Below are 57,671 nucleotides of genomic sequence, written 5' to 3' on the forward strand. Positions count from 1 at the left end.
AGGGATCATTACCTTCTGCAATGCCCGCCCGGCACGCAGCTTGTGGCGCTGTATGAGGAGGAGTTATGCGGTTATGTTGGATTCCGTGCGCCAACAGGCCTTCACAGCAATCGTCATGTGCTGGAGTTGAATATAGCGGTTCATCCCTCCCATCAACGGCGGGGCATCGGGAAGCGCCTTATAGAAGCAGTGAAGGAGATGGCACGGGCGGAGGGCATAACGAAGCTGAGGCTGCGCGTGCTGTCCAGTAATCCCGGTGCACTTTCCTTCTATAAGAACTGTGGATTTAAGGAAGAGGGCCGACTGATTCAGGAGTTCTATGTGGACGGGCGTTACGTCGATGATATCTTAATGTGTTATTTCTTATAAACCGCGCATCGCTCAAAAGCACTGTCCATGTGCAAGAAGAGGATGAGTAGTAGGTTGGAACGGCCCGGCAGCTTGCCGGGCTGTTTTTTTATTTCTGCAGCTTGATCGCTTCTGGACAAGAGCACAGGCGATTGCATATAGTAGATGAAAAAAGAAGAGGGCGGAGGTTACTTCCATGACTTTAGGAATTGTATCACTGAATGTGGGAACGCCTGTAACCGTTGAATACCAGGGAAAAGACCTGTCTACTGGAATCTACAAGCAGCCAGTGGACGGCCCTTTGTTTCTGAGCACGGTGAATTTCGCAGGGGACGGGCAGGCTGACCTCGTTAATCACGGCGGCGTAGATAAAGCGGTGTGCGCTTATCCCTACGAGCATTACGCCTATTGGGAGAACAGTCTGGGGAAACAGATGCCCTATGCCGCCTTTGGAGAGAATCTGACACTGCGGGGAATGCTGGAGGATCGGGTCTGCATTGGCGATATGTACCGGGTAGGAGACGCAGTGGTGCAGATCAGCCAGCCCCGATACCCGTGCTTCAAGCTGTCTCAGAAGCTTGGTGTCAAGGACATGCCGGTACGTGTGCTGAACACAGGTTATAGCGGGTTTTACTTCCGAGTGCTGGAGGAAGGGGATGTCCGTGCCGATTCCTCCGTCACCCAGCTGGAGTCTCACGCTGCGGGCGCGACGGTGCTGGAGGTGCTTCGTATGATGAAGGATGGACGGAAGGATGAGCAGGGGTTGAACCGCATGCTTGAACTGGATGTGCTGTCTGTTAGTTTGAAGAGGCAGTTCGGAAAATGGCTTGAAGCCCTGCAGAGCAGGGCGGATTGATGTTTCTGGAGGGCGATTGGTCAAACCGGCCCTGCCCTTGCGTACTTTCCTTGTCTCAATATTCCTTGCCGGATGGCAAAACCGGCTTGCGTCCCTTCCACAGGATACAAACCGGTTTCTTTAAGATGATCTGTCTTATAATGACAATACGACGTTTTCTTGCGGCGTGATGAGAGGCCAAAGGCTGTCTTATGATCAAGCGCAGGTGCTGGTTATCTCATCCGCTTCCATTCGCTTTGAATCATGCCGTAAACCGCATGGTTTACATAGCCTTGAGGCAGCTTCTCCGCTTCCCGGATAACGCCTTCCAGCACAAATCCCAGCCGTTCCGGGATGGCCCGGCTGCGATGATTCGCGGTCGCACAGCGGATCTCCACCCGGTTCAGCCCCATGCGCATCAGCGCGTGATCCGTGAACGCCCGGCAAGCGCTTGTCATCAGGCCTTGGCCGGTAAAATGCTGATCCAGCCAATAGCCAATGCTGACGGAACGGTTGGTCCAATCAATCTCATGGAATGAGATGGTCCCAGCCAGCTCCTCGCGCACCCAGATGCCTGCCGAGAAGCCACCGTTGTCGGCCGCTTGCTTCATGGCCCCTTTAATATAATTGACGGAATCGTTTATCTCTGTGACGGCATCCACCCAGGGAAGCCACTTGCGGAGGCGGTCCCGTGACCGGTCTGTCATCTCGAACAGGGCCCGTGCATGCTCTATGGCCAGTGGCCGCAGCTCTACATGGTCGTCTAATGCGTATCCAAACATATATGTATTCTCCTTTGTTCACCATCGTGAAGGGTATGCAGCTTTAACGAGTTCGCTTCACTTTTTGCTCTAATGCGTAAATATCTTCTTCAAGGGAAATCATACGCTGACTGACCACCGTTCTGCAGTCGCTGAGCGCTTGATTATATAAGTGCGGCCCCAGCGTTTCCATGAAAAAATCGAGAACGCTCTCCGCAGCCAGATGACCCAGGGTCTCGCCGCGCTCGGTTTCAAAATATTCCTGGACCCCTTCGATAAGCTGTTCGCGCTGCTCTTTGGGAAGTTTGCTAGGTTTCATAAGATTGACAGGCCTCCTATAATGGCTGTTTTCTCTTCATGCTACCCTATAAAAAAGCCCCCGTCAAAATGATTGTTGCAGGCATATCACCTTCTGCCGAATGAATTGTTCGCAGGTTGAATGCATCGATTGGATTGCCTGTCGATTGCACATCTGAAATGGGCGGCTTGTGGTGCTGGAACGCCGAATTCCTTGAACAATCCCCGCATTACAGGTATATTTAAGGGAAACACGTTTATACAGGAGATAGACAGAAATTCACAGAATGAAAGGTTGATCAACGTGGAGAACCATCGGGGAACCCCCTCCAATTTCATAAAGAATGTAATTACCGAAGACCTGAAGTCCGGTAAGGTCAAGGAGATCGTTACCCGCTTTCCGCCGGAACCGAACGGTTACTTGCATATCGGACATGCCAAGGCAATCTGGATCAATTTCACACTGGCCGACGAGTTCGGCGGACGGACGCACTTGCGGTTTGATGATACGAACCCGGTGAAGGAAGACATTGAATATGTCAATTCTATTAAGGAAGACGTCAAGTGGCTCGGCTTCGATTGGGAAGAGCTGCGGTATGCTTCTGATTATTTTGAAGAAATGTTCAATCGCGCGGTGCTGCTGATCAAAAAAGGGAAGGCTTACGTGGATGATCAATCCGCTGACCAAATCCGCGCAACCCGCGGAACCCTGACCGAGCCTGGTCAAAACAGTCCTTACCGGGATCGCGGCGTTGAAGAGAATCTGGATCTGTTCGAGCGGATGCGCAAAGGGGAATTCGCCAACGGCGAGCGCGTGCTGCGTGCGAAGATCGATATGGCTTCGCCTAATATTAATCTGCGGGATCCGGTCATTTACCGTATCTCTCATGCACATCATCATAATACGGGCGACAAATGGTGCATCTATCCGATGTATGCTTTTGCGCACCCGCTGGAAGATGCTATTGAAGGCGTCACGCATTCCCTGTGCTCCCTGGAGTTTGAAGATCAGCGCCCATTCTATGACTGGGTGGTAGCGGAATGTGAGATGGACAGCACGCCGCACCAGTACGAATTCGGACGTTTGAACGTAGCGCAGACGGTAACGAGCAAGCGCAAGCTGAAGCAGCTCGTAGACGAGAACGTTGTGGACGGCTGGGATGATCCGCGCATGCCGACGATCTCCGGACTTCGCCGTCTGGGCTATACCCCGGAGGCTATTCGCAGCTTCGTATTTGAGACGGGAATTTCGAAGGCATACGGTACAGTGGATCGTCAGGTGATGGAGCACTTTATCCGGGAAGACCTGAAGCTGAAGGCGCCGCGTACGATGGCTGTGCTGGACCCGCTGAAGGTGGTTATCACGAACTATCCTGAAGGTGAGACGGAGTGGCTGGACGCCGAGAACAATACGGAGAATCCGGAAATGGGGATCCGTCAGATTCCATTCTCCCGCGAGATTTATATTGAGCAAGAGGACTTTATGGAAGATCCTCCGAGCAAATATTTCCGCTTGTTCCCTGGCAATGAGGTTCGTTTAAAACATGCTTATTTCATCAAATGCCATGAGGTCATCAAGGATGAGAGCGGCAAGGTTGTTGAGATTCACTGCACCTATGATCCGGAGACGAAGAGCGGCAGCGGCTTTACCGGACGGAAGGTGAAAGGGACGATCCACTGGGTGGAGGCCACCCAGGCTGTACCAGCCGAATTCCGTCTCTTCGAACCGCTGTTCAAGGGCGAAGAGGAGGAAGCGGAAGGGGTGCAAGAAATTGCGGGCGAAGAGCAGGAAGTCGCAGCGGAAAAGTCCTTCCTGGACGACATCAATCCGAATTCACTGCAAATTGTGCAGGGCTTCGTGGAACCCAATATGAAGGATGCGGCACCACAGGACAAGTTCCAGTTCTTCCGCCACGGATATTTCAATGTGGACTCGAAGTATTCACAGCCGGGGCGTCCGGTATTTAACCGCGTAGTCTCCCTGAAGAGCTCGTTCCAGCTTCCGAAGAAGTGAGAAGGCTCGTAGAATGAACAAAAGGATCATGGACAGAGGCTGCTGATGTCTTTCATGCTCCCCATAACATAAACAAGACTCGAAGGCTCCCGTAGGGGAGTCATTCGAGTCTTGTTATATTTACGGTAGGTAGTCTGGCATACATTCAAGACGATCTAATTCGCAGTGTATCCCTCAGCCTCATCATCCGGGTGCAGCGGCTGGTAACCATGCTTGCGCAGGTTGTACCACATCCAGCCAAAACCGATGGCACCCACAATGGCAAGCATCATGCCGGTTCGGTACATGATCTGCGCCCCGAAGTTCTGGAACATCCAGCCGCCGGCCAAACCGCCGATGACGCCGGAGATGCCGCTCCAGCTTAAGGTGTAGATCGCTTGTCCGGATGCCCGGTAAGGCGTCGGAACAAACAGCATCGTGAGCTGTACGCCGACATAGAAATATCCGCCAAAGGTTACGCAGTGCAGAAGCTGGATGAAGGCTACCTCGAGCGGGCCATTGGCTTCCGCCATAAGCAGCCAGCGGAGCGCGAAGAGCAGGCTGACAATGGTCAGGCAGCCGACCAGCACATTGATCTTCCGCTTCAGGAAGCGATCAAACAGAATGAAGATCGCCACTTCAAATATCGATGAGAGGAAGATTGCAAGACCGACCATCTGTTTGGTGCCGCCAAGCTCCAGAATGTATAAGGACATAAAGGTATTATTGGCCGTGTTCGGGATGGATACCATGATGCCTAACAGAATGAACCAGACAAAATGGGGATTCAGGAACAGTCGGGTAAGTCCTCTTAGGTTGACGGTTGCCGATGCTGTTGTTTTCTGAATGGAGGGCAGTGTGAACATGAACAAAGCCGCCACGAGCAGCATGATCGAGAACACAATGGAGATGCGTCCGGATCCGAGCTGATCGATTACCGGTCCTGCGACAATTGCTGTCAAGGCCCATCCCAGGGAGCCCCATAGCCGAAAAGAGCCGAATTTCTGCTGCGTTCCATCAATATAGGTTAGAATCAGTGAATTCGTCTGCGAGAACATCGGAGTCTGGAAAAAATAAAAGAAAATCATCGTCATGTATATCATTGCGTAGGTATTCGCTTGAAATACAAACTGAACCAGCAGCAGTGTACCGGTCATCATGATCAGAAGCACGCGTTTGATGTTTGCCGCCCGATCACTCCAGAATCCCCAGAAAGGATTTGCAAAGATGGACACAAATGGCGCGATGGCCATCAGGCTGCCGATCTCAATTTTGCTCATGCCGATATCTTGCAAATACAGCTGAAAGAAACCAGTGAAGATGACCATGGTTCCGTAAATGAAGAAGTTGAACAGCTTGAGCGATGTCAGCGAAGGTTGAGCATTGTCCATATTCTGCAAGTAGGTCATTCCTTTCAAACCGAATACAATCAAAAATAACGGCGTCCAAAAAAGCCGCTTTCCTTTCAATGTATCACGCATTGAAAAGGGATACAAACCATCTTTTAAATAATTTTCCATTTATCTGGTTATTATCCCATAGACTGAATGATGTTTTTACAACCTGTTAAGAAAGTGTGGTGAAACGAATGAGTGGTCAAACCGTCGTTGTCAATCTGCCATCCGATTCGGTGACGGGCATCGTGCTGGCAGGAGGAGCCTCCCGGAGGATGGGGAGGAACAAAGCCCTTCTGCCTATGGGAGAAGCGAGTATGATCGAGCGGGCGGTACAGGCTATAGGCAAAGTGAGCAGCCGGGTGATCATATCGACCAACGATCCGAAATCCTATCATTTTTTGGGGGTGGAATGCGTTCTGGATATTCTCGCGGGGAAGGGACCCATGGCGGGTCTTCATGCAGCACTTGGGGCGTCGAATACTCCATGGAATGTGGTTGCAGCATGCGACATGCCGTTTATTCACGAGCAGTTTCTTCAGGGACTGCTGAATCTGGCGATTACGCAGGACACGGTAGAGGCCGTAATCCCGGTTGTTCAAGGGAGAATGCACCCGCTGCTGGCGGTATATCGCAGGGAAGTTATGACGAGTCTCGAACGAAGGCTTCAGGCGGAACAGTACCGCATGGTCGAATGGGTGGAGGAGCTAAAGGCTGTATACGTGAACGAAGAGCAATTAGAGCACATGACAGGTCTTGATCCGCGAAAGGTCTTATTTAATATGAATACGCCAGATGATTATGAGACAGCAAGAGGGATTTCCTCATCCTAAAAAACACCCCCGCCCGTTGGATGCTGGCGGGGGTTTGCTTATTTACTTCTATTATTGAGCCTAAGATACAATCTGTCTTCCGCTCGCTTACAGCTCGCAGAGGGCTAGCCGCCGATCTGCGACATACGCCGCACAGTGGGGGTGTGGCTCTGCGCTTTTTTCTCAAGTGCCAGTGCCATTTCATGATTGAGCGGCTTTGCACCCAGCGCTTTCCGGAACAGGTTCGCAACCGCCTGGGGATCATCGATGACGCGGCGCACGTTAAACTCGTCGGACCAGTACAGACAAGCCTTGATATGGCCGTCCGCAGTCAGCCTGAGCCGGTTGCAGGAGTCGCAGAAATGGTCGCTGACCGGATGGATCAAGCCAAACGTCCCTGTGGCTCCGACAACCTTCATGTTGCGGGAGGGCCCGTTGCCGGATGGACCCTGCTCTTCCTGGATGCTCCATCCGGCCTCCTGACACACTTCGGATACTCGGCTTAGTGGCAGGTACGAATCGCGCCAGGCATCGGATGCTTGACCAATCGGCATATATTCAATAAAGCGGACATGTAAGGGACGATTGAGTGTCATGGCGATGAAATCGCGGATCTCATCTTCGTTAAAGCCCTTCATCAGCACCATGTTCAGTTTGATGGGATCCAGGCCGGCTTCATAGGCTGCTTCGATGCCTTCCAGCACTTTAGACACATGGCCGCCGCGCGTAATGCGTGCATAACGCTCCTCGTGAAGCGAATCCAGACTGATGTTGATTCGCGTGAGTCCTGCTTCCTTAAGAAGCCGGGCTTTTGATGGCAGCATGATCCCGTTGGTTGTGAGGGATATATCTTGAATTCCTTCTATGGAAGCAATCATACGGACTAAGTTCTCCAGATCCTTGCGCACGAGCGGCTCACCGCCGGTAAGACGTACTTTGGATACCCCCATGGGGGCAAGAACGCGGAGGATCGCGGCGATCTCTTCGTAACTCATAATCTGATCGTGAGGTTGGAATTCCATTCCTTCTTCCGGCATACAATAGACACAACGCAGATTGCACCGGTCCGTCACCGAGATACGAATATAATCATGGACCCGACCGAAAGAGTCTTTAAGCGGTTCAATCATGGAAATCCCCCTTTCGTAGCATACATGGTCACATTGTAGCTATTCCCTGAATCGGAGTCAATGCGACATTTAGGTCCCTCCCGGCGGACAAGCTGCAGGCAGACGGTCATAATTTTGTGACAAGTATCACAGAAAACGCTTTCGAAATCATGTATATTGAACCTGTGGACAAAAGCTTTCTCCCCTTGAAAGCGAGTAGTGACATTCTAGATTTCCGAAAGTTTCCTTATTTTTCCGAAATTTTCGGAAATCATTTCAAGCTGCTTTCATTAGACGTTCATCTAAGATATACTGTCAAGGATATCACATCCAACAAGAGAGGTTACAAAGTAGGAGGTTCGATATGGGGATATCACCTGTTCAAACTTTGGAGGTACCTGACGTCTGTCACAGGTGGCTTGAAAACCGGGGAACGGTTTATGAGCTGCTGATTGATTTTTTGGGCAACTGGCCCAGCTTGTCTATGATTGCAGAATGGAGCCGCGGAAGCGGAATTAGCAAGGCTGCGGAGTGTTCGAAGGCAGGTTCAGACCTGATGAAATATTTGTGCGGACGCTCGCCTGAGGAATTGGTTCGGATTTGCGAGTATGAAGGGGCGGAATACCGCCGACTGCTTGAGCAGACCAAACAGCGTCAGGCCGCTGAGTCCCATTATACCCAGGATGGATGCGCTCAGGATTTGGCCGAGTGTTATGCATCCGCTGGTGTAGCATTCAATAAACTGCATGGCGAAGCGGACGATCATATAGCCCTCGAACTGGAATTTATGACACTGCTTCATGACCGTATGCTGAACAATACGTATTGTGAACACAGCATGCTGCAATTAATGCAGGTTCAGGAGAAGTTTCTGGAAGAGCATCTGTTGTCATGGGTGCCCTCTCTCTGCAAGGATCTGAAAGGTTCTACGGAGAGTCCGCTGTATCAGGCATTATTCAGCCTGCTCGAGGAGTTCCTCGCACAGGATCTGAACATGCTGAAGACGTGGAAGCAATCCAGGGAAGCTGTACTGGTGCATTAGAGCAGCAGATAAGAAAACCATAGCAAGTTATCATGCGAATCGCAGTCATCTACAAAAACAAAGCCCCGGTCTCCTAAATAGGAGGCCGGGGCTTTTGTGTTATATCGGATTAATCTTCGATTCTTTTCTTGCTGAACTTCATCAGGAACTCATACACGATAGGTACAACAACGAGTGTGAGCAGCGTCGAACTGATCAGACCGCCGATAACGGTTATGCCGAGCCCGCGTGAGATGATACCTGCGCTGTTTTCCCAACCGAATACGAGAGGCAGCAGCGCACCGATGGTGGCCAGTGCCGTCATCAGGATTGGACGAAGACGGGTTGCACCGGCTTCGAGCAGGGCTTCGCGAGTGCTCATTCCTTCGCGTTCCATGTGGATAACGCGGTCGATCAATACAATTGCATTCGTGACTACGATACCAATCAACATGAGTACGCCCATGAGAGCAGATACGTTCAATGTCTCGCCTGTGATGAGCAGGCCGATAATGGCACCGATGACGATGAATGGCAGTGAGAACAGGATGGCAAATGGTGCAAGACCCCCGCCAAACGTGACCACGAGTACAAAGTATACAATAGCAATGGCCGCCAGCATGGCGAGTCCAAGCTGTCCGAAGGTTTCATTGATTTGCTCGGTAACGCCTCCGAACTCTACGGATACCCCGTCTGGAAGCTCAAGTTTGCTGACTTCGGATTCCAGATTGGTGGAAGCCGAGCCTACATCGCTGGACAGGATATCGGCTGTGACACTCACAACCATTTTACCGTCGATGCGTGTAATGGAGTCAGGCGTGGTTCCTTTTTCAACTTTGGCTACATCCTTGATCGGTACTTCCATACCGAGTGGAGACGTTACCGTTTCGTCTTCAATTTCTTTAATGCTCTTATAGGTTTTGCTGTCGGTTTCAATGTAAACATTGTAGGTTTTGTCCTCAATCTTAATTTCCGTCAAGACTGGACGCTCCCGTACGGGTGCCAGCTTCATAGCCAATTGTCCGGCTGTGAGGCCAAGAGAGCTTAACTTCTCTTGATCGGCAACCAGCGTGTACTGCTCAAATGACTCGGATAAACTGGTCTCCGCATTGTCGAAGGTAGCGGTATCCTTGTTCGCAAGCTCGGCAATTTGATCAGCTACAGGCTTGATCTGCTCCAGGGAGTCGCCGAAGACGTTAACCGTCAATTGGCTGCCTCCGAATCCGCCGGCCGCCATGTCCATATTGGACCAGGTGCCATCCGGAACTTCCTTGGCTAGATCCTCGATAAGTGCCGTTTTGACATCTTCGAAGTTTTTCGTGTCCGGATCGTACATAATGTAGAACAATCCGGAATTAGCGGAGCCCATTCCAAGCGGATTGCTTCCGCCGATGGAGTACTGCATTGTCTGTACGCCAGGTTGATCCAGAATCAGCTTCTCGGCTTTTAGTGCACGTTCCTCTACATCCTCCAGCATAACGCCAGGTTCAGGAGAGTAGGTCACCATTGCGTATTTGTCTTCTTGTTCCGGGATGAAGCTAACCCCCAGATACTTGGTCAGGAACAAGCTTCCTACCAACAGCACGATGGCTGCCAGGAATGTAATGGCTTTGTGATTCAGAGTCCATTTCAGGATCGAACGATAGCCGCGGGCCATTGCGCCCGGCTTCTCTTCATGATCATGCTTGTTCTTCAAGCCTTTGCGGAACAGGCTGTGCGCCATAGCAGGTACAAGCGTAACCGCCACGACCAGGGAAGCCAGCAGCGCGAAGACCATCGTCAATGCGAATGGCATGAACAGCTCGCCGACCATACCGCTAACCAGTGTAAGCGGCAGGAATACCGCGATGGTTACGATGGTGGAAGACATGATGGGAACAAACATTTCACGTGTAGCGGCACTAATGAGCTCTCGGCCTGTCAGTTTTTCGGTCGAGAGGGACATGCGCCGGTAGATATTCTCGATAACAACAATCGAATCATCGACAACCCGGCCGATGGCAACGGTCATGGCACCGAGTGACATCATATTCAGGGTAATATCCATTTGCTTCAAGCACAGTACCGCAATCAACAAGGATAACGGGATGGAAATGATCGATATGATGGTCGAACGGATATTGCGCAGGAAGATCATGATGATCAGAACAGCAAATAATGCACCGAACAATGCCTTGGAGAGCATGGTATGAACGGAGTCCTCGATCGGTTTGCCTTGATCCAGCATGATGGTCAGATCCATGCCAGGGAATAGGCCTTTCAATTCCTCTGCCTTGTCTTTTACCTGATTAACAACGTCAACCGTGTTGGCATCGTTCGCCTTAACGATTTGGATACCGATGGATTCCTTCCCGTTGGTGCGGGAGATGGATTCCGAGGTTCCGATAACTTCAATCTTGGCAATCTCGCTGAGTTTTACGGTTGGAATGCCGGTGGGAGCGGATGGAGCGCCATTCTGTCCACCAGCACTGGCATCAGCACCGGGAGCTCCCTGCTGACCTGCAGCCCCAGCCGCATCGCCAGGAGGTTGCTGCTGTTGAGCTGCACCAGCACCAGGAGCGCCAGCTCCGGCAGATGCATCGGTACCGCCTCCGCTTGGAATAACAGGAATGGCGATATTCTTCAGATCGTCAATGCCGATGATGCCGCCATCAATGGCTACGGCCTTTTGGGATTTTTCCATTTCGAACATACCGAGCGGAACATACAGCGCTGAACCCTGCACGATGCCTTTAACGGTATCTTCGGTCAGGCCAAGCTCGTTCATTTTGTCCTGGTTAAATTTCAGTTGGACTTCATTAACAAATTGTCCGGCTACCTGAATGGAAGCAACCCCATCCAAATCTTCGAGCTCGGGTACAATGTCATTCTCTGTGATACGGGTTAATTCATCCAGTGCCATGTTGTCTTTGTTCGATATACTCAAGGAGACAACCGGCATGGAGCTCATGCTGAATTTGGATATGGTAGGTTTCTGAGCATCCTCAGGCAGCTTGACTTCATTGATTGCTTCCCGAACAGCTGCTGTAGCGTTGTCCAGATCACTACCATAATCAAATTCAACCATCACGTTGGCTGCATTCTCCATGGAAGTGGAGGTTACGGTTTTTACGCCGTCGATATTTCTCAGTCTTGTCTCAAGCGGTTTGGTTACATCCTCTACAACTCCTTCAGGAGCTGCACCCGGATAGATGGCGGTGACGCTTAAGAATGGGACGTTAATATCCGGAATGGTTTCTTGTTTCATTGTCAGTCCACTGTACAATCCACCAAAGCTGACGATGATGGTCAGCAGCCAGATCGCAAACTTGTTGCGCAGCGAAAAATTGATAATTCCTTTCATTAGGTGATTCTCTCTCCTCTCCAAAATAACGCTATGTCTCTAACTTCGACCCGTTTCCCTGCATAATTCCACCAGGGGTAAGATAGCTTTCCAGCACGGTAACAATGGTGCCCTTGAGCTCGGTATACAGTGCCTCCAGGTCCTCGATCCCCTCCAGGTTAGCAAGCATTCCCTTTAGAACGGCCCTGCTGGGCTGGAGGCCAAGCAGCTCTTTCTCCATAATATTGAGCGACTCCATAGCATCTTCCCGGACTTCCGTCTCTACCGTACTCTTCTTCAGTTCATTTTTCATTGCTTTAATGACGATAAGCGGGTGACGGGTTGTACGAATGTCGGTCTGGCATAACTGACTCAATTGCCCAATCGCCTCCATCGGAATCAGAGGTTCGGGACGTCTGCGCAGAATGCTGTTTACAATATCATCGAGCAGCTGGATCTGGTGGTCTGCAGTGATTCCCACATTCAAATGAAACCCTGGCATGAACAGGAAGCGAATATACGAACCCAGCATGCTGGCCATAAACATGCCAATCTCCATCGTATAAGGCTCAACGTCCGGTCCATAAATGCTTTTGAGCTTATTGTTAAACCACTGCAATGCAGCGAGCATTTCCTGCCGCATGTTTTCCTTGTCAATAGGCGGTTTCCCCGGCATCTGATCATGGAACTGCTTCAGGAGATATTCCCGAATCTCCAGAAAATGGACAAGAAGCACTTCCGTCTGCTTGCGCAGCTGCTCCTTAGGCTCAAGCAGCGGATCGTGATCGACACGGAGGATCTCATCTTTAATCCGGTTTGCGATATGCTCGTAAATGCTCTTTTCCAGTTCCTCTTTGGACTTGAAATGAAGATAAAGGCTGCCTTTCGACATCCCGCATACTTCGGCGATTTCCTGCATGGAGGTAACCGAAGAGCCCTTCGCGGAAAACAGCTGCATCGCAGTGATGAGAATTTGCTGTCGTTTCTCTGCCGTTTTATCAGCCAATCAAAAGCTCACCTCACTTGAGAACTTTTCAGTTCTGGGATTGACCATATGGTCAAGAATAAGTATATATGAAAAAGAACGACCGTTTCAACTTTACTACGGTCGTCCCTTTTCTTGGTTCTGAAAATATATGAAATTTTCTAGAAAAATCGCCTAACTTATCAATTTCAGACCGACAGCCGAGCACAGAATCATGGAAATGAACACCACTCGCCGCCAATCCTTCGGCTCTCCGAACAGAAACATCCCAACCATGGCTCCACCGGCTGTTCCAATTCCCGTCCAGATGGCATAAGCGGTCCCCATCGGCAGCACGGTCATGGCATAAGAGAGGAGGGAGAAGCTGATACCAAACGATAAGGCCAGAATCAGTGTATAATGCCATCCCTTGCGCTGCGACACGCCTTTAATACCAATGACACCGCCAATTTCGAATAATCCGGCAAATATAAGCGCAACCCAAGCCATTATTTACTCACCTCCGGTTCTGCATGATCACTCGTAACCAGCTTAAGGCCGACTACACCTGCAAGCAGCACGCAGATCAGAAGAACCTTGACCAATTTGAACGGTTCTCCAAAGAACAGCATTTCCGATGCCACCGTTCCGGCGGTTCCGATACCTGTAAAGACGGCATATACCGTTCCGACCGGCAGGCGTTTGGCTGCTTCGATAATAAGATAGAAGCTGGCTGTAATGGCGACTATAGTACCAAGCCACTCCAACGTGTTGTTGGAATACTTCAGACCCATAACCCATATGACCTCGACCAATCCAGCCAGCAGTACATAAATCCAGTTGCGATTCATTATGATTGTCACTCCTTTTAATGAGAAAGAATTGTTATCTCACCTGCAGACCCTTATTCTCCTTGAAATTTATACTTATCATGCGTAGTTCTGCGATAATTTAACTCTTGCTGTTAGAACTTTGCTTCGTTACCCCTAACCAAAATATCGGCCAAGCGGCGGTCAGACGTTTCAAGGCGCGTTCCTCCCCGCCGTAAACGGCTTCCAGATGAATTCCATCGAGCAGGGTCATAAAGGCGATGGCTGCTTTACGTGGGTATCGAATGATACGCCCATGCACGGGACAGCCTGCCGCAAGCAGTCTGGACAGGTTGTTCTCCTGCTCGTCCAGCAGCGGATACAACATAGCCATCACCTCATCGTAGAAGGTGCTAGGCGGGAAGAAGGCCATCCGCATGAAGAATCGCACTTCATCATCCCCTTGGTAAGCCTGGAGACTGTTCTCAAGAAATCCATGCAGCTGCTGCTCCAGCGGCAAATCCGTGTGGTTAAGGAAATAGCCCACCATTAATTTCTCTTGTCGTTGGAATACGTCTTGAAGCACCTGCAGGAACAAATCCTCCTTGCTTGAAAAATGAGCGTAAATAGACGGTTTCTTGATTCCGCAATCGTCGGCGATATGTTTCAGCGATGCCCCTTCATAACCGTTCTTGGCAAAATGGGCAAGGGCGGACTGTTTAATATTGGCGGCACTCATAGTACTCCTCCTAACTAACGGTCGTTAGTTATATTTTTATCAAATGATGCCAGTATTGTCAATGTCAATATTTGGGCTTGGAGCTGTCTGACTATCTGCAAGAGAACAGTCTTTAGTTCCGGGGGGAGATCATGTAGAATATGTGTGATCGACATCGTCCATACAAAAGAGACAGAAACGATGAATAACAAGGGGTAAACTGATATGAGAAAGGGAATAGAGGCTGTACTGATCACCGCGCTTTTGATCGCGTTTTATTATTTTGGCATGCATTATTTCGGAAAGACGACAGGGACGGTCATCGGGATCTTCTCCACCCTCACCGTAGTATCTATCGGATTCATGATTTTTATGGAGAACCGCCATCCTTCCAGCACCATGGCCTGGATTCTGCTGCTTGCGCTCGTTCCCATCGTCGGGCTTGTTTTTTATTTCTTGTTCGGGCAGAACTACTTCAAACGGAGAAAATATGATAAAAAAGCACAGAAGGACGTCCTGGTATACACCAGCGAGGTGCTCCGCAAGAGCACCCCTGACGTTTCCTGCTTTAAGCCTGAAACGCAGCAGCTGCTTCAGCTGTCTTCCCGGCTGGCGCGCACGCCGATTTCCTTCTCCAGTGACTCGCGGGTGCTGACCGATGGGGAAGAGACGTTCGCGGCATTGATAGCGGAGCTGGAACGGGCCGTGCATCATATCCATATGGAGTATTACATTTATCGGCCGGATGCCATCGGCACGCAGATTCAGGAAATTTTGATCCGCAAGGCGAGGGAAGGCATTGCCGTTCGGTTTATGGTAGATGCCGTGGGCAGCCTGCAGCTGCCGCCGGCCTTCCTTCAGGAGATGAGGGATGCCGGCATACAGGTCGCCGTGTTTGGCAGTCCGAAAACGATATTTTTTACCAGCCGTGTAAATTACCGCAATCATCGCAAAATCGTTGTCATTGACGGCAGTGTTGGATTCGTTGGCGGATTGAATGTAGGTGATGAGTACTTGAGCCGCAGCAAGGCCTTTGGTTTCTGGCGAGACACCCATATGCTTATCCGTGGAGAGGCTGTAAGGACGCTTCAGGTTGTATTTCTGCAGGATTGGCAGTACATGACAGGAGAGCAGCCGAGCGAGCCGATCTATTATTCACCGGATCTGCTGGAGAACCGCAGTGGAGCGGTCCAGATTATTGCGAGCGGACCGGACAATGAGCGGAGGGCGCTCAAAAATATTTTCTTCTCCATGATTGTGTCGGCTCGCAAATCCGTCTGGCTGGCGACACCCTATTTTATACCGGATGAAGATATTCTAACCGCGCTCCGGGTTGCTGCCTTGTCAGGGCTTGACGTACGGATCCTGTTTCCGTCGAAACCGGACAAGTGGCTGCCCTTCCTGGCTTCCCACTCCTATTTTCCCGCTCTGCTGGATGTTGGGGTGCGGGTATATGAATATGAGAAAGGTTTCATGCATTCCAAGCTGCTGATCGTGGACGGGGAAATCGCGACGATTGGCACCGCCAATATGGACATGCGGAGTTTTCATCTTAATTTCGAGGTTAACGCACTCTTGGTACATACGGAAAGCGTGGCCAAGCTTGTGTCGGATTTCGAGCAGGATCTGGAATCGGCCATCGTGTATGACCGCAACCATACCCGCAAGAAGAGGATCATGACCAGGCTGCTGGAATCGGCAGCCCGGCTGATGTCACCTCTGTTGTAAATCGGCAGGGGAACGCGCGTTGAATGCAGCTGCACTCAACGCGCGTTCATGTCGGCCTAATTGTTAGAAGGTTGTGAACCCGAGGAACTTCTGAATCCGGAACAGAACATCTTTGATCCAGGTGGTTTTTCCCTGATAAGCTCCGGCATCAAGACTGAATTCGGCGCCCTCGTTGAACCATATCTGATTAAAATACCGGTCCAGGTCCCGGGCAAGCGGATGATCCTTTGGGGCGGCGATCCACAGGTTGTTCTCCAGATTCAGATCGGCCAGATTTCGCTGGGTGAAATTAGTGGATCCGCCCGTCATTACGGACTTGCCAGTTGGTTTGGCAATGTACATCAGTTTGGTATGATACTGCTCTTTACCGGTGTTGTACCAACGAACGGAGATATTGCCCTTTGATTTCTTGATGAGTTCAGCGGCAGCCGGACGGTTGGGGATCCCGATTTTTTCCCTGCCGAATGCATTCTGGTTCGGATCCAGGATAAGGCGTATGTCGACGCCGCGCTCCGAGGCTTTCAGAAGCTGGTCCATCACCTTGCCGTCAGCCAGATAGAACATCCCCATCCAGAGTGTATCTCCGGATTGAGACTGCTCAATGGACTCCAAAACGTATTTGTATATTTTCCCTTCCGTCAGGTACCGAACATCGACGCTGCCAGCCTGCCCGGAAGGCTGCTTGGGAGCTGCCGCCTTCGGTTCATATGCCGGCAGTTTGATATCGCTTGAAAGATTGACGGCAGCTTGCTCAGTGGCCAGTATATCGCCAATGATGTCGCCGCTTGTTTCAAAAGCGATGTTCGAGTGGAAAGCGCTGGCATCATGAATGTTGGCTGAAGTGACAAGCGCTGTGTTTTCGCTGATGACGACCTTACGATGATTGGCCTTCACGTTCAGCAGCTTCAGATAGGAGCGAATGGTAATATCGGGCGCTTCGTTTGCCATCAGATTGGGGAGCGTTCCTTTGCCGGATTGACCAAACCACTGGAAAAAGGTGCGCCATACAGCGGAATAGATCGGCGTCGAATCCCGCAGCCGGTTGACATCGGTTATAATGACTTGAATGCCCGCGGCCTTCATGGCCTCGAACTCCGGAAGCGGATAGGAACCATATCCGGTGTTGACTTCATCGCTGATAAAGAAGATGTCCATATCGGGATATTTTTGTTTATGCTTCACAAGGCGATCGGTGAGCTCCTCACTCACCTTCGGAAATGTCTGGCCTTTATGGGCGTAACCGTTGAACAGAAACATATCGATGACCAGGAATTTTCGGGATTCATCAATAATCTGGCCGATGCGCGGTCCGATCTCGCGATCATGGACCGGTTGACCGTCCGGACCGGGATAGGTCAGGTCGACCCACATGGCAACCTCGCTCTGATAGAGCGGGCTTTCGTAAGAAATCCCCTTGGGCAGAGGCTTGTGAGTCTGATAGATCATCACGCCGATCAGCCATAGAATGAGAAGGACAAGGCCGGTAAAAATATATTTTCGTGTTCGGGAACCTTTGGTATGCGCTTTACCTGGCATAAGTGGAGTATCTCCATCAGGGGGATGCGGATGATCTGAAGTGCGGCTGCGAAATAAATGACGGAAATCCAAAATAGCCCATCCTCCTATAACTTTCAGTTGTATAACGTTAATTAACATCAATCACTGGACATGACGCACTCCGTCTGCCATATGTGATAAGGCTCCTTATGCCGGGTTGTTGACCTGTTTCAGGGGTAGAATGATAATATACGGTTTTTTGTTTCATTCCATGCGGCAGAAAACGGACATCTGGCTTATATTTTTGCTTGTTGTTCTTCATATCATACAACCGGCCATATCCGGCACCCTGTGCACGTTAATAAGATGGTTAATTTAAGGATGAATTACTTGAACAAGGAGGCACGGAATGAATTCAGAACATAAAGATACTGCGGGCATGCCCGCTGAAACCATTACTGGCAGTGGAACCGGGAGATACGAGGGCCGGCTGCTGCCGGAAGTACCAACCGGTGAACGAAAAATAGAGCATGTGCGCCTATGCCTTGATGAGGAGGTAGGTTCCGTCGGTTTAACATCAGGCTTTGAACGTTACCGCTTCCGTCACTCCGCGCTGCCGGAGATCGACTTTGAAGATATTAAACTGGACACCACGTTTCTGGATATTCCGGTACGAACGCCATTGCTGATCAGCTCCATGACGGGAGGAAGCAAGGCGACCGGAGAGATCAATATGAGGCTGGCCGAAGCTGCGGAGCGCCGCGGCTGGGCGCTTGGGGTGGGCTCTGTCCGGGCTGCTGTGGAGAAGGAGGAGCTTGCTCCTACGTTCCGCGTGAGAGAGTGTGCACCGAGTGTGCCGGTTATCGCAAACCTGGGGGCTGTACAGCTGAACTATGGCTTTGGTCTTGACGATTGCCAGCGGGCGGTGGATATCGCGGGTGCCGATATGCTCGTTCTTCATCTGAATGGACTCCAGGAGGTATTTCAGCCGGAGGGGAATACCCGGTTTGGTCGTTTGCTTGGCCGAATTGAGGATCTGTGCCGAACGCTGGAAGTGCCGGTGGGCATTAAAGAGGTCGGCTGGGGAATTGATGGAGAAACCGCGCGAAGACTGCTGGATATCGGGGCAGCGTTCATCGATGTGGCTGGTGCGGGCGGCACCTCCTGGAGCCAGGTGGAGAAATTCCGTAGCAAGGACCCGGTACGCCGCGGCGCTGCGGAAGCTTTTGCCGGATGGGGCAATCCCACCGCAGAATGCATTGTGGAGGTGCGGGAAGCTGCTCCTGCCTGTACCCTGATCGGCAGTGGCGGGCTGCAAAACGGCGTTGATGCGGCGAAAGCGATAGCGCTGGGCGCTGACCTGGCTGGCTTCGGACGCGGATTGCTGGGCTCCGCCGTTGACTCTGTAGAGGCGCTGGACCAGCGGCTGGCGCAGGTGGAATTGGAGCTGCAGACAGCCATGTTTGGAATTGGCGCAGGGAACATCGAAGCTCTGAGGTCCACCGCGCGTCTGATTCGTGCCTGAATTGACCGGCTTGACTGCCGGAATCGGGACGGAGTGATGGCAGTATATTCGTATTGAAGTCTATGGGGTATCTGCTATAATTAATAAGATTGTTTAGCTGGGATTGGCAGCTTAGGTGATATGAACCCAAGCTTTGAATACTTACTAATAAGAGTAACTTATAATAAGGAGTTGTCACATAAATGGCTTTAAAGGCAGGGATCGTCGGTTTGCCAAACGTCGGCAAATCTACATTGTTTAATGCGATTACACAGGCGGGCGCCGAATCGGCTAACTACCCGTTCTGTACAATTGACCCGAACGTCGGTGTCGTGGAAGTGCCGGATGAGCGCCTCGATAAACTGACGGAGCTCGTTCAACCGAACAAGACGGTTCCGACGGCTTTTGAATTTGTGGATATCGCGGGTCTGGTTCGCGGTGCAAGCAAAGGCGAAGGGCTTGGGAACAAGTTTCTTGCCCACATTCGTGAAGTGGATGCCATCGTTCACGTGGTTCGCTGCTTTGAAGATGAGAACATTACCCACGTCGATGGCAAAGTGAACCCGGTGAGCGATATCCAGACCATTAATCTGGAGCTGATCCTGGCTGATCTCGACAGCGTGGAGAAGCGGATTGACCGTGCCAAGAAGAATATGAAGGGCGGCAACAAGCAGTATGCCCAGGAAGTTGAGCTGCTGGAGCGCCTGAAGGAAGCTCTTTACAACGACCAGCCTGCACGCAGCGTCGAACTCAGCGATGATGAGAAGCTGATTGTTCGCGACCTGCACCTTCTGACATTGAAGCCGGTTCTGTATGCGGCTAACCTGAGCGAGGACGGAGTAGCGGAAGCGGACAGCAATCCGTTTGTGCAGCAGGTTCGTGATTTCGCGGCGGCAGAGAATGCGATTGTGGTTCCGATCAGCGCGAAGGTGGAAGCCGAAATTGCCGAGCTCGAAGGCGAGGATAGAGCGATGTTCCTTGAGGAGCTGGGACTTGAAGAATCCGGCCTGAACCGTCTGATCAAGGCAGCGTACAGCCTTCTTGGACTGTACACGTACTTTACAGCTGGCGTGCAGGAAGTGCGTGCGTGGACGATTCGCAAAGGAACGAAGGCACCGCAAGCGGCAGCTGTTATCCATACGGACTTCGAACGAGGCTTCATCCGTGCTGAAGTAGTCGCTTACGATGATTTGGTTGCTGCTGGATCGATGAACGGAGCGAAAGAACGTGGACAGCTTCGTCTGGAAGGCAAGGAGTATGTTGTCAGCGACGGCGATGTGATGCATTTCCGTTTCAACGTTTAGAAACGAGAGGTTTCAAAGGCCATGGCTCCATGTCACTTTGTGCATGGGACTGTGGTTTTTTTCTAGTGGTGGAGCCCTGTAAGGAAAGAACGGTTTATCCAGGTCAACAGCCTGCTAGTCAAATGTGTTGTTTCATGGTAAAATAAAAAGTCGTTTGCACTTCATTTTTGTTTGGATATGGAGTACGAAATGGCATATCTTCAGGAATATATCTTAGAGAGGTGAATTCCTTTGTTGGACCGATTACAATCCCTTGCGGACCGTTACGAGAAATTAAGTGAACTGTTGTGCGATCCTGATGTCGCTAATGACTCCAAGAAGCTCAGGGATTATTCCAAAGAACAATCCGATTTGCAGCCTGCATATGAGGCTTATGTTGAATATAAAAATGTAATTGAAGAACTCGAAGCTGCCAAAACCATGCAGGGCGAGAAGATGGACGACGAAATGCGCGAAATGGTGAAAATGGAGATCGAGGAACTTTCCACGCGCGAGCGAGAGCTGGCGGAGAAAATCCGTATTTTGCTGCTGCCGAAGGACCCGAATGATGATAAGAACGTAATCATCGAAATTCGCGGAGCGGCTGGCGGAGACGAGGCGGCCCTGTTTGCTTCCGACCTGTACCGGATGTATACCCGCTATGCGGATACCCAAGGCTGGAAGGTCGAGCTGATGGACGTTAACACGAATGATCTGGGTGGATTCAAGGAAGTCATCTTCATGATCAACGGCCGCGGTGCCTACAGCAAAATGAAATTCGAGAGCGGCGCGCACCGTGTCCAGCGCATTCCGACAACGGAATCCGGCGGCCGTATTCATACTTCCACCTCAACCGTTGCCGTTATGCCGGAGGCGGAAGAAGTGGATATTGAAATCCACGATAAGGATATCCGCGTGGATACGTTCTGCTCCAGCGGTGCAGGCGGCCAGTCCGTTAACACAACCAAGTCGGCGGTGCGTGTGACGCATATACCGACGGGCATCGTGGCTACTTGCCAGGACGGCAAATCGCAGAACTCCAATAAGGATAAGGCGCTGCAGGTGCTTCGTGCCCGTATCTTTGATATGATGCGCCAAGAGGAAGAAGCGAAATATGCCGGGGAGCGGAAGAGCAAGGTAGGTACGGGCGACCGCAGCGAGCGGATTCGGACGTACAATTTCCCGCAGAGCCGCGTAACGGACCATCGGATCGGACTTACCGTTCACAAGCTGGATCAGGTGATGAACGGGGAGATTGAAGAGATCGTTTCAGCACTGACGATTGCAGAGCAAGCTGAACTGATGGAAAAAGGAGTATAACGCTTTGAAGCGGACGATATTTGAATTGACGCCGCAGCGCAGCATAAGAGAAGCCTTTGTGGAGGCTTCTTCTTTTTTAGATGCCATGCGGGTAATGGAGCCCCAGCGGAATGCGCAGCTGCTGCTGGAGCATGTGCTGGGATTGTCGGGATCCTCATATTACATGGCCCTGCCGGAGCCTTTCCCGGCGGAATGCCGCCACGCTTTGGAAGAAGCGATCCGTCGCAAGGCGGAAGGCGTTCCCGCGCAGTATATTATCGGCGAGCAGGAATTTTACGGTCGGCCGTTTGAAGTTACGCCGGCTGTCCTCATTCCGCGTCCGGAAACCGAGCTGCTTGTGGAGGCGGTGCTGAAGTATGGGCAGGAGCTTGCCCCGCGTTCAGAAGGAAGGCTGAAGGCAATGGACATTGGCACCGGCAGCGGGGTTATTGCTGTTACGCTGGCACTGCAGGCCCCTTCCTGGGAACTCCTGGCGAGTGATATTTCGCCTGAAGCGCTCGAAGTTGCCACGCGTAATGCGAAGCAGCTCCATGCGAATGTGGAGTTCCGGCAGGGGGACCTGCTGGAGCCGTTTGCCGGCCTTGCGCCGGACATTCTCGTCTCCAATCCGCCCTATATACCGGCGGAGGACATCGAGGGCCTGCAGCCGGAAGTGCGCGATTACGAGCCGCGCACGGCTCTGGACGGCGGTCGCGACGGATTGAACCCGTACCGGATCATGATGGCACAGCTGCCTCTGCTGTCAGCGCCGCCGCGGCTGATCGCTTTTGAGCTGGGCATGGGCCAGGCCGGGGATGTGGCCGAGCTGCTGCGCCAGACAGGGCATTGGCAGGAAATCGTCACAGTACCGGATTTGGCCGGGATTGACAGGCATGTTCTGGGAATTTGCCGTTAATTGTATTCGGGGTGGATTTCTTTTAGAATAGTTAGTGGACTTGGCGGAGTAATCTTTATTCCGTTCAGATCGTAGATACGGACTGATAACAGCTCAGTGTGTACAGCTCCAGGCACAGGGGGACCAGAGCATGCTCCAGAAACTCAAGAAGATTGATTTTGTCATTGTTTTTGTGCTGTTGATGCTGATGGTTGTCAGCATCACATCGATATATAGTGCCACCTTTGACACGACCGGCTACGAGCGACACTACATCAAGATGGCCGTCATTTATATCCTCGGATTTGCAGTTTTTTTCGGGTTGAGCTTGATTGATTACCGAATCTGGACCAAATACGCAATACACATATACATCGGCGGATTGGTCATGCTGCTGCTGCCTTCCTTCATCGGTCAAACCAAAAACAATGCTACGGGTTGGATCGATCTCGGTATCGTGGATATTCAGCCTGCAGAGCTGTTCAAGCTTGTGCTCATCATATTTATAACGTATGTTCTTCTTCGGAAGAATAAAGCGAAGCTTTCTTTTTGGCGGGATATCATTCCAATCGGATTGTTGACGTTCATCCCGTTTGCCATTGTCATGGTTCAGAATGATTTGGGCAATGGACTAAGTTATATCGTCATCCTGCTTGGGCTGTTATGGATCGGGAATGTGAAGCTCACGCACGCGCTTATCGGGCTGCTGATTGTAGCCGGTGTTGCCTTCGGCGGAGCACAGGCCTATATCCACTATCATGATGAGATTAAAGCATCGAAGATTATGGAGAGCCGCGGACATTGGATGGAACGGATTGACCCGTGGCTGATCCCGGAAAAAGCAACTCCGAAAGCGAGTTACCATACCAACAACGCGAAGCTGGCCATTGCTTCAGGCGGTATGAGTGGTGAAGGGTACTTACAGGGGAGCTCCGTGCAAACGTCACGCGTACCGTACACGTATTCGGATTCGATTTTTGTGCAGATTGCTGAGGAATACGGCTTTATCGGCTCCTCCGTTCTGCTGCTTTTATATTTCATACTCATTCACAGGATGATCCTGATCTCACTGGAAAGCCGGGGGAAAGCCGGGCCGTTTCTTATCATCGGCATCGTTGCCATGCTGCTGTATCAAATCTTTGAGAATATCGGCATGTTTATTGGGTTAATGCCATTGACAGGGATCACGCTGCCTTTTATCAGTTATGGCGGAACATCGCTTATTATTAACATGGCGTGTCTCGGGGTGGCGATGAGTGTGAAGCTGCATGGACAGGAAGTGGAGGAGGATTTGCCTAATCCTAATTCTCCAACGTACGTTGCCGCACCATCCCAACAGGCTTGATTCGGGATGCTTGTGTTTCTACAAGATCATAGCGGGGAATCCAAGGGATGCTATCGAAAGCAGCATCTCTTTTGTGTTTTCTGCCCAGCGATTGCAGGATGGACGTCCTTGAATTGTGTTAAGGAGGAAAATCTTTTAGAATAATTCATTAGGGGCTTATTATGATCATGTATCGACAACAAGCCAAAGCAAACAAGGAAACAAGGCAAACTTTCTGTTCGAAGAATCGTTATATGCCTGTATAGGCAAACCGGGGTTTGACGACTCCGGGCACAGGGGGATCATAAGCATGCTTCAGAAATTCAAGAAGATGGATTACGTTATTGTTTTTGTACTGGTTTTGATGATGGGTATCAGCATTACGTCGATATACAGCACGACCGTTGACACCAAATTTGAAGGCTCTCATATCCGCATGATTGCTTTTTACATTGTCGGCTTCATTGCCTTTTTCGGCATAAGCCTGCTGGATTACCGGTTGTTGATTAAATATGCCAAATATATTTACTTGGGCGGTTTGGCCGTACTGGTCCTCGTTATGTTCATCGGAAAGGATATCAACGGTGCCCAGGGCTGGATTTATATTGGGGGATTAAGCATTCAGCCTGCCGAATTGTTCAAGCTGGTCCTTATTATTTTCCTGTCCTATGTATTGGTGCGCAAAAACAAACCGCTGCTGTCCTTCTGGAAGGATATTATCCCGATTGGGCTCTTGGCGTTCATACCTTTTGTGCTTGTCATGGCTCAGAATGACCTGGGGAATGCGCTAAGTTATGTGATCATCCTGCTGGGTTTGCTCTGGATCGGGAATGTGAAGTTCTCCCATGCGCTAATCGGTCTTGCACTTGTGGCGGGATTAGCCTTCGGCGGAGCGCAGGCCTACATTCATTATCATGATGAACTGCTTGAATCAAAAATACTTAAGCCCCACTGGGTGGAGCGGATCGATCCATGGCTATACCCGGAGAAGGCAACTGCAAAGGCAAGTTATCATACCAATAACGCGAAGCTGGCTATTGCCTCAGGCGGCATGAGCGGTGAGGGGTATATGCAGGGGTCGTCGATCCAGTCCGGCAGAGTGCCGTATGCGTATTCGGATTCGATTTTTGTACAGATTGCCGAGGAATTCGGTTTTATTGGCTCATCGGTGCTGCTGCTGTTGTATTTCATATTGATCCACCGGCTGATCCTGATTTCGCTTGAATCCCGAGAACGTGCCGGGCCGTTTCTTATCATAGGGATCGTTGCCATGTTCTTGTACCAAATTTTCGAGAATATCGGGATGTTCATCGGTTTAATGCCACTGACCGGGATTACACTTCCTTTCATCAGTTATGGGGGGACCTCGCTCGTCATCAGCATGGCCAGTCTGGGGGTAGCCATGAGTGTGAAACTGCATGGGCAGGAAGTGGAGGAAGATATGCCCGATCCCCACGCTTACCGTCCGGCTTCGCCTAAGCAGGCATAGTCTGTTTGGATGAGGAGTCACATGATCATGGCGTATCGCAAGTTAATCTGAGATAGGCCATGTCCATTATCTTGAAATCCCACTGAACACCCATATCCCTCTAAAACGAAAGATGCTGTTCCCTGTTCCTAGGGAGGGCATCTTTATTTTTTTGCAACCTGATTTGTGCGAATCTATGATTTTTCCAACAAATTGCTAGAGTCCACGTTTATAACTCTCTCAGCCGGACATACTGATAGCATCATAGATTATTCGTTTGAGAGAGGCGGCTGGCATAGATGAAGAATTATAGTGAGACCCTCCGTATTATTGTGAAGAAAATGGTTGTGCTCTTATCCTGTATGTTTATGGTTATCATGACGTGGGAAGGACAGCAGATTGATGCATCCGTTGTTGGCGGTCCAATCCCCCAGGAATCGATTCGACTTCGCATTCTCGCGAATTCAGATAACCCGTCCGATCAGCTCGTGAAACGAGAGATTCGTGACGCGGTCGTTGAGCAAATGCAGCTCTGGGTTCTTCAGCTGGAGAATCCGCAGAGCCTTGAAGATGCCAAAGAAGTAACCCGTCAGCATCTTCCGGAAATCCGTCAGCTGGTAGGGGAAGAATTGAGAAAAAGAGGCATTACCTACAGTTATCAAGTGGAGCTTGGCGTAGTGCCGTTCCCAACCAAGCTGTACGGGGGAACGGTCTATCCGGCCGGCGACTATGATGCGCTGCGGATCACTTTAGGCGAAGGCCAAGGCCAAAACTGGTGGTGTGTTTTGTTCCCGCCGCTCTGCTTCATTGATGGCGGCAGCGGGGATGCTGCGGCACAATCCGTTGACACGGGTGTCCAAACGGCTTCTGCCGACGCTGGCGAAACGCCTCAGGAGGAAACTCCGAAGAATGCAGGCGATAGTAAACCTGAAGTTCGGTTCTTTCTGTGGGATATGTTTCTGGGGATTTGGAATTGGGTGGCGAGCCTGTTTTAAGGATTAGGAGCGGATTGATGTTCAATCCTGACGGTGTATGATAAACTTTAGTATAGAAGAGTGCTTTCTCTTTGGCGCGACTGGTTTCGAATGGAACTGGCACGGGACTGAAGAACCAAAGCACTTTTTATTTTTGAAGTAAGCGCAAAACGGAATTTGATGTTTATATATTTTATATACAGAAAGCTTGGGGTAGGTATGGAACAGAACGGAAATGACGGATTGCAACAAGGACAGCGGAATGGCGGCATCCATAATTCAGAGACAACAACCAAGGTTTGGCATGTACCAACCTCGCTCTTCCAGGAGAGCTTGAAAATGGCGGCGGAGCCGGAGCTTCAGGAAGCCGGGTTGGTGTTGGCCCAGGGCGGCACGGTGGCGTTTCCGACCGAAACGGTGTATGGCCTCGGTGCCGATGCGGGCAATACCGAAGCGGTGGAGCGCATCTTTGCTGCGAAGGGGCGTCCGGCGGACAATCCGTTGATTGTCCATATTTCGGAGCTTGCGCAGCTTGAGGGTTTGGTCCAGCATGTGAACGAAACGGAAAGGGCGCTGATGGACTCCTTTTGGCCCGGACCTTTGTCGCTGGTACTACCCGTGAAGCGGGACGCTGTGTCACCGCGTGTAACCGCTGGTCTGGATACCGTTGCTGTGCGGATGCCTGATCACAGCGTTGCGCTTGCCCTGATCAGCGCTGCAGGGCGTCCGCTTGCTGCACCGAGCGCCAACCGCTCGGGCCGGCCGAGCCCGACGCTAGCCAGCCATGTGCTGGCAGATCTCGCCGGTTACATTGACGGCGTGCTTGACGGCGGCCCTGCCGGGGTGGGCGTCGAGTCGACCGTTGTGCAGGTCGGCGAGGATGGCGCCGTGACGGTGCTCCGCCCCGGCGGCGTCACGGCCGAGCAGCTTGCCGCCGTAGCGGCAAGCGTGCGCCTCGACCCGGCGCTGCAGCGCGCCGCCGGGGAGGCGGAAGGCCCGGCGCCGCGCTCGCCGGGCATGAAGTACACGCACTACGCACCGAAGGGTGCGATGTGCGTGGTGCAGGGCCCGCGTGCCGACGCCGTGTCGGCACGCATTGCGGCCGAGCTTGAGGCGGCCGCCCGGCGCGGAGAAGTGACCGGTGTGCTGTCGTTCGACGAGCACATCGGCCACTACCGCGCGGACGTTGCCGTCTCGCTCGGCAGCCTGGCCGCGCCGGAGGAAGCGGCCCGCCGGCTGTACGCCGGCCTTCGTCACTTCGATGACGAAGGCGCGACCTTCATCCTGGCCGAAGCGTGCCCGGATCGGGGCGTTGGCGCAGCCGTCATGAACCGGCTGCTGAAGGCCGCGGGACATCACATCATCAATGTGGATTGAACTCCAAGTCCTGGCACCAGTTTGTGAGTGATTCTCTCAATCCTTTCTCGTAATATGCAAGAGGAAGGGGAGGCTTTGCCGGGATTCCCCAGTCGAATAAACGGTTTTGGAATCATTTAACCCTTGTCCGCATATGGTGTACAAGACCATGGGACTTGGGGGAATGAGCATGTTGGAGGCGTCTGTCCAATCGGGACAGCTTGCGGCGATTCTGCTGATGGCGGTTGCACTCGGGCTAGACGCATTTTCGCTTGGAATCGGAGTCGGGATGAGAAGCGGCATGCGCCTTGGCTATATGCTGGGCATTAGTTTCATGATTGCGCTGTTTCATATGTTAATGCCCCTGCTGGGTTTATTTGCCGGCCATTATGTAGGAATATTATTGGGCCACGTTACAGGGCTTGCAGCCGGTGGGCTGCTGCTCCTGCTGGGTGGACATATGATTTATAATGCCTTGCGTGGCGGAGAAGGCCAGCGAATTCATCCAACCGCCTTTTTGGCCATGCTGCTGTTTTCCCTCAGCGTCAGCATCGATTCGTTCTCGGTGGGGGTTTCGCTTGGCATGTTCGTGGATGATGTTTGGTTGATTGTGGTCTCTTTCGGTATCGTGGGCGGCTTGATGTCGATTCTCGGCTTGCTGCTGGGTCGCCAGGTAAGCGATAAGCTGGGGGAGTATGGCGAGATGCTCGGAGGACTCATTTTGGTCATCTTCGGCATCATGTTTATCATTTAACGCAATATTTGATACAATATCCCCAAAGAACCTACTAACAGGAGGAACGGGACTGTGAAAAATATACTGTTTGTTTGCACGGGAAATACTTGCCGCAGTCCAATGGCTGAAGGGATGCTGCGCAAGCTGTCCAAGCAGCGAGGAACTCCGCTGGAGATTCGTTCGGCAGGTGTATCGGCCGTGGATGGAATGCCGGTGTCCCATCACGCGGAATCGATACTTCGTGATCAGGATATCCAGGACCGCTTGGTGTCCAAACCTCTGACGGCGCAACTGGTAGCGTGGGCAGATCTGATTCTTACGTTGACCCAGTCGCATAAGCAGTATGCCATTCGTCAGTTTCCGCATGCGGCAGACAAGATGCACACGCTGAAGGAATTCGTTGAGGATGACCGCAGGGTGCTCGAAGATCTGCAGGAGCAGGATAGCCTGTATGCAACGCTGGAGCTGGCCCGATCTCTCGGAAGGGATGTAAGTGACAGCGATCGGGAACGCCTGATTGAGCTGCGTCAGCGCATTCCGAGCTTTGATATTTCCGATCCGTTCGGCGGTTCGCGGGAAGAATACGAAGCGACAGCGGCCGAGATTCGGACGGCGTTATTCCGATTGCTGGACAAGCTGGAGTCCGAGCGGCATAAATAGGGCGACCCCTTTTGTGTTTAGAAGCGAGCGTATAATTGGGCTAAAAAGCCGCTTGCCTTTCACCCCGTATTGATTTAAGATGAAGGTGAAAAACAAAGGATCCGGTGTAACTGGCGACGAAGTGGATGAAACCACGATGGAGCATCGGAATATACGGCCGGTCGCCTGGGCAAAGAGCATTTGGAGCACAACACGTGCGCCGACTGCTCTTTTTTCGTCTTTTGCGCGGAATTTGAGTTATAATGGAACAAGCTAAAACGCAAAAGCGAACATACGAGGGGGTTTTTCATAGATGAAAATCGCATTGGGTACGGATCATGCCGGCATTCGTCTGAAAGAGGAGATCGTGGAGGTCATTCGGGGTCTGGGACATGAGGTGGAGGATCTTGGCTGCGGCTGCTCCGATTCTGTGGATTATCCCGATTATGCGCTTCCGGTGTGCGAGAAGGTGGTCTCGGGTGAAGCGGATCGCGGGATTCTGATCTGTGGTACAGGGATTGGCATGAGTATCGCGGCCAACAAGGTGCCCGGTATCCGCTGCGCGCTGACCCATGATGTGTTCTCGGCAAAAGCGACGCGCGAACATAATGACAGCAATGTGATTGCACTGGGTGAACGCGTAGTCGGTCCCGGACTTGCAGCAGAGATCGTAAGCGCATGGCTGACAACGGATTTCAGCCAAGGCGAACGCCATGTCGGCCGAGTGAACAAGATCAAAGCCATCGAGGAGCGTTACCTGAAGAACGGATTGCGATAGTTCGTGTCGATCAGTATGTTATTCATCGCGGCTTATCGTGATGAGGGAATGAAGTGCTTCTGTGAAAAAAACATCGGGAGGACTGTGACATGACGGACATCTCTAAGATTTCCTTGAATGAACAGACAGCGGGCATTGTCCGCGAACTGGCCGAAGCGGCTGTTTTGGGCCCGGGTAAAGTTCTGGTCATCGGGGCCAGCACCAGCGAAGTGGTCGGCCGCCGGATCGGTACAGGCGGCGCGCTTGAGACTGCGCAGCAGCTTCTCCAAGGCATCGCCGAAGTTCAAGCGGAGTTCGGTTTTGCTGTGGCTTATCAATGCTGTGAGCATTTGAACCGTGCACTTGTCATGGAGCGCGATCTGCTTGAGCGGCTGCGCTTGACGGAAGTGGCGGCTGTTCCCATACTGGGAGCAGGCGGATCTATGGCTTCGGCGGCCTATCGCAGCATGAAGGAGCCTTGCCTTGCGGAATCCATTGAAGCTCATGCAGGAGTCGATATTGGCGAGACGCTGATCGGCATGCATTTGCGGCGAGTGGCGGTACCTTTCCGGCCAAGCGTGCGTTATGTTGGTGAGGCTCGCGTTACGGCTGCCTATACCCGGCCGAAGCTGATTGGCGGGGAGCGTGCGGTGTACCGGTTCGAGCAGAAGGATGATGGGGCGCAGTGCGATTGATTCGAATGAAAGCTCGCTTTTTTGTTATTTGTTATATCTTTAGTTTTAATTTGGCAACCAAAATAACGATGGATTATGGGAGGATATGAACATGATGGAACATTTGCGGAAGAATGACCCGGCTGTACTGGAAGCAATGGATTTGGAACTGAAGCGTCAACGCAGCAATATTGAGCTGATCGCCTCGGAGAATATTGTCAGCGAAGCGGTTATGGAAGCAATGGGGACCGTGCTGACGAATAAATATGCGGAAGGCTACCCTGGCAAACGCTACTACGGTGGTTGTGAGCGTGTGGATATCGTGGAGGATATCGCCCGTGACCGTGCCAAGGAATTGTTCGGTGCCGAGCATGTGAACGTGCAGCCGCATTCCGGTGCACAAGCGAACATGGCGGTGTATTTGGCTGCGCTCAAGCCTGGAGATACCGTTCTTGGCATGAACCTCGCTCATGGCGGCCATTTGACTCACGGAAGTCCTGTTAACGCTTCGGGCCTTCTGTACAACTTCGTTGCTTACGGCGTGCAAGAAGATACGTTCCTGATCGATTACGATGAAGTTCGCAAAGCGGCCTTCAAGCATCGTCCTCGCATGATCGTGGCCGGAGCAAGTGCCTACCCACGTATCATTGATTTTGAAAAACTTGCGGCCATCGCGAACGACGTTGGTGCGTTATTCATGGTCGATATGGCTCATATTGCAGGTCTTGTTGCGGCGGGTCTTCATCCGAGTCCGGTTCCACATGCTCATTTTGTTACCACCACAACGCATAAGACGCTTCGCGGGCCTCGCGGCGGTATGATTCTGTGCAAAAAAGCTTGGGCACAAGCGATCGATAAAGCGGTATTCCCGGGTTCCCAGGGCGGACCGCTGATGCATGTCATTGCTTCCAAGGCTGTGGCCCTTGGTGAAGCATTGGATCCGTCCTTCAAGACCTATGCGGAGCATGTGGTGAAGAACGCAAAAGTTCTGGCCGATACCCTGATCGAGGAAGGGCTGAACATCGTTTCCGGCGGAACCGATAACCATCTGATGCTGATTGATACCCGCAATCTGGATATCACAGGCAAGGACGCGGAGAAGGTGCTGGATTCCATCGGCATCACCGTGAACAAGAACGCCATCCCGTTCGATCCGACGAGTCCGTTTGTAACGAGCGGTATTCGCATCGGTACGCCTGCGGTAACTTCCCGCGGCATGGATGAGAAGGCGATGGTTACCATCGCGAAGGTTATTGCCATGACATTGAAGCAGCCTAAAGACGAGGCGACCCTTGAACAAGCAGGCCGTATGGTGGCTGAACTTACAGATCAATACCCTCTCTATGCCGAAATGAAATATTAATCACAGTTTAGTCCGTTCCAGAGGCTTATGATAAGAGGACCCCGCCTGATGCAGGTGGGGTCCTTTTCAGAGCTATAAACATTCTGGCCAGATTGCTTTGCTCATATTTTTCCAGTCAGCGACTGCGGATAGCATCAATATAGGCGAAAATGGAAAACCTAGGTCTAGCCGGTGGCGGTCCCGTCACAAGGTCGAAACAAGCGGGAAATAAACATGACCGGTGCAGGTGTCAATTGACTAGAGGGAATGATATAATAGACAGGATTTATGGAGCTCACAACGATTTATGCCCATATTGAAATAACATTTGCATTCAAACCGGAGGGACCTGACATGGGAAAATTGGTGATTTGTGATCACCCGTTGATTCAACACAAACTTACATTTATCCGCGATATGCGGACTAACACCAAAGATTTTCGCGAATTGGTAGACGAAGTCGCGACTTTGATGGCTTATGAGATTACACGGGAGGTTCCTCTTGAGTCGATATCCGTGCAGACGCCGGTAGCGGAAACGCAGGGGAAAGTCATTTCCGGCAGAATGCTCGGTCTGGTGCCGATTCTGCGCGCTGGCCTGGGTATGCTGGACGGGGTTGTAAAACTGCTCCCCGCAGCAAAGGTAGGCCATGTCGGATTGTTCCGTGACCCGGAAACGCTCCAGCCTGTCGAATATTACACGAAACTTCCAACAGACGTTACGGAGCGCGAATTAATCGTGATTGATCCGATGCTGGCGACTGGCGGCTCTGCGATCGCTGCGATCGACGTGCTGAAGAAGCGCGGCTGCACGCAGATCAAGATGATGAATCTTGTGGCTGCACCGGAAGGCGTGAAGGCCGTCCATGATGCTCATCCGGACGTGGACATCTACGTCGCTGCTCTTGACGAGGGGCTGAATGACCATGGTTATATCGTACCGGGCCTTGGCGATGCAGGGGATCGCTTGTACGGAACGAAATAGGAGACAAGCCTGAGCCATTTGTGCAACTTGAATAATGAGAATAACAAGCATGAAAAAGAGGGGTATTTTCAATCATGTCAAAAGTGAAAGTGATGACTATTTTTGGGGTCCGCCCCGAAGCGATCAAGATGGCGCCGCTTATTCTGGAGCTTCAGCGTCACCCTGAGCATATAGAATCGGTGGTTTGTGTAACTGCACAGCACCGTCAAATGCTCGATCAGGTGCTCGATGTGTTCAAGATTGTCCCGGATTATGATTTGGATGTGATGAAGGACCGCCAGACGTTGAACGAAATCACAGTTCGCGTTCTGGAGGGGCTAGAGCCTGTCCTGCGTGAGGCCAAGCCGGATATCGTGCTGGTGCATGGTGACACGCTGACAACGTTCCTGGCTAGCTATGCCGCTTTCCTGCAGCAGATACAGGTAGGCCACGTAGAGGCAGGTTTACGAACCTGGAACAAGCTGAATCCTTATCCGGAGGAGATGAACCGTCAGTTGACCGGCGTGCTTGCTGATCTTCACTTTGCGCCGACGAACTGGTCCGCCGAGAATCTCCGCAAGGAGAACAAGCCGGAATCCCGCATTTATGTTACGGGTAATACGGCTACGGACGTGTTCCAGTACACGGTGCGTGAAGGTTATACCCATCCGGTTCTGGACTGGGCGAAGGGCAAACGCTTGATCCTGATGACGGCGCATCGCCGCGAATCCCAAGGGGAGCCGCATCGCCAGATTTTTGAGGCAGTCAAGCGCATAGCCGACGAATTCGAGGATATCGCTATCGTCTATCCTGTGCATCCGAGCCCTGCCGTGAAGGAACCGGCTCACCGTATTTTGGGGAATCATCCGCGGATTAAGCTGATTGACCCGCTGGATGTCGTGGACATGAACAATATGTATACTCATACGCATCTCATCATTACGGATTCCGGCGGCATGCAGGAGGAAGCTCCGTCATTCGGCGTGCCGACGCTGGTGCTTCGGGATACAACGGAACGCCCGGAAGGCATTGAAGCGGGAACTTTGGAGCTGGTGGGTACCCAAGAAGAGAATGTGTACGATCGGATCAAGGTTCTTCTGACGGATCAGGAACTGTATGAGAAGATGAGCAAAGCCGCTAATCCGTATGGCGATGGACAAGCTTCGCAGCGGATTGTCAATGCGATTTTGCACCATTTCGGCATCCGAAAAAACCGTCCCGAAGAATTTCACAGAATGTTCACAAAGGCATAGTTTAGTGTATTCTGATTGGCAAGGGTACAGCATACAGTTGAACTGTACGGTTACCGCGGCGTTTTGGGTAATTTAGACTGCTCAAAACGCCGTTTCTACACGGTAATTCAATAAAATCGATTCATTGACAAACTCTTGCAATATTCAGTAAAATGAGTTGGGATTAGAGGTTCATATGAAAAATCCGAAAAGTCAAGATAACCCTTGGTTGATAGCGCTATACATTAGCGGGGCGGGCGGTTTGCTTGCCGCTTACATTCTCATCGGTTTTTTTACCGGGCGCTGGCTTATGAATCAGTGGGACGGGCCCAGAGTGTGGCTTGCCATTGGTACGCTTTCGGGGCTCTTTCTAGGGATTTTGAATATCGCTCTACTCATTAAGAAATTTCTGGGGGCGCAAAGTGAATGATTTGACAACATCCATTGTGAACGGTGTAACCAGAGTATCTATACTCTTATTATCTGTTCTATTTATGGGGTGGGCATTTTATCCGGATTATCGACCTGAGGTATCAGGACTGATACTGGGTATGGTTGGTGGCTTGTTCAACGTACGCTTCCTTTCCATTAAAGTGAGGCAGCTTGCCGATTTGGCGGTCAGTCAAGAGAGCAGACGGTTCAGCTTTGGATATGTCACGAGACTTTGCATCGCGTTCTTGATTGTAATGATGGCGGCCAAGCTTGAACAAGTGTCGCTCGGAGCGACCATCGTCGGTCTGTTCATTCCCCAATTGTTGACCATTCCAGTCAGCATTATTGTTAGCTTGAAATCTAAGAATTGATTAGCGCTAATTGGAAAGGGGTGAAAACAATTTCATGCATGATTCACCGATTATTGATTTAGGTGGGTTTCGACTTGACCTATCAGCCGTCATTATGCTGCTTGTCACGGGGATTATTGTCTTTGTACTGGCACGCTTGGCCGTTCGAAATCTATCTGTAGAAAACCCTTCCAAATTGCAAAACTTCATGGAGTGGGTCGTAGAATTTGTGCAAGGTATCGTAGCAAGTGCTATGGATTTTAAGAAAGGAAAGCCTTATATCTCATTAGGGTTGACTTTGATAACATTCATCTTTGTAGCTAACGTGCTCGGATTGCCGTTTGCTATCATCACAGATTTGCCTGCTGACTTTACAGTGTTCGGGCAAACGATTGAAGCAACGAGAGGTCTTCATGATGGCCATATGGCTCATGTTCTCTGGTGGAAATCACCGACGGCGGACATATCCGTTACTGCAGGTTTGGCGATCGTTGTATTCTTCCTTATGAATTATCTCGGTCTGAAGCTGAACCGCAAGCATTACCTAAAACACTATATTGAGCCGTTCCCGGTGTTTTTACCACTGAACATCATTGAGAACTTGGCGAAGCCGGTCGCACTGGCGATTCGTTTGTTTGCCAACATCTTTGCAGGTGAGGTACTGATTACGGTAATCCTGAAAATGGGTTACTACGGTATTCCATTCCTGGCTGTATGGCAAGGATTCAGTATTTTTATTGGTGCATTGCAGGCGTTCATCTTTACTATATTGACTATGGTTTACATCGCACAAACAACGATTCACGAAGAAGACGCACATTAATAAACTCGGCCGAAACGTGCCGACATTTCGGCAATTTCGAAAGAGATATATTATATTAACCAAAAATTGAACCAATCTTAAGGAGGATATTTATCAATGGAATTTTTAGCAGCAGCTATTGCAGTAGGTTTGGGTGCACTTGGCGCAGGTTTGGGTAACGGTATGATCGTAAGTAGAACAGTAGAATCTATCGCTCGTCAACCGGAAGCTCGCGGTCCGCTCCAAACGACGATGTTTATCGGTGTTGGTATCGTCGAGGTAGTTCCACTCGCTGCTACCGTTATTGCTTTCTTGATCATGTTTTCTTAATAAGAATACTACGGTTTGGCGGGGAGGGCCGATGCCATCCGCGCCTTCGTTTTGTTAAGAACTGCACTTCGCATTAACGGAAAGGAGTGACTTCATTCAATGGTTGTACTTTGGGAGAATATTGTAATTTCAATTCTTGCATTTGGCGTTCTGTATGTGTTGCTTCATAAATTTGCTTTCGGCAAATTGTTTGCAATCATGGAGCAGCGTCGAGAATTGGTTATTAATCAAATAGACGAGGCTTCTAAGACTCGTGAACAGGCACATGTCTATGTTGAGGAGCAAAAACAGGCGCTGAATCAGGCACGACAAGAGGCACATGATATCATCGAGCGTTCAAGACAGACCAGCAACAAGCAAGCTGAGCAAATTGTTGAGCTCGCCAAGGAGGAAGCGGATCGCATCAAAGTTGATGCTCTGCGCGACATCGAAAGCGAGAAGAACAAAGCCGTTGCCGAGCTTCGCAGCGAATTGGGAAGCGTATCTGTAAGGATTGCATCCAAGCTGATTGAGCGGGAAGTAAACAATGACAAAGCCCAAGAAGAACTGGTGGATCAATACCTTAAAGAGGTAGGAGGCAGACCATGAGCCAAAATACAGTAGCAGCCAAGCGATATGCGCGGGCGCTGTTCGAAGTGGCGGCTCAGCAGCAGAAGGGTCTGGAAGTGGAAGAGGAGTTGCGGGCTGTCGTATCTGCCATTGAAGGCGATTCCGACATTCAGAAATTCATCTCCACACCGAATATTCCCCAGTCCGTGAAGATGAACGTAATCAGCCAGGCGCTGGCAGGGAAAGTATCGCAGCCTGTATTGAACACGATTGAATTGCTTCTTGACAGAGGGCGTACAGAAATGTTCGCCGAACTGCTGAACAGTTATGTGAAGATACAAGGTGCGAGCTTAGGAATGGCGGACGCCACAGTATTCTCTACCTACCCGCTTAGCGATCAGGAAAAAGAACAGGTGGCTTCGGAATTCGGACAGTTAGCGAATCAGAATATCCGGGTTACCAATGTGGTGGACGAGAGCTTGCTCGGAGGCCTGAAAGTAGTCATTGGCGACAAGCTGTATGACGGAACTCTTGCCGGGAAGCTGGAACGTCTTGAAAAGTCTTTTAATAGACGAGCATAGTAGATAGGGGTGAAAACGTTGAGTATCAGACCTGAAGAAATTAGTACTTTAATCAAAAGTCAAATTGAAGAATATAAATCCGATATCACTGTCTCTGAAGTAGGTACGGTTATTCAAGTAAGTGATGGTATTGCTCGCGTGTACGGCTTGGAGAACGCGATGTCCGGGGAACTTCTGGAGTTCCAGAACGGCGTGTTCGGTCTGGCGCTGAACCTTGAAGAGAGCAATGTCGGTGTCGTTATCCTGGGACCTTACTCCGAAATCAAGGAGGGCGATCAGGTAAAACGTACAGGACGGATCATGGAGGTTCCTGTTGGTGAAGCTCTGCTTGGACGTGTTGTTAATCCATTGGGTCAACCGCTTGACGGTAAAGGGCCAATCGAGGCAGCAGCATTCCGTCCGGTTGAGAGCAGCGCACCAGGCGTTATCGACCGTAAATCTGTTCATGAGCCGATGCAAACCGGTATTAAAGCAATCGACGCGATGGTGCCTATCGGCCGTGGACAGCGCGAGCTGATCATCGGTGACCGCCAAACAGGTAAAACCACCGTTGCGATCGATACGATCCTGAACCAAAAAGGCAGCGGCGTTAAATGTATTTATGTAGCTATCGGACAAAAGCAATCCACTGTAGCACAGGTTGTTGAAACTCTTCGCCGTCATGGTGCGCTGGAGTACACGATTGTTGTTACGGCTTCGGCTTCTGAGCCGGCTCCACTGCAGTACATCGCTCCATACGCAGGCTGCGCAATGGGTGAGTACTTCATGTACAAGGGCGAACATGCACTTATCATCTATGATGACTTGTCCAAACAAGCGGCAGCTTACCGTGAGTTGTCCTTGCTCCTCCGTCGTCCTCCGGGCCGGGAAGCTTATCCGGGTGACGTATTCTACCTGCATTCCCGCTTGCTGGAACGTGCAGCGAAGCTCAGCGATGAGCTTGGCGGTGGTTCATTAACCGCACTGCCATTTATTGAAACACAGGCTTCTGACGTATCTGCTTACATTCCAACCAACGTAATCTCGATTACGGATGGACAGATCTTCCTGGAGTCCGAGTTGTTCTACTCCGGTCAGCGTCCAGCGATTAACGTCGGTATTTCGGTATCTCGTGTCGGTGGTTCCGCGCAGATCAAAGCGATGAAAAAGGTTGCAGGCGGCATGAAGCTGGATCTTGCGCAATATCGTGAGCTCCAGGCTTTCTCCCAGTTTGGATCCGATTTGGATAAATCAACCTTGGCTCGCTTGAATCGTGGTGCAAGATTGATGGAAATCCTGAAGCAGGGTGTGAACCAGCCGTTGTCCGTTGAACAACAGGTGGTTAGCTTGTACGCAGCTGTTAAAGGATATATTGATGATATCGAGGTTGCAGACGTGCGTCGTTTCGAGAGCGAATTCCTCGCGTTTATTGGTAGCAATAAGCCGGAAATTCTTCAATCTATTACGGATACGAAGGATCTGACGTCCGATAACGAGAATGCATTGAAAGCAGCTATTGATCAATTTAAGAAGGGCTTTGCCACTTCGGTTTAAGTTCCTTAAGGCAAGTTAATAGGAGGGGAGCCGGGTTATGCCCGGCATCCTCTTTCATCATATGGAATGTAGCTTTGGCTGTGACCAAAGTGATTTTTACAAAAGGTGTGGCTTTGGTCCTAGCCAAAGCTTGGTCTACGCGTACGGAGTAACTTTGGCTGTACCCGAAGTTATGCGTTGCTTACGAAGTCAGCTTTGGCTTCGCCAAAGCTAGGCTTATGCTTACGAAGTAACTTTGGCTTTGCCAAAGTTTAAGGTGGTGAAAACATGGCAAGAGGATTACGTGATATTAAGCGGCAGATCAAGAGTGTTCAGAACACCAGGCAGATCACCAAGGCGATGGAAATGGTTGCGGCTGCCAAGCTGAGAAGAGCTCAAGAGAAGGCAACCTCTGCGCTTCCATATTCTGAGAAGCTAAAAGAGGTGGTCGGCAGCATCGCTGCTGGAACCAATGGAATCAGCCATCCTATGCTGGAGAAGCGTGAAGTGAAGAAAACCGGCTATCTGGTTATCACTTCGGACCGTGGTCTTGCGGGTGCATCAAACTCCAACATTTTGCGTAAAGTATCGAATTTTATCGCAGAACGCCATCAGTCCAAGGACGAGTATTGCCTGTTTGTAATCGGACGCAAAGGGCGGGATTATTTCCGCCGTCGTGGACTTCCGGTTGTTGAGGAGCTCACCGATCTATCCGACAGTCCGACCTATGCAGATATTAAGACCATCGCTAACGCGGCGGTTCATCAATATGAGCTGGGTCAGATTGATGAGTTATACGTGTGTTATAACCAATTCGTGAATGCCTTGACTCAGATCCAAGAGGTTTCCAAGCTGCTGCCGATGGAGAACATTGGTGGTGGGAACGTGACGCAATATGAGTATGAGCCGTCTGCTGAGGGCGTGCTTGAGGTTCTTCTTCCGAAATATGCAGAAACGTTGATTTTCAGTGCGATGCTGAATGCCAAGGCCAGTGAGCTTGGTGCGAAAATGACGGCTATGGGAGCAGCAACGAAGAATGCGAGCAAGATGATCAATGAGCTCAACCTCACATACAACCGTGTTCGTCAGGCTGCCATAACGCAGGAAATTTCCGAGATTGTGGGCGGAGCTAACGCTCAGCAATAATGCACGATGGAATTCTTAACTTAGTATTTAACGGATATGCGGCAATGTCATGAGCCGCTTTTACGATCATCGTTCACCGCTAGAGGTGAGCGGGTAGGAGGGAAAACGAATCAATGAAAAAAGGACGCGTTGTCAGCATTACAGGTGCTGTAGTTGACATTGAATTTGAACGCGGTCATCTTCCCGAGATTTTTAATGCTGTCAAGATTGAAGCAACGCTGGAAGGCGGCCGCTCGGTTGATTTGACTTTGGAAGTATCCAATCATTTGGGTGATAATCTGGTTCGTTGTATCGCGATGTCATCCACTGACGGTCTCATTCGCGGTATCGAAGCTGTGGATTTGGGTAGACCGATCACGGTTCCTGTAGGTTCCGCTACACTTGGCCGCGTATTTAATGTATTGGGTGAGCCGATCGATAATGCAGGTGACGTTGTATCCGAAATTAATAACCCGATCCACCGTGAAGCTCCTCCATACGATGAGCTTTCCACGCAAGCAGAAATGCTTGAAACGGGTATCAAAGTAATCGACTTGCTTGCTCCATACCAAAAAGGCGGAAAAATCGGTCTCTTTGGTGGTGCGGGCGTAGGTAAAACCGTTGCGATCCAGGAATTGATCAACAATATCGCACAAGAGCACGGCGGTATCTCCGTATTCGCAGGCGTAGGTGAGCGTACTCGTGAGGGTAATGACCTTTACCACGAGATGAGCGATTCCGGCGTTATTAATAAAACCGCGATGGTATTCGGTCAAATGAACGAGCCTCCGGGTGCCCGTCTTCGCGTAGCGTTGACCGGTTTGACAATGGCGGAATATTTCCGTGATCAAGAAGGTAAAGACGTGCTTCTCTTTATCGACAACATCTTCCGCTTTACTCAAGCGGGTTCCGAAGTATCTGCCCTTCTGGGCCGCATGCCTTCCGCGGTAGGTTACCAGCCAACGCTGGCATCCGAAATGGGACGTCTGCAAGAGCGGATTACCTCTACGAAAAAAGGTTCTGTAACATCCATCCAGGCTATCTATGTACCGGCGGATGACTATACGGATCCAGCTCCGGCTACAACGTTTGCTCACTTGGATGCAACGACCAACCTGGAGCGTAAAATTTCCGAGATGGGTATCTATCCTGCGGTAGATCCACTTGCATCAAGCTCCCGGATTTTGGCTCCTGAAATTGTGGGTGAAGAGCATTACAATGTTGCTCAAGGCGTTAAGAAAATTCTTGCTCGTTACAACGAGCTTCAAGATATCATCGCAATCCTTGGTATGGACGAGTTGAGTGAGGAAGATAAAGCAATTGTTGGACGTGCTCGTCGTGTTCAACGTTTCTTGTCCCAAGCTTTCCACGTTGCCGAGCAGTTCAACGGCATTCCGGGTAAATACGTACCGGTTAAAGAAACCGTACGCAGCTTTAAAGAGATCCTGGAAGGCAAGCACGACCACCTTCCGGAAGCGGCTTTCCTGTTCGTAGGTACGATTGAAGAGGCAGTTGAAAAAGCAAAAACATTGTAAGCTGACGCTCCGTGATCAGCAGACCGAGACAGTGCCCAGAACGGGACTGTGAGGTCTGCTGCGCGAGTTTTCTGCGGAAAACGGTGAGGAGGGATGGAAGTGAGCACCATTTTGTTGGAAATCGTAACGCCGGACCGCCTGGTCTACTCCGAGCAGGTGAACAGTGTTACGGTGCGTGGGGTCGAGGGAGAACTGGGCATCTTGCCTGGTCATATTTCCTTCGTTACACCGCTTCAGATAGCGCCAGTTTATGTGAAGATCGGCAACGAGAGAACCCCGTTTGCGGTACAAGGCGGTTTCGTCGAAGTCCGTAAAGATAAGATTGTCATCCTGGCGGAAAGCGCAGAGAGAGCGGGAGAAATCGATCTGGAGCGTGCGGAAGCCGCGAAGGAAAGAGCGGAAACTCGCCTGAATGCGAAGGGAAGACAGGACGAAGTTGATCATCGTCGCGCGGAATTGGCCCTGCAAAGAGCCATGAACCGGATCAAGATCTCCAATTAATCATAAGGCAGCTCGATGCTATAATAGCAGCGGGCTGTTTTTTTATTCCTGAGAAGCATCCAATGAAATGAAGAATAACCGGGAATGGGGAGGCAAATCTATGAAACAGGCGTTTATCATACGCTGTTAACTATCGCTTTTAATAGATTCGTTACATATGATGTAGTATTAAAGAGAGAAGGGAGGTCATCCCTATGGCTATACTGCTTCCGGAACAAATCTTCTCCTTGGCTCCCAGTGTCGGAAAATCTTTCTATGAACATCAAGCTGGTGTCGATGCTTCTGTTACGATTAGCAATTTTTCGGACGAACCTATATCTTTGGTCATCACCCGGGTCGGAGCTCCTGCATTAACCTATGTAATAGAAGCCCATGACCGACGAGTGTTTAGCATCGAGTTATTGCAGATGGCCGCACTGTTAACCGGCTCGTCAGCTGCTTACGGAACGATTGTTGTGGCAACGACGGAATAGTGTAAGGGGAGTTGAAGTAGGAGTGAGATAGGTTTATTATGCCTGGACTATATTTTGGAGTCCGGGTATTTTTTTGATATTGGAGTGGTATAAATAGAAGTCTAAGGAAGATTTTATGGGATTAGAGCAAGGAATTGTAATAATTTGGAGAGAAAATGTTGGAAATATTGGCTTCATATAATAGTGTGTAAACGCTCAAATATAGAAGATGTGGACAAGACTTTATTATTTCCGAGGAAATGTGGCTAGAAAGTGCTGGATTCTTAGCCTCCAGCCAAGTATTATAGAAGAGTCGGTCCTGAATAGGGCATGATAAATATATGTAGGGGGAGGTAATATGAACCAGGATTTATCTAATTCCATCAGTGCAGTCGGTGTCAATGGATTACTCTCCATTGTTATTTCACTGATCTGTATCGCACTGGCTTGGTGGGCACTGCAGCAAGTAAAGCTGGATTTGGTTGTCCGCCATCCCAAAGGACCACAGGGTAAGTTGTTGCATTTACTGCTGGCTGTGGTGCTTGGACGATTCGTTGCTGAATTCCTAATTGACTATATTACATGGAGTCAAATGATCCGATATATGTTTTAGCACGGGTATGGCTGTAAGTTCGTACATTACACAAAGGGGTATGCAGCAAGGCGTCTTTTAAAGAAAGCTGTTGCATGATCTGTATGTTTGGCGATATTTTACTCGTCTGTTTTAATTATTGTATGATTGGTTATATCACTGTTAGGTTGCTTGAAATAAGATGTCGAATAAACGCATTTTATTATGTTAACACTGAGATTAAGGACTTGATCGGGCGGACGGTGACTTCCGGACTATAATGTTCACCCGGTAATTGTTATGCATTGACAAGAGCTGGTCGGTCATGGTACCTTTCGTAGGTCCATACTGCGGATAACAGATGTTTCACATAAGGTGGCATTATGGATGTCCGGTTCCTGGTGTAGACACCATATCAGATGTCATAAATAGTTCAAAAATCGCTTGTTTGGCGGAAATCACTAATGTTAAGATGAAAGTTAGGGAATTAGCAACAACTAAAACGAACACAAGCATATCAGGAAAATTATGGACGCGGAGGGAAACCATGATGAGCAAATTTATCGTCCGCGGTGGCAAAAGACTGACCGGAAGCGTCAAAGTCAGCGGAGCAAAAAATTCAGTTCTTCCGATCATCGCTGCCTCTCTACTAGGGGAAGTTGGGGAAAGTGTTATCATTGACGCACCTCCTCTTGACGATGTAATTACAATCAGTAAAGTATTGGAGTCGCTTGGTGCGGGCATTACATATCAAGATGAAGTGATACGTGTGAATGCAGAGCACATAACGACATGTGAAGCGCCTTATGAATGGGTGCGGAAGATGCGAGCGTCTTTTCTGGTCATGGGACCTTTATTGGCACGTTGTGGACGAACCCGGATTTCACTTCCAGGGGGATGTGCTATCGGCACGAGACCTATTGATCAACACCTAAAAGGATTTGAAGCTCTCGGGGCGGAGATTAGCCTCGGACAAGGATATATTGAAGCGAAGAGCAACGGCAGATTGCGTGGAGCGAAGGTCTACTTGGACGTCGCAAGCGTTGGTGCTACCGAGAATATTATGATGGCTGCTACATTGGCTGAAGGGGTTACGGTAATCGAAAATGCGGCAAAAGAGCCGGAAATTGTCGATTTAGCGAATTACCTGAATGCCATGGGTGCCAAAGTTCGCGGTGCGGGCACAGGTGTAATCCGCATTGAGGGCGTGGAGAAGATGCATGGCGTCGAGCATAACGTGATTCCAGACCGGATTGAAGCAGGTACCTTTATGGCGGCTGCAGCGATCACAGGCGGGGATGTTTATGTAGAAGGTGCCATTGCCGATCATCTCGGACCTGTCATTTCCAAGATGGAAGAGATGGGGATTACCATTGAACCGGATGAGAATGGGATTCGCGTTATCGCTGACAAACCTTTGAAGTCGGTTGATGTTAAAACATTGCCATACCCTGGATTCCCAACTGACATGCAATCGCAGATGATGGCGCTTTTGCTGGTGTCGGAAGGTACAAGTGTGGTTACAGAAACGGTATTCGAGAACCGCTTCATGCATGTGGATGAATTCCAGCTGATGAATGCGGAGATTAAAGTCGAAGGACGTTCTGCCATCGTAACTGGTGGCGCCGAGCTTAAGGGAGCCAAGGTAACTGCAACCGATCTGCGTGCAGGAGCTGCTTTAATATTGGCAGGGCTTGTATCTGAGGGTACGACTGAAGTTGGTGGTGTGCAGCATATTGATCGCGGTTATGTTCATTTAGCGGAAAAGCTGTCTGGACTGGGTGCGGATATCTGGCGCATTTCGACGGAAGATCAGAGTACGGAGAAGGTTTCGAAGAAAGTGGCAAGCGAAACCGAAGACGCGAAACTGTTTAAAGTCCAACCCACTTGGGTATAATACGTACGATTGTTATCCATCTTTACAGGATGGACAGGATAGAATGAATAAGAAGTGGCTTCGCTGTTAATTGCGAAGCCACTTCTTTTGGTATGGGCACACGGTTGACGTGAATTCTCTTATATAAAGATTACAGAACCATGAGAGGGCAGAATCTATTTGCTAACTGGCTTGCAGCCTTCGATGTCTTTTCCTCCTTTCTCTTAGAAGGGTTCTATCAAATGCCGGTATCTCATAAGTATAAGTAGAGCATGACGGAAATGAGAGTAATCCGGCACATACCAGGGGAGAAGGCACAGGAGGGAAAAACAAATGAAAGATTCTAAGGTTCGGGTGAAGGTGGGCATTGCAGGGAAAGAACGAGCAATGGATCCGAAGACCACCCCGGAGGAAGGGGCAACTGGGCAACCCTATCAAGTTCCAGCGGAAGGGTCGGCGGCTCCCGTGTTGAAATGGGAATTTCCCGGAGAACTTGAGAAGACATCCAAATTCGACAAAGCACATAACCATGATTCGATATCGGACAAAAAAGAATCGGAGCCCGGGCCGCGCGGGCACCGCGGCCCGGCGAGAGGGCCGGACGCCTTCGGCCAGTCCGGCCATGGCCCGCGGGCGGCGCATACGCCGCCGCCCGACCGCCCCGCTGGCGCCCCTGCGCATGGCGCCGCGCCAGCCCCCGGCGGGCCAGCGGCCATGCCGCAGGGCCCGCACCCCGCGCCCGAGCCGCAGCGCTATGCGCAGGCGGCTGCGGGCCGCGCACCGCGCGGAGGCCGCACGTTCCGTGTGCGGCCCGCGCGCTGGGGACGCCGCGGCTTTGCCGCCCGGCGTCCGGCCGCCGGGGGGCGGCGGGTGCGGGTGCACCCCGCCATCTGGGCGGTGGCCGTGCTGCTGGCCTTGGCGCTGGCGCTGCCGCTGCTGGTTGTTGCCCCGGGCAACAACACACCGGAGCCGCTGCCGCCGGGGCCCGCCCCGCTGCCTTCCGCCGAGCCGGGGGCGGCGGAAGAGCCCACGGTGTCCGTCTATTTAACCAAGACGGACACCGTGGAGGAACTGCCGCTGGAACAATACCTCGTCGGCGTTCTGGCCGCCGAGATGCCGGCCGAGTTTCAGCTGGAGGCACTCAAGGCCCAGGCCATTGCGGCACGGACCTATATCGTGCAGCGGCTGGCGTCCGGCGACCGCAGCGGCGTGCCGGACGGCCAGGCCCTGGTGACCGACACGGTCAGTCACCAGGCATACATCGCCCATGACGAGTTGACCGAGGAATGGCAGCGGCTGGGGAAGGGAGCCGAGCTGGGGAAGCTCCAGCAGGCGGTAAAGGAAACGGCGGGATTGGTAATGACATACAAGGGCAAGCCGATCACGGCTTCTTTTTTCTCTACCAGCAACGGCTATACCGAAAATTCAGAGGATTATTGGAAGAATGAAATTCCTTATCTGCGCAGTGTGGAAAGTCCATGGGATAAACAAATCTCGCCCAAGTATAAAACGACGGTCACGATGCCGCGCTCGGAATTCGTAGGGAAGCTCGGTCTGGCGGACGGTGCGGTACCGGTATCGGCGGGCGGGGACGGGAACGCCTCTTCTTTTTTGAAAGTACTCTCCTATACGCAGGGGCATCGGATTGAGAGTGTGCGGGTGGGAGGCAAGACATTTACCGGTCGCGAGGTAAGAGAGAAGCTGGGCCTCCGATCAAGTCAGTTCAGCCTGGTGATGAAAAATGGCGAGATAGAGATTACCACCTATGGCAACGGCCATGGCGTTGGCATGAGCCAGTACGGAGCAGAGGGCATGGCCCGCGAGGGATATGAGGCGAAAGAGATTCTGAAGCACTACTATACGAATATTTCTTTTGACAAAACTTCAAATCTTCTCTCTTCAAAAAAATAATAGTGAGATTACGTATAAAAGAGTTGACCCCGGTAACAATGGTTACTGAGGTGATTGCAAATGAATGAACAAAACAAAAATAGTAAACCCCACGAAGAAGCTCCTAAAACTGTGCAAGGAGATTCGACGGTACCGTCATCTTCGTGGAAGAAAGCTTTATCCAAACGGTGGGTGTTCCCGGCAGCATACTTAGCAGCAGCGGCAATTATACTAACCCTCGTGTGGGTCTACCAGGACGCCAGCCAAAAAACGCTGAAGCCACAAGGGGAAGCCAATGTTTCGGAGTCTGTACAGAGTTCGGAGAAACCTGCAACAGAAGGTAAAGACGGAGAAGCAGTAGAAGTAACCGCCAATGCACAATCGATGATCTGGCCGGTAGCCGACGACGTAGCTGTGAGCATTGTCAAACCTTATTTTGACGAAACGAACCCGGAAACGCATCAGGAGGCGATGGTTCAATATAATGACACCTTCACGCCGAACCTGGGAATCGACCTGGCCACTGCAGATGACACGATGTTTGAAGTCAGAGCCGCGCTTACAGGAAAAGTGACTCGCGTTGAGAATCATCCGCTTAACGGAAACGTAGTGGAGATTACCTCCGGTGATACGAAGACGGTTTACCAAAGCTTGAACGAAGTGAAAGTTAAGGAAGGCGCTGAAGTGAAGCAGGGCGATTCCATCGCAACTGCCGGACGCAGTGAGTTTGAGAAGGATCTCGGCAACCACGTGCACTTCGAAGTGTATGAGGGCGGGAAACTGGTCAACCCTGTGAGTGTGCTTCCGCAAAAATAATTTCATTTCTTCGTACAATGCGCCCACCGCGCACTTGAAGAGGGCAGGATCTTGAGATCCTGTCTTTTTTTTGTTTAGGGTTTCGAAGGCAAGTCCAACCCTTGCCGCGCCTTGTATTATGGACGTTTCATACTTGTCCATGACCAGCATGTCCAGAAAATAAATGAGTCCAAGTAAGCTTGTCAGCCCGTGAAACCGCGAATATCCCGTCATGCCCCTCATATAATGTACCAAACTATCCACACAGTAGGGAGGCGGGAGCGTGCACGATTACATCAAGGAGCGGACCATTAAGATCGGACGCTGTATCGTGGAAACGAGGCATACGGTTCGAACCATAGCCAAAGAATTTGGCGTGTCGAAAAGCACGGTGCATAAGGACTTAACCGAACGTCTGCCGGAGATCAACCCGGACCTGGCGGATCAGGTGAAGCACATTCTCGAATATCACAAATCCATCCGCCATCTGAGAGGCGGGGAAGCTACCAAGATCAAGTACAAAAAAACCGGCAGCAATCGTGAACCGGTGGCCACGGCCAAATCCTGATATTTAGGGCTTAGGTCACTAGATTGGCGTTGAATCCCTCCCCTAAAGTATGATATGTTAAAAGCTGGTATAGGATCGAAATATGGGACCTGTTTTGCCGAAGATCATCATGAATTGCTGGATTTTGTCGATTGATGCATTGGCGAAGCGAACAGTGACCCTTACCATAAAATAACACTTTGGGGGCTTTTCATGATGTTGAGCAAGGATATTGGAATCGATCTCGGAACGGCGAACGTGCTCATTCACGTTAAGGGGAAGGGGGTAGTGTTAGACGAACCTTCCGTTGTCACTATTGAGACCGACACCAAGCGAGTCCTTGCCGTCGGTGAGGAAGCACGGCGCATGGTCGGGCGCACTCCCGGCAACATTACGGCGATCCGCCCGCTGAGGGACGGGGTCATCGCCGACTTCGAAATTACAGAAGCGATGCTGAAGTACTTTATTGATCGCGTGGGCGCGCGCAGTTGGCACAGCCGGCCCCGAATCCTCATCTGTGCTCCCACCAACATTACTTCGGTGGAGCAGAAGGCGATCCGGGAAGCGGCTGAGCGCAGCGGCGCAAGAGATGTGTTCCTGGAAGAAGAACCGAAGGCAGCGGCAATTGGCGCAGGGATGGATATTTTCCAGCCAAGCGGTAACATGGTTGTGGACATCGGGGGCGGCACCACGGATGTGGCCGTCCTGTCCATGGGCGATGTGGTCACCGCTTCTTCGATTAAGATGGCAGGGGACAAGTTCGACGAAGCGATTACGAAGTACGTGAAGCATAAATATAAATTGCTGATCGGTGAACGGACGGCAGAGGATCTGAAGGTGGCGATCGGCACGGTTCGTCCTGGGGGTAGACAAGCTGAGATGGATATTCGCGGACGCGATATGGTATCCGGTCTGCCGTTTACCGTAACGGTTTCTTCGGCCGAAGTACAAGAAGCCTTGTGGGACCCGGTTTCATCGATTGTACTCGCGGCGAAATCCGTGTTGGAACGGACACCGCCAGAGCTGTCGGCGGACATCATCGATCGCGGCGTTATTTTAACGGGCGGCGGTGCACTTCTTCATGGATTGGACGAGTTGTTGACGGACGAGCTTCGGGTTCCGGTACTCGTTGCAGAGGATCCGATGCACTGTGTGGTAAAAGGAACGGGAATTATGCTCGATAATTTGGACAAGGTCGTTAAGAAAAAGTTCTAACCTTCCGATATAGATGATAGGAACAACATGAGCATGGAATGAATCGGTATAATCACCACGATGAGATTAGCGATCTGCTTCGAAATACGCCCACGTTGACAACAGCGGAGAGGGCGGAATTGTAATGGAAAAGCGAAGCGGTCGCCTTTGTTTTTGGATTTCAACCCTATCCAACATAGTTACAAGAAATCCAAAAACAACAGCGATTGGAAGTACAATCCGTCATCGTAGCGATCGTTATATCGACTAAGGTTGTTATGATTCGTTAATGGAAGGGAAGTGCCTTCATTGTTAAGAGGTCTATATACAGCAGCTTCGGGGATGATGACCCAGGAGCAACGACATAATACGGTGACGCAGAACATCGCCAACGTCAACACAGCAGGCTACAAGGCAACAAACAGCGTACAGCGTTCGTTTCCTGAAGTGCTTGTCTCCATGATTGGGGGCAACGATTCGTCGAACGCAGGCCGGAAGCTGGGTAAGTTTAATACCGGCGTGTATGCGGAGGAGAGCATCTCGCTTTATACCGAAGGCGCGCTTCGGGAATCCGGCAAGAACACAGACTTCGCGCTGGTATCCTCCTTTACCGTTCAGAATCCGGCAACGGGTCAGGATTATCCGTTCGATGCTTCCGGCAGATATGTCGATGAGAACGGCGAGGTTATCTATAGACCCGAAGGTTTTTTCACGGTTCAGGACGAGAACGGGGATACCCGGTATACCCGTAACGGGAGCTTTCGGGTGAGCCCGGAAGGTAACCTGCTCAGCGAGAGTGGCTATCAGGTTCTGGATAACAATAACAGACCGATTATATTGACAGGCTCGGCGTCTGACTTTACAGTGAATGAGCAAGGAGAAATCATGGACGCCGCTGGCAACGGGACAGGCATCATCCTGGGAGTCAGCATTGTAAGCCAGCCTCATGGGCTGATTCGCGAAGGGAATGGCGTGTTCCGCATGTCCGATCCGGACGGGGAAGTGCGGTTCATGACACCGGCCGATAACGGAGTGGTTCGTCAGGGATTTATTGAAGGGTCCAACGTGGATCCGACGCAATCGATGGTGGAATTGACCGCTGCGCTGCGCGCGTATGAAACGAATCAGAAAATCGTTCAATATTATGACAGGACGCTGGAGAAGGCGGTCAATGAGATTGGCCGAGTATAAGCAGTGTCTACAGGTTGGCAGGCAGCAGCGTGCTGCCGTATGAATATGTGAGCCCACGGGAGGTAAGTGATGAACAACTCGATGATTAGCGCTATGGTGTCGATGAATGCTCTCCAGCAGAGACTGGATGTCATTGCGGACAATATGGCAAACGTCAACACGGCTGGTTACAAAAAAAAGGAAGCCTCCTTTGATGATGTGCTGACTCAGGTTCAGGGTCATCATAAGGATTTTGACCGGACGGGCCGTTCGACACCGCTAGGCTATACTCTCGGGTATGGCATGAGACTATCTTCCGTTGTGCAGAACATGGAGCAGGGAGCTATGAAGGAAACGGGGAATCCCTTCGATCTGATGATTGATGGACAAGCCATGTTTGCGGTTCAGGGAGATGGCGCAATTGGATACACCCGCGAAGGCGGATTTCATGTAACCCCGGATGCCCGTAACCCTAACAACTTGCTGCTGGCCAATTCGCAGGGCTACCCTGTGCTCGACGTGAACAATAATCCCATTTCGTTCCCGTCCAAAGGGAAAGTTGCCGTGAATGAGAAAGGTCAGATTATATTGGAGACCTTCGCAGGCGTCCGCTCGATTGTGGCTACCTTGAAGGTGGTTGAGCTCGAGCGTCCGGAAGGCTTGGTTGCTGTGGGCGATAACTTGTTTGTCGTTGGGGAAGGCTTGACGGAAGGAGATGTGTTTGATTTAACACCTCCTGCTCCGGGCGAGCCTCCGAAATCTTCGGTGCTTTCCGGTTTTGTTGAGCAATCAAATGTCAATCTGACCGATGAAATGACCAAGATGATGGAAGTTCAGCGAGCCTACCAGCTCATGGCACGTGCGCTAAGTTCCAGCGATACCATGATGAACCTTGCCAACACAATGCGAGGGTAGGTGGGCATCATGAGTGAATCAAAAGCCAAGAAGCGCTCCAAAACTTCCGGATGGAAACTAGCCGTCCGCATCATGATTCCTGTATTGCTTATATTGGCATTATTCGGAGGAATGGTCTTCGGTTATGTTGTGCTTGGGCATCAGGAGTTCAGTGAAGTGTTTGAATGGAGCACGTGGAAGCATGTTTTTGATTTGATATTTGCGCCATGACGGAATGTCAGGGCGAGTTAACAATTGAATTGTACCGCGATGCCGAACTCCCTCTAGGGGAGTTTTCTTTTTTTGGGGTTAAACGGTATAATGGGATGGGACTTGCGTATTAACTTTGTCATTTCATGACGATGGACGGATGTATATCAAAAGGGCCCTCTCCTTGAACACGAATGTCCGAAAGGAGAAAGCCCCTTATCTGAAACCTTCACTTCTGCAGTGGTGAAGGATATCCATCATTTTTACCGCAGATCCTTCTTTTTATGCATATGATTTGAAATTCATGTAGCTAACCTCAAAGATGAAGCATGATAGAACATCAACAACACTGCCCGCAGCTATACGTATACGGCATAACGGAAGCATATGGAACAGACTGCCCTTTTCAAACACTATGCTTGGCGGGTACGTACATAAGGAGGATTTTAATACTATGTTGAACATCAAACAGATTCAAGAGATTATTCCGCATCGTCCCCCATTTTTGCTGGTCGATAAGATCGTGGAGATTGAGGATGGCAAACGTGCGGTCGGCATCAAGAACGTCACGATCAACGAGCCTTTTTTTGTCGGACATTTCCCTGAATATGCGGTTATGCCAGGCGTGCTGATTGTAGAGGCTTTGGCGCAAGTGGGCGCTGTAGCGATTCTCAACGTGGAGAGCAATCGGGGCAAGCTTGGCTTTTTGGCGGGTATTGACGGGTTCCGCTTTCGCGGACAAGTGGTGCCGGGCGATACGCTGCGACTGGAAGTCGAGATTACCCGCCTGAAGGGCATGATCGGTAAGGGGAAAGCGACCGCAACGGTTGATGGGCGTGTAGTTGCCGGGGGAGAGATTATGTTTGCTCTCGCGGATAAGGAGTAATCTTCAGACTATTCTTGTTTGGATGAGGAAGGGAGACTTTTTTTCATGTCAGAGATGAGTCAGAGAACAATCGATACGGTACAGCGTTGGTTGAATGATCCTTATGTTGATGAGGAGACCAAGCAGGAGCTTCGTTCACTTGAGCACGATGCGAAGGAGCTGGAGGAACGGTTTTATCGTGATCTGGAATTTGGAACGGGCGGTTTGCGCGGTGTCATCGGCGCAGGCAGCAACCGGATTAATAAATATACGGTAGGTCGGGCTACACAAGGCTTTGCACGCTATATTCTGGAGGCGCACGGGGTTGCAGATGGGAAGCCGTCTGTTGTTATCGCCCATGATTCCCGCCATTTTTCGCCTGAGTTTGCATTGGAGGCGGCTTTGGTACTGGCCGGCAACGGAATTGTAGCGAAGCTGTATCCTTCCTTGCGCTCTACACCGCAATTATCCTTCAGTGTGCGCCATCTGGGTGCTACCGGAGGAATTGTCATTACGGCCAGCCATAATCCGCCGGAGTATAACGGTTATAAGGTGTACAACCGCGAGGGCGGTCAGTTGGTACCAAGCGAAGCTGAGAACGTGATTGCCCGAATTCAGGAGGTGGATTCTTTTTCCGCCGTGAAGAGGCTGTCACAGGCTGATGCCGAGGCTCAGGGTCTGCTGGTATGGCTTGGCGAAGCGGAGGATCAGGCTTTTGCCGATACGGTGACAAATGTCAGTGTGAACCGGGAGCTTATCGCGTCCAAGCTTGGCGAGGATTTCAAGATTGTTTTTACCCCACTGCATGGAACGGGGCAAGCCCCCGTCGAACGCGTGCTTCGAAACATCGGCTTCAAGCATATCCATGTCGTTCCGGAGCAAGCTAAGCCGGATGCCAATTTCTCCACCGTAAAATCACCGAACCCGGAGGAGCGGGAGGCGTTCGCACTCGCAATGAAGCTTGGCGAGGAAGTGGGGGCTGACATTCTGATCGGGACAGACCCGGATGCAGATCGCATGGGGGCTGTTGTGAAGAACAGCCAGGGCGAATACGTTGTGCTGACTGGTAATCAATCCGGTGCCATTATGATTCATTATTTGCTGGGTCAATTGAAGGAAGCAGGGAAGCTGCCAAACAATGGAGCTGTTATCAAGACCATTGTTACCAGTGAGATGGGAGCGGCAATTGCCGAGCATTATGGTGCAGCCGTGCTGAATACATTGACGGGCTTTAAATACATTGGGGAGAAAATGACCCAATTCGAAGAGTCCGGGAGTCATACGTATTTGTTTGGTTATGAGGAGAGCTACGGATATCTGGCAGGCAATTATGCACGCGATAAGGATGCTGTACTCGCTTCGATGCTGATATGCGAAGCTGCGGCATACTACAAAGGTCAAGGTAAAACCTTATACGATGTGCTGCAGGAGCTGTATGAGCAGTTCGGTTATTTCCTCGAATCACTGGAGTCCCGTACGCTGAAAGGCAAAGACGGCGTTGCGCAGATTCAAGCGAAGATGTCCGATTGGCGCAATCATGCACCGGAGGAAGTCGGGGGCGTACTGGTCAAGCAAGTGCTTGATTATGCGGAGGGCTTGGACGGGCTGCCGAAGGAAAACGTGTTAAAATATTTGCTTGAGGACGGTTCTTGGTTCTGCTTGAGACCTTCAGGCACCGAGCCCAAGATCAAAGTGTATTTTGCCGTGCGAGGTGAATCCCTCGCCGATGCCAAGGCCAAAATTCAATCGCTCTCGGATCATGTCATGGCCCGGGTAGACGCTTAACCATAGATACATTTTAATGAGAGAAGAGAACGAAGGGGATTTACGATGGTTGCTGCAAGGCCTAAGGGCTGTTGCCCTCCATCGTAAATTCCTATAGGTTCGATGAGGAGGTACTTTCGTGGTTCAGAAATGGAAACGCTGGAACACGGCAGCCCGCAAGTGGCTGTGGATTCTGGTTGTTCTTGGCGTTGCAGCGGCCCTGCCTGTAGGTTATGACCGACTGCAAACAGAGTCGACATCAAACAACGTTGAGTTGGTGTTCGATTATCGGGATTTGTTGGATGTCGCGGCGTATCAGTCTAAGCCGCAGGATTTTGTCTCCGAGCAACTGGATCGCCTGAAAGACGCCGGCGTGATCAGTATGGCACTGTATGAAAGCACGCTGGACGAGCTGGCAAAATCGCGGCGGATTTCGGTTTATGACGGGCAGCAGGTTGCTGATCTGACAGGCACGACGATTTCTCCGAACGAGAATTTTACGTATGTTGCTTTTCTGAACGAGGAGAGCGCAGCTTTAATTAAACCGATTATTGAGGAAACCTTTACGAGACTCAATATTCCGGTAAGACCGTGGCAGTTCGACCGTGCAGTGGATGGCCTAGTTCTGGAAACCCCACGCTCCAATGCGGTCATTAAGCCGTTGTCTCCAGATCCGATTACCATTGGCATGCTTCGGGACAAGGGCTTTAACATTGTGCCGCGTCTGTCTGACAGTCTTCCATATGATGAGGCCTATATGGAGAACCTGATGGCTTATTTCGTTGAAAACGGTGTGAAACGGATTCTGTTTGAAGGCGAATCTGCCAAAGGTTTCAATGATAATGCGGAAGAGAAGAGCCTGGATTCCTTTGCACAGCTATTGAACCAATATGATATCGGCCTGGTGGCCATTGAGAACATTAAACGTCCGCAAAAAGGGTTCACGAAACTGGCTTATTTAACGGATTACAATGTAACCCGTATTTATTCCCTTAGTGAGCGGGATGCTAATCTCGAACCGGAGGTTATTGGGGACCGCTTTGCTTTAGCGTCCAAAGACCGTAACATCCGGATGTTTTATTTGAATGCCGAGCCGAGCCGGGATATGACCAAAGCATCCGTCACCCATCCGCTCGATAATCTGATTGACAGTTTGACCGGATCGGGTCAAGCCATCAAACAGATGGAGGACAATGGGTTCACGATGGGTCCTGCAGAGCCGTTCCAAGTGACCGACTCGTCCTTGCAGCGATACTTTAAGCTTGGAGCTGTTGTCGGAGCCGTGGCTTTGATCTCACTGATGGTGTCCCACTTCATTCCGTTCCTTACCATCGCAGCCTTCCTGATCGGCCTGGTGGGCAGTGCAGGGTTGTATGTTCTTAATGCATCATTGCTAGAGCAGGCGCTTGCTTTATTTGCCGCCATCAGTGCTCCGACGGTAGCTGTTATTCTAGCTATTCGAAAAGTCAATGAAACGCAGCAAACCATACCGGACATGACTCCTGGCAGAAGAGTGACACATTCCATCGTATTGCTGGTGAAGACCTCTATTCTGTCGCTTGCAGCCGTACCGATCGTTGTAGCTCTATTAAACAATGTAACGTATATGCTTGTTCTGGAGCAGTTCCGTGGTGTCAATTTGCTTGCCGCGGCACCGATTGCGCTCATTGCCGTTTACGTGATTCTGTACCGCGGCGGATCTACGTACCACTCGATCTTGAAGCTGTTAAAGTCTCCGATTACGCTGACTTGGGTCATTGCAGCCGGCATTGTGGCGATCGTCGGTTGGTATTATCTCACCCGTACAGGTAATTCAGGCTCCGTTTCATCCATCGAGATGGCATTCCGATCTTTCCTGGAGAATATATTCGGCGTACGCCCTCGTAACAAGGAGTTCTTGCTGGCCCATCCAATGATGGTGCTTGGCGTATTCCTGTCATTTAAGTATCGTCATGCTGTCTATCTGCTCATTATCGGTGTGATGGGGCAGCTGTCGATGGTCGGAACATTCACGCATATTCACACGCCACTCTATATTTCAGCTATTCGGGTCCTGCTGGGTCTTGGACTTGGTCTGATTATCGGATTGATCGCAATATTGGTATGGCAAGTGGCAGAAAGGATCTGGAAACGATGGTCTCCACTTCTAAGACGATAGTCATTTCCGGATATTACGGATTTAAAAATAGCGGTGATGAAGCGGTGCTGAAATCGATTCTGACCGCTTTGGAACAGGAAGGACAGGCAGCGGGAGTTGAGATCAACCCCGTTGTACTCTCCATCGACCCGGAATGGACATCCGCTGCCTACGGCGTAAAGTCCGTGCATCGGATGAAACTTGGAGAGGTTCGTCAAGCGATCAAGGCCAGTGACGGTTTGATCAGCGGTGGAGGAAGTCTGCTGCAGGATGCAACCAGTCCAAAGACGATTCCTTATTATCTGGGCGTTCTTAAGATTGCTCAATGGCTCGGCAAACCTACATTTATTTATGCTCAGGGCGTAGGCCCGGTGAATCGTAAACTCTTTTATCCCGTGATCCGTTCCGTCTTCCGCAAATGCACTTACATCTCCGTGCGTGACATCCAGTCGGGCGAGCTGCTTCAGTCCATGGGAATATCAGCTGAAGCGATTCACGTCGTACCGGATCCGGTTATGGGTTTGCCGCTGCCAGAAGGCGAAAATGCTTGCATCGACAATAATGCAGTACATCACAGGTCGTTGCGTGAGATGGATGCAGGCAAGCAAGAGCTGCATACAGATGAGGCTTTTGCTGAAGATCATCATGATAAGACAGAACCTGGAGTCCATGTTGACACTAATGATGGGATCAGACAGGGTATTGTTTCCTCAACTGAAGAGACTGCGAATACACCATTGTCGTCGGAAAGAGCCGACGTTGCTTCTGTTTCTTCTATTGAAGTTCACAAGGATTCTGGTGAAGGGGTATCAATGCAAGAAATACACCAGAATACCTGTGAAGGAGTACGATCGCAACAAGTGCACGAGTACTCCGGTGAAGAAATGCCATCACAGTCATCATCAACAAGTCATGAAACGGGAGATGCTCTGCCGGTCATCGGCATTTCGGTCAGATACTGGAATCCGGAGCGAAAAGAACTGAAGGCTATTGGGGAAGGTTTAAAGGCATTAGCCGAACAGCGCCCCGTACACCTTCGTTTTCTTCCTTTTCATCAGCCGGATGACCTAGAGGCTTCGCAGTTTATTGTGAGCCAGATTGGTGATATCTCCCGGAATGGCTCTATGATCAGTTTCTACCATGATGAGAAGCAGCCGCAGGACATGCTGCGTGAGGTCAGTCATTGTGATTTGATATTGGGCATGCGACTGCACAGCCTGATCTATGCAGCGAATCAGAGTGTGCCGCTGCTCGGCATTTCCTACGATCCGAAGATTAATCACTTTTTGAAGCGGCTTGGCAGCGAGCCTGTCGGAACCAGTGAGTCGCTTGATGGAGATGTGTTGAAGGACCAGATGCTGCAGTTGTTGGACGGTGCACTGGCATGGAGAGCGGAGCACGGTGAGCAGATTGCTGTTTTGAAACGGGAGGCGGCTAAACCTGCGTGTCACATTGCCCAATATTTACGCCATAGAGGATGATAAACATGAAACAGACCTATCCATTTCCTACCGTATCGGTGTTCGAAGTACCTT

At 50.8% G+C, this 57,671-nt stretch carries 56 protein-coding genes and 1 riboswitch (2 of these 57 running past the window's edge); of the genes, 46 read left to right on the forward strand and 10 right to left on the reverse strand.

Going from position 1 to position 57,671, the window contains the following annotated elements; genetic code table 11:
* Nucleotides 1-369, forward strand: the 3' portion of a protein-coding gene (locus tag B9D94_RS30270; protein ID WP_006213133.1) for a GNAT family N-acetyltransferase. It extends 126 nt beyond the left edge of the window; only the last 369 of its 495 coding nucleotides appear in the window; the start codon falls outside the window, past its left edge; it ends in the stop codon at nt 367-369.
* A 175-nt stretch (nt 370-544) separates the two neighbouring features.
* A complete protein-coding gene (locus B9D94_RS30275; protein ID WP_076150752.1) occupies nt 545-1,204 on the forward strand; it encodes an MOSC domain-containing protein in 660 nt (219 codons plus the stop codon).
* Nucleotides 1,205-1,416: 212 nt separating this feature from the next.
* Here the strand turns inward: B9D94_RS30275 and B9D94_RS30280 are convergent, their stop codons facing one another.
* Both B9D94_RS30280 and B9D94_RS30285 read right to left on the reverse strand, forming a co-directional pair.
* On the reverse strand, nt 1,417-1,965 hold the full coding sequence (locus tag B9D94_RS30280; RefSeq protein WP_006213131.1) for a GNAT family N-acetyltransferase: 549 nt from the start codon (nt 1,963-1,965) through the stop codon (nt 1,417-1,419).
* A 43-nt stretch (nt 1,966-2,008) separates the two neighbouring features.
* A complete protein-coding gene (locus B9D94_RS30285; protein WP_006213129.1) occupies nt 2,009-2,263 on the reverse strand; it encodes a DUF2164 domain-containing protein in 255 nt (84 codons plus the stop codon).
* A 273-nt stretch (nt 2,264-2,536) separates the two neighbouring features.
* Between B9D94_RS30285 and B9D94_RS30290 the strand changes: the two genes are divergently transcribed.
* Nucleotides 2,537-4,255, forward strand: a complete 1,719-nt coding sequence (locus B9D94_RS30290; protein WP_040681084.1) for a glutamine--tRNA ligase/YqeY domain fusion protein — start codon at nt 2,537-2,539, stop codon at nt 4,253-4,255.
* A gap of 155 nt (nt 4,256-4,410) precedes the next feature.
* Here B9D94_RS30290 and B9D94_RS30295 read toward each other — a convergent pair whose 3' ends face one another.
* Nucleotides 4,411-5,643: an MFS transporter gene (locus tag B9D94_RS30295; RefSeq protein WP_172964091.1), complete on the reverse strand. Its 1,233-nt coding sequence runs from the start codon at nt 5,641-5,643 to the stop codon at nt 4,411-4,413.
* Nucleotides 5,644-5,822: 179 nt separating this feature from the next.
* On the opposite strand from B9D94_RS30295, the gene B9D94_RS30300 reads away from it, so the two are divergent.
* The gene (locus B9D94_RS30300) at nt 5,823-6,461 is read left to right on the forward strand and encodes a molybdenum cofactor guanylyltransferase (RefSeq protein WP_148248653.1); all 639 of its coding nucleotides are present in this window, start codon (nt 5,823-5,825) and stop codon (nt 6,459-6,461) included.
* A gap of 104 nt (nt 6,462-6,565) precedes the next feature.
* Here B9D94_RS30300 and moaA read toward each other — a convergent pair whose 3' ends face one another.
* A complete protein-coding gene (gene moaA / locus B9D94_RS30305) occupies nt 6,566-7,570 on the reverse strand; it encodes a GTP 3',8-cyclase MoaA (RefSeq protein WP_148248654.1) in 1,005 nt (334 codons plus the stop codon).
* A gap of 343 nt (nt 7,571-7,913) precedes the next feature.
* Here moaA and B9D94_RS30310 point away from each other — a divergent pair, with 343 nt between their 5' ends.
* Nucleotides 7,914-8,591 carry a TorD/DmsD family molecular chaperone gene (locus B9D94_RS30310; protein ID WP_006213123.1) on the forward strand — a complete coding sequence of 226 codons (678 nt, stop codon included), beginning with the start codon at nt 7,914-7,916 and terminating at the stop codon, nt 8,589-8,591.
* A 109-nt stretch (nt 8,592-8,700) separates the two neighbouring features.
* Here B9D94_RS30310 and B9D94_RS30315 read toward each other — a convergent pair whose 3' ends face one another.
* The 5 genes from B9D94_RS30315 to B9D94_RS30335 form a co-directional block, all read right to left on the reverse strand.
* A complete protein-coding gene (locus tag B9D94_RS30315; RefSeq protein WP_148248655.1) occupies nt 8,701-11,913 on the reverse strand; it encodes an efflux RND transporter permease subunit in 3,213 nt (1,070 codons plus the stop codon).
* A 31-nt stretch (nt 11,914-11,944) separates the two neighbouring features.
* Nucleotides 11,945-12,898 carry a TetR/AcrR family transcriptional regulator gene (locus tag B9D94_RS30320; RefSeq protein WP_036640021.1) on the reverse strand — a complete coding sequence of 318 codons (954 nt, stop codon included), beginning with the start codon at nt 12,896-12,898 and terminating at the stop codon, nt 11,945-11,947.
* Between the two features lie 153 nt (nt 12,899-13,051).
* On the reverse strand, nt 13,052-13,366 hold the full coding sequence (locus B9D94_RS30325; RefSeq protein ID WP_006213120.1) for a DMT family transporter: 315 nt from the start codon (nt 13,364-13,366) through the stop codon (nt 13,052-13,054).
* On the reverse strand, nt 13,366-13,707 hold the full coding sequence (locus B9D94_RS30330; protein WP_006213119.1) for a DMT family transporter: 342 nt from the start codon (nt 13,705-13,707) through the stop codon (nt 13,366-13,368). The genes B9D94_RS30325 and B9D94_RS30330 overlap by 1 nt, the downstream gene beginning before the upstream one ends.
* 100 nt (nt 13,708-13,807) lie before the next feature.
* A complete protein-coding gene (locus tag B9D94_RS30335; RefSeq protein WP_006213118.1) occupies nt 13,808-14,404 on the reverse strand; it encodes a TetR/AcrR family transcriptional regulator in 597 nt (198 codons plus the stop codon).
* A 204-nt stretch (nt 14,405-14,608) separates the two neighbouring features.
* Between B9D94_RS30335 and cls the strand changes: the two genes are divergently transcribed.
* The gene (gene cls, locus B9D94_RS30340) at nt 14,609-16,111 is read left to right on the forward strand and encodes a cardiolipin synthase (protein ID WP_006213117.1); all 1,503 of its coding nucleotides are present in this window, start codon (nt 14,609-14,611) and stop codon (nt 16,109-16,111) included.
* A gap of 63 nt (nt 16,112-16,174) precedes the next feature.
* On the opposite strand, the gene B9D94_RS30345 is transcribed toward cls, so the two are convergent.
* The gene (locus tag B9D94_RS30345) at nt 16,175-17,647 is read right to left on the reverse strand and encodes a phospholipase D family protein (RefSeq protein WP_253806199.1); all 1,473 of its coding nucleotides are present in this window, start codon (nt 17,645-17,647) and stop codon (nt 16,175-16,177) included.
* 370 nt (nt 17,648-18,017) lie between these two features.
* Here B9D94_RS30345 and fni point away from each other — a divergent pair, with 370 nt between their 5' ends.
* The 40 genes from fni to B9D94_RS30545 form a co-directional block, all read left to right on the forward strand.
* Entirely contained in the window at nt 18,018-19,133 is a 1,116-nt protein-coding gene (gene fni, locus B9D94_RS30350; RefSeq protein WP_148248657.1) for a type 2 isopentenyl-diphosphate Delta-isomerase, read from the forward strand.
* A 182-nt stretch (nt 19,134-19,315) separates the two neighbouring features.
* Nucleotides 19,316-20,416 carry a redox-regulated ATPase YchF gene (gene ychF, locus B9D94_RS30355; RefSeq protein ID WP_148248658.1) on the forward strand — a complete coding sequence of 367 codons (1,101 nt, stop codon included), beginning with the start codon at nt 19,316-19,318 and terminating at the stop codon, nt 20,414-20,416.
* Between the two features lie 231 nt (nt 20,417-20,647).
* The gene (gene prfA / locus B9D94_RS30360) at nt 20,648-21,715 is read left to right on the forward strand and encodes a peptide chain release factor 1 (protein WP_006213115.1); all 1,068 of its coding nucleotides are present in this window, start codon (nt 20,648-20,650) and stop codon (nt 21,713-21,715) included.
* 4 nt (nt 21,716-21,719) lie between these two features.
* Complete coding sequence (gene prmC, locus B9D94_RS30365; RefSeq protein WP_063478014.1) at nt 21,720-22,610, forward strand: peptide chain release factor N(5)-glutamine methyltransferase; 891 nt, start codon at nt 21,720-21,722, stop codon at nt 22,608-22,610.
* Nucleotides 22,611-22,740: 130 nt separating this feature from the next.
* Nucleotides 22,741-23,934, forward strand: a complete 1,194-nt coding sequence (locus B9D94_RS30370; RefSeq protein WP_148248659.1) for an FtsW/RodA/SpoVE family cell cycle protein — start codon at nt 22,741-22,743, stop codon at nt 23,932-23,934.
* Nucleotides 23,935-24,223: 289 nt separating this feature from the next.
* Nucleotides 24,224-25,402 carry an FtsW/RodA/SpoVE family cell cycle protein gene (locus B9D94_RS30375; protein WP_006213112.1) on the forward strand — a complete coding sequence of 393 codons (1,179 nt, stop codon included), beginning with the start codon at nt 24,224-24,226 and terminating at the stop codon, nt 25,400-25,402.
* Between the two features lie 278 nt (nt 25,403-25,680).
* The gene (spoIIR, locus tag B9D94_RS30380) at nt 25,681-26,376 is read left to right on the forward strand and encodes a stage II sporulation protein R (RefSeq protein WP_063478012.1); all 696 of its coding nucleotides are present in this window, start codon (nt 25,681-25,683) and stop codon (nt 26,374-26,376) included.
* Nucleotides 26,377-26,694: 318 nt separating this feature from the next.
* Nucleotides 26,695-27,732 (forward strand): L-threonylcarbamoyladenylate synthase, encoded by a 1,038-nt coding sequence (locus B9D94_RS30385; RefSeq protein ID WP_100086553.1) that lies wholly within the window; start codon nt 26,695-26,697, stop codon nt 27,730-27,732.
* A gap of 169 nt (nt 27,733-27,901) precedes the next feature.
* Nucleotides 27,902-28,465: a manganese efflux pump MntP gene (locus tag B9D94_RS30390; RefSeq protein WP_036640001.1), complete on the forward strand. Its 564-nt coding sequence runs from the start codon at nt 27,902-27,904 to the stop codon at nt 28,463-28,465.
* 54 nt (nt 28,466-28,519) lie between these two features.
* The gene (locus B9D94_RS30395) at nt 28,520-29,107 is read left to right on the forward strand and encodes a low molecular weight protein arginine phosphatase (protein ID WP_036639999.1); all 588 of its coding nucleotides are present in this window, start codon (nt 28,520-28,522) and stop codon (nt 29,105-29,107) included.
* A 96-nt stretch (nt 29,108-29,203) separates the two neighbouring features.
* A riboswitch (ZMP/ZTP riboswitch) is annotated at nt 29,204-29,285 on the forward strand.
* A 114-nt stretch (nt 29,286-29,399) separates the two neighbouring features.
* Nucleotides 29,400-29,864 carry a ribose 5-phosphate isomerase B gene (rpiB, locus tag B9D94_RS30400; protein ID WP_006213106.1) on the forward strand — a complete coding sequence of 155 codons (465 nt, stop codon included), beginning with the start codon at nt 29,400-29,402 and terminating at the stop codon, nt 29,862-29,864.
* Nucleotides 29,865-29,953: 89 nt separating this feature from the next.
* Entirely contained in the window at nt 29,954-30,538 is a 585-nt protein-coding gene (locus tag B9D94_RS30405; RefSeq protein ID WP_148248661.1) for a TIGR01440 family protein, read from the forward strand.
* A gap of 91 nt (nt 30,539-30,629) precedes the next feature.
* A complete protein-coding gene (gene glyA, locus B9D94_RS30410; protein WP_006213104.1) occupies nt 30,630-31,880 on the forward strand; it encodes a serine hydroxymethyltransferase in 1,251 nt (416 codons plus the stop codon).
* Between the two features lie 333 nt (nt 31,881-32,213).
* Entirely contained in the window at nt 32,214-32,843 is a 630-nt protein-coding gene (gene upp, locus B9D94_RS30415; protein ID WP_006213103.1) for a uracil phosphoribosyltransferase, read from the forward strand.
* Between the two features lie 74 nt (nt 32,844-32,917).
* Complete coding sequence (gene wecB / locus B9D94_RS30420; protein ID WP_006213102.1) at nt 32,918-34,075, forward strand: non-hydrolyzing UDP-N-acetylglucosamine 2-epimerase; 1,158 nt, start codon at nt 32,918-32,920, stop codon at nt 34,073-34,075.
* A 175-nt stretch (nt 34,076-34,250) separates the two neighbouring features.
* Nucleotides 34,251-34,484, forward strand: a complete 234-nt coding sequence (locus B9D94_RS30425; protein ID WP_006213101.1) for an AtpZ/AtpI family protein — start codon at nt 34,251-34,253, stop codon at nt 34,482-34,484.
* Entirely contained in the window at nt 34,477-34,857 is a 381-nt protein-coding gene (locus tag B9D94_RS30430; protein WP_006213100.1) for an ATP synthase subunit I, read from the forward strand. Before B9D94_RS30425 ends, B9D94_RS30430 begins: the two co-directional genes overlap by 8 nt.
* 34 nt (nt 34,858-34,891) lie before the next feature.
* On the forward strand, nt 34,892-35,659 hold the full coding sequence (atpB, locus tag B9D94_RS30435) for a F0F1 ATP synthase subunit A (protein ID WP_148248662.1): 768 nt from the start codon (nt 34,892-34,894) through the stop codon (nt 35,657-35,659).
* Between the two features lie 96 nt (nt 35,660-35,755).
* Nucleotides 35,756-35,968, forward strand: coding sequence for a F0F1 ATP synthase subunit C (atpE, locus tag B9D94_RS30440; RefSeq protein WP_006213098.1), 213 nt, complete (start codon nt 35,756-35,758; stop codon nt 35,966-35,968).
* Between the two features lie 99 nt (nt 35,969-36,067).
* Nucleotides 36,068-36,556 carry a F0F1 ATP synthase subunit B gene (atpF, locus tag B9D94_RS30445; protein WP_036639988.1) on the forward strand — a complete coding sequence of 163 codons (489 nt, stop codon included), beginning with the start codon at nt 36,068-36,070 and terminating at the stop codon, nt 36,554-36,556.
* Complete coding sequence (locus B9D94_RS30450; RefSeq protein ID WP_063478006.1) at nt 36,553-37,098, forward strand: F0F1 ATP synthase subunit delta; 546 nt, start codon at nt 36,553-36,555, stop codon at nt 37,096-37,098. The genes atpF and B9D94_RS30450 overlap by 4 nt, the downstream gene beginning before the upstream one ends.
* 18 nt (nt 37,099-37,116) lie before the next feature.
* Nucleotides 37,117-38,631 (forward strand): F0F1 ATP synthase subunit alpha, encoded by a 1,515-nt coding sequence (gene atpA / locus B9D94_RS30455; protein ID WP_006213095.1) that lies wholly within the window; start codon nt 37,117-37,119, stop codon nt 38,629-38,631.
* 267 nt (nt 38,632-38,898) lie between these two features.
* Nucleotides 38,899-39,756, forward strand: a complete 858-nt coding sequence (gene atpG, locus B9D94_RS30460; RefSeq protein ID WP_148248663.1) for an ATP synthase F1 subunit gamma — start codon at nt 38,899-38,901, stop codon at nt 39,754-39,756.
* A 113-nt stretch (nt 39,757-39,869) separates the two neighbouring features.
* Nucleotides 39,870-41,270, forward strand: a complete 1,401-nt coding sequence (atpD, locus tag B9D94_RS30465) for a F0F1 ATP synthase subunit beta (RefSeq protein ID WP_006213092.1) — start codon at nt 39,870-39,872, stop codon at nt 41,268-41,270.
* Nucleotides 41,271-41,369: 99 nt separating this feature from the next.
* Nucleotides 41,370-41,771 carry a F0F1 ATP synthase subunit epsilon gene (locus B9D94_RS30470; protein ID WP_036639978.1) on the forward strand — a complete coding sequence of 134 codons (402 nt, stop codon included), beginning with the start codon at nt 41,370-41,372 and terminating at the stop codon, nt 41,769-41,771.
* A gap of 194 nt (nt 41,772-41,965) precedes the next feature.
* Nucleotides 41,966-42,244: a hypothetical protein gene (locus B9D94_RS30475; protein ID WP_006213090.1), complete on the forward strand. Its 279-nt coding sequence runs from the start codon at nt 41,966-41,968 to the stop codon at nt 42,242-42,244.
* A 337-nt stretch (nt 42,245-42,581) separates the two neighbouring features.
* Nucleotides 42,582-42,836 (forward strand): DUF1146 family protein, encoded by a 255-nt coding sequence (locus B9D94_RS30480; protein ID WP_006213089.1) that lies wholly within the window; start codon nt 42,582-42,584, stop codon nt 42,834-42,836.
* 508 nt (nt 42,837-43,344) lie between these two features.
* A complete protein-coding gene (murA, locus tag B9D94_RS30485) occupies nt 43,345-44,691 on the forward strand; it encodes a UDP-N-acetylglucosamine 1-carboxyvinyltransferase (RefSeq protein ID WP_006213088.1) in 1,347 nt (448 codons plus the stop codon).
* Between the two features lie 312 nt (nt 44,692-45,003).
* Nucleotides 45,004-46,581 carry a stage II sporulation protein D gene (spoIID, locus tag B9D94_RS31720; RefSeq protein WP_253806084.1) on the forward strand — a complete coding sequence of 526 codons (1,578 nt, stop codon included), beginning with the start codon at nt 45,004-45,006 and terminating at the stop codon, nt 46,579-46,581.
* A gap of 60 nt (nt 46,582-46,641) precedes the next feature.
* The gene (locus B9D94_RS30495; RefSeq protein ID WP_040681076.1) at nt 46,642-47,376 is read left to right on the forward strand and encodes a M23 family metallopeptidase; all 735 of its coding nucleotides are present in this window, start codon (nt 46,642-46,644) and stop codon (nt 47,374-47,376) included.
* Nucleotides 47,377-47,638: 262 nt separating this feature from the next.
* Complete coding sequence (gene spoIIID, locus B9D94_RS30500) at nt 47,639-47,923, forward strand: sporulation transcriptional regulator SpoIIID (protein ID WP_009594246.1); 285 nt, start codon at nt 47,639-47,641, stop codon at nt 47,921-47,923.
* Nucleotides 47,924-48,118: 195 nt separating this feature from the next.
* Nucleotides 48,119-49,117, forward strand: coding sequence for a rod shape-determining protein (locus tag B9D94_RS30505; RefSeq protein ID WP_063479709.1), 999 nt, complete (start codon nt 48,119-48,121; stop codon nt 49,115-49,117).
* Between the two features lie 288 nt (nt 49,118-49,405).
* Nucleotides 49,406-50,287, forward strand: coding sequence for a flagellar hook-basal body protein (locus B9D94_RS30510; protein WP_148248664.1), 882 nt, complete (start codon nt 49,406-49,408; stop codon nt 50,285-50,287).
* A gap of 69 nt (nt 50,288-50,356) precedes the next feature.
* Nucleotides 50,357-51,181, forward strand: a complete 825-nt coding sequence (locus B9D94_RS30515) for a flagellar hook-basal body protein (protein ID WP_006213080.1) — start codon at nt 50,357-50,359, stop codon at nt 51,179-51,181.
* Between the two features lie 9 nt (nt 51,182-51,190).
* Nucleotides 51,191-51,391 carry a DNA-directed RNA polymerase subunit beta gene (locus tag B9D94_RS30520; RefSeq protein ID WP_036639963.1) on the forward strand — a complete coding sequence of 67 codons (201 nt, stop codon included), beginning with the start codon at nt 51,191-51,193 and terminating at the stop codon, nt 51,389-51,391.
* Nucleotides 51,392-51,824: 433 nt separating this feature from the next.
* Nucleotides 51,825-52,256 carry a 3-hydroxyacyl-ACP dehydratase FabZ gene (fabZ, locus tag B9D94_RS30525; RefSeq protein WP_006213078.1) on the forward strand — a complete coding sequence of 144 codons (432 nt, stop codon included), beginning with the start codon at nt 51,825-51,827 and terminating at the stop codon, nt 52,254-52,256.
* A gap of 45 nt (nt 52,257-52,301) precedes the next feature.
* The gene (locus B9D94_RS30530) at nt 52,302-54,020 is read left to right on the forward strand and encodes a phospho-sugar mutase (protein WP_148248665.1); all 1,719 of its coding nucleotides are present in this window, start codon (nt 52,302-52,304) and stop codon (nt 54,018-54,020) included.
* A gap of 118 nt (nt 54,021-54,138) precedes the next feature.
* Nucleotides 54,139-56,157, forward strand: a complete 2,019-nt coding sequence (locus B9D94_RS30535; RefSeq protein ID WP_148248666.1) for a DUF5693 family protein — start codon at nt 54,139-54,141, stop codon at nt 56,155-56,157.
* A complete protein-coding gene (locus B9D94_RS30540) occupies nt 56,133-57,617 on the forward strand; it encodes a polysaccharide pyruvyl transferase family protein (RefSeq protein WP_148248889.1) in 1,485 nt (494 codons plus the stop codon). The genes B9D94_RS30535 and B9D94_RS30540 overlap by 25 nt, the downstream gene beginning before the upstream one ends.
* A gap of 5 nt (nt 57,618-57,622) precedes the next feature.
* On the forward strand, nt 57,623-57,671 hold the 5' end (the start) of the coding sequence (locus B9D94_RS30545) for a WecB/TagA/CpsF family glycosyltransferase (RefSeq protein ID WP_148248667.1). The gene runs 710 nt beyond the window's last position; only the first 49 of its 759 coding nucleotides appear in the window; its start codon is at nt 57,623-57,625; the stop codon falls past the right edge of the window.

Origin of the sequence: Paenibacillus sp. Cedars, assembly GCF_003184205.1 — a bacterium.
Classification (GTDB): Bacteria; Bacillota; Bacilli; order Paenibacillales; family Paenibacillaceae; genus Paenibacillus_AQ; species Paenibacillus_AQ glucanolyticus.

Coding starts and splice junctions, on each gene's coding strand:
- murA (WP_006213088.1), top strand. CDS start 43,345: ATGAGCAAATTTATCGTCCGCGGTGGCAAAAGACTGACCGGAAGCGTC.
- B9D94_RS30505 (WP_063479709.1), top strand. CDS start 48,119: ATGTTGAGCAAGGATATTGGAATCGATCTCGGAACGGCGAACGTGCTC.
- B9D94_RS30325 (WP_006213120.1), bottom strand. CDS start 13,366: ATGGCTTGGGTTGCGCTTATATTTGCCGGATTATTCGAAATTGGCGGT.
- B9D94_RS30515 (WP_006213080.1), top strand. CDS start 50,357: ATGAACAACTCGATGATTAGCGCTATGGTGTCGATGAATGCTCTCCAG.
- B9D94_RS30280 (WP_006213131.1), bottom strand. CDS start 1,965: ATGTTTGGATACGCATTAGACGACCATGTAGAGCTGCGGCCACTGGCC.
- moaA (WP_148248654.1), bottom strand. CDS start 7,570: ATGATTGAACCGCTTAAAGACTCTTTCGGTCGGGTCCATGATTATATT.
- atpG (WP_148248663.1), top strand. CDS start 38,899: ATGGCAAGAGGATTACGTGATATTAAGCGGCAGATCAAGAGTGTTCAG.
- ychF (WP_148248658.1), top strand. CDS start 19,316: ATGGCTTTAAAGGCAGGGATCGTCGGTTTGCCAAACGTCGGCAAATCT.
- B9D94_RS30375 (WP_006213112.1), top strand. CDS start 24,224: ATGCTTCAGAAATTCAAGAAGATGGATTACGTTATTGTTTTTGTACTG.
- atpE (WP_006213098.1), top strand. CDS start 35,756: ATGGAATTTTTAGCAGCAGCTATTGCAGTAGGTTTGGGTGCACTTGGC.
- spoIIR (WP_063478012.1), top strand. CDS start 25,681: ATGAAGAATTATAGTGAGACCCTCCGTATTATTGTGAAGAAAATGGTT.
- B9D94_RS30425 (WP_006213101.1), top strand. CDS start 34,251: ATGAAAAATCCGAAAAGTCAAGATAACCCTTGGTTGATAGCGCTATAC.
- B9D94_RS30370 (WP_148248659.1), top strand. CDS start 22,741: ATGCTCCAGAAACTCAAGAAGATTGATTTTGTCATTGTTTTTGTGCTG.
- B9D94_RS30295 (WP_172964091.1), bottom strand. CDS start 5,643: ATGACCTACTTGCAGAATATGGACAATGCTCAACCTTCGCTGACATCG.
- atpF (WP_036639988.1), top strand. CDS start 36,068: ATGGTTGTACTTTGGGAGAATATTGTAATTTCAATTCTTGCATTTGGC.
- atpB (WP_148248662.1), top strand. CDS start 34,892: ATGCATGATTCACCGATTATTGATTTAGGTGGGTTTCGACTTGACCTA.
- wecB (WP_006213102.1), top strand. CDS start 32,918: ATGTCAAAAGTGAAAGTGATGACTATTTTTGGGGTCCGCCCCGAAGCG.
- B9D94_RS30450 (WP_063478006.1), top strand. CDS start 36,553: ATGAGCCAAAATACAGTAGCAGCCAAGCGATATGCGCGGGCGCTGTTC.
- cls (WP_006213117.1), top strand. CDS start 14,609: ATGAGAAAGGGAATAGAGGCTGTACTGATCACCGCGCTTTTGATCGCG.
- B9D94_RS30520 (WP_036639963.1), top strand. CDS start 51,191: ATGAGTGAATCAAAAGCCAAGAAGCGCTCCAAAACTTCCGGATGGAAA.
- upp (WP_006213103.1), top strand. CDS start 32,214: ATGGGAAAATTGGTGATTTGTGATCACCCGTTGATTCAACACAAACTT.
- B9D94_RS30480 (WP_006213089.1), top strand. CDS start 42,582: ATGAACCAGGATTTATCTAATTCCATCAGTGCAGTCGGTGTCAATGGA.
- B9D94_RS30345 (WP_253806199.1), bottom strand. CDS start 17,647: ATGCCAGGTAAAGCGCATACCAAAGGTTCCCGAACACGAAAATATATT.
- fabZ (WP_006213078.1), top strand. CDS start 51,825: ATGTTGAACATCAAACAGATTCAAGAGATTATTCCGCATCGTCCCCCA.
- rpiB (WP_006213106.1), top strand. CDS start 29,400: ATGAAAATCGCATTGGGTACGGATCATGCCGGCATTCGTCTGAAAGAG.
- B9D94_RS30310 (WP_006213123.1), top strand. CDS start 7,914: ATGGGGATATCACCTGTTCAAACTTTGGAGGTACCTGACGTCTGTCAC.
- glyA (WP_006213104.1), top strand. CDS start 30,630: ATGATGGAACATTTGCGGAAGAATGACCCGGCTGTACTGGAAGCAATG.
- atpD (WP_006213092.1), top strand. CDS start 39,870: ATGAAAAAAGGACGCGTTGTCAGCATTACAGGTGCTGTAGTTGACATT.
- B9D94_RS30330 (WP_006213119.1), bottom strand. CDS start 13,707: ATGAATCGCAACTGGATTTATGTACTGCTGGCTGGATTGGTCGAGGTC.
- B9D94_RS30315 (WP_148248655.1), bottom strand. CDS start 11,913: ATGAAAGGAATTATCAATTTTTCGCTGCGCAACAAGTTTGCGATCTGG.
- B9D94_RS30275 (WP_076150752.1), top strand. CDS start 545: ATGACTTTAGGAATTGTATCACTGAATGTGGGAACGCCTGTAACCGTT.
- B9D94_RS30285 (WP_006213129.1), bottom strand. CDS start 2,263: ATGAAACCTAGCAAACTTCCCAAAGAGCAGCGCGAACAGCTTATCGAA.
- B9D94_RS30530 (WP_148248665.1), top strand. CDS start 52,302: ATGTCAGAGATGAGTCAGAGAACAATCGATACGGTACAGCGTTGGTTG.
- B9D94_RS30405 (WP_148248661.1), top strand. CDS start 29,954: ATGACGGACATCTCTAAGATTTCCTTGAATGAACAGACAGCGGGCATT.
- B9D94_RS30300 (WP_148248653.1), top strand. CDS start 5,823: ATGAGTGGTCAAACCGTCGTTGTCAATCTGCCATCCGATTCGGTGACG.
- B9D94_RS30540 (WP_148248889.1), top strand. CDS start 56,133: ATGGTCTCCACTTCTAAGACGATAGTCATTTCCGGATATTACGGATTT.
- B9D94_RS30335 (WP_006213118.1), bottom strand. CDS start 14,404: ATGAGTGCCGCCAATATTAAACAGTCCGCCCTTGCCCATTTTGCCAAG.
- B9D94_RS30475 (WP_006213090.1), top strand. CDS start 41,966: ATGGCTATACTGCTTCCGGAACAAATCTTCTCCTTGGCTCCCAGTGTC.
- spoIID (WP_253806084.1), top strand. CDS start 45,004: ATGAAAGATTCTAAGGTTCGGGTGAAGGTGGGCATTGCAGGGAAAGAA.
- fni (WP_148248657.1), top strand. CDS start 18,018: ATGAATTCAGAACATAAAGATACTGCGGGCATGCCCGCTGAAACCATT.
- B9D94_RS30390 (WP_036640001.1), top strand. CDS start 27,902: ATGTTGGAGGCGTCTGTCCAATCGGGACAGCTTGCGGCGATTCTGCTG.
- B9D94_RS30495 (WP_040681076.1), top strand. CDS start 46,642: ATGAATGAACAAAACAAAAATAGTAAACCCCACGAAGAAGCTCCTAAA.
- B9D94_RS30385 (WP_100086553.1), top strand. CDS start 26,695: ATGGCGGCGGAGCCGGAGCTTCAGGAAGCCGGGTTGGTGTTGGCCCAG.